Annotated in this window: 54 protein-coding genes (2 of these 54 cut by a window edge); 26 read left to right on the plus strand and 28 right to left on the minus strand. The window is 62.2% G+C overall.

Translation table 11 applies throughout. From position 1 onward, the window contains the following. A protein-coding gene (locus tag P0D71_RS22835) for a LysR substrate-binding domain-containing protein (RefSeq protein WP_177205131.1) crosses the window boundary here: on the plus strand, positions 1-673 show its 3' portion. The gene continues 260 nt to the left of window position 1, outside the view; only the last 673 of its 933 coding nucleotides appear in the window; its start codon lies off the left edge, out of view; it ends in the stop codon at positions 671-673. 19 nt (positions 674-692) lie between these two features. On the opposite strand, the gene hppD is transcribed toward P0D71_RS22835, so the two are convergent. Together hppD and pcaQ are read right to left on the minus strand one after the other, a co-directional pair. Next, positions 693-1,826 (minus strand): 4-hydroxyphenylpyruvate dioxygenase, encoded by a 1,134-nt coding sequence (gene hppD, locus P0D71_RS22840; protein ID WP_091808987.1) that lies wholly within the window; start codon positions 1,824-1,826, stop codon positions 693-695. Positions 1,827-2,085: 259 nt separating this feature from the next. Further along, on the minus strand, positions 2,086-3,081 hold the full coding sequence (gene pcaQ, locus P0D71_RS22845; RefSeq protein WP_091804659.1) for a pca operon transcription factor PcaQ: 996 nt from the start codon (positions 3,079-3,081) through the stop codon (positions 2,086-2,088). A 108-nt stretch (positions 3,082-3,189) separates the two neighbouring features. Here pcaQ and pcaH point away from each other — a divergent pair, with 108 nt between their 5' ends. Both pcaH and pcaG read left to right on the plus strand, forming a co-directional pair. Beyond that, on the plus strand, positions 3,190-3,894 hold the full coding sequence (gene pcaH, locus P0D71_RS22850) for a protocatechuate 3,4-dioxygenase subunit beta (protein WP_091804663.1): 705 nt from the start codon (positions 3,190-3,192) through the stop codon (positions 3,892-3,894). 3 nt (positions 3,895-3,897) lie between these two features. Then, entirely contained in the window at positions 3,898-4,485 is a 588-nt protein-coding gene (gene pcaG / locus P0D71_RS22855; RefSeq protein WP_408482246.1) for a protocatechuate 3,4-dioxygenase subunit alpha, read from the plus strand. Positions 4,486-4,644: 159 nt separating this feature from the next. On the opposite strand, the gene P0D71_RS22860 is transcribed toward pcaG, so the two are convergent. Next, the gene (locus tag P0D71_RS22860) at positions 4,645-4,908 is read right to left on the minus strand and encodes an H-NS family nucleoid-associated regulatory protein (protein ID WP_408482299.1); all 264 of its coding nucleotides are present in this window, start codon (positions 4,906-4,908) and stop codon (positions 4,645-4,647) included. 465 nt (positions 4,909-5,373) lie between these two features. On the opposite strand from P0D71_RS22860, the gene P0D71_RS22865 reads away from it, so the two are divergent. The 3 genes from P0D71_RS22865 (at position 5,374) to P0D71_RS22875 (ending at position 7,024) form a co-directional block, all read left to right on the plus strand. Next, positions 5,374-6,009, plus strand: coding sequence for a LysE family translocator (locus P0D71_RS22865; RefSeq protein WP_091804670.1), 636 nt, complete (start codon positions 5,374-5,376; stop codon positions 6,007-6,009). Between the two features lie 296 nt (positions 6,010-6,305). Next, positions 6,306-6,509 carry a cold-shock protein gene (locus tag P0D71_RS22870; RefSeq protein WP_007178877.1) on the plus strand — a complete coding sequence of 68 codons (204 nt, stop codon included), beginning with the start codon at positions 6,306-6,308 and terminating at the stop codon, positions 6,507-6,509. A 290-nt stretch (positions 6,510-6,799) separates the two neighbouring features. Then, positions 6,800-7,024, plus strand: coding sequence for a hypothetical protein (locus tag P0D71_RS22875; protein ID WP_091804673.1), 225 nt, complete (start codon positions 6,800-6,802; stop codon positions 7,022-7,024). Between the two features lie 132 nt (positions 7,025-7,156). Here P0D71_RS22875 and P0D71_RS22880 read toward each other — a convergent pair whose 3' ends face one another. Next, positions 7,157-8,788: an acyl-CoA synthetase gene (locus P0D71_RS22880; protein ID WP_408482248.1), complete on the minus strand. Its 1,632-nt coding sequence runs from the start codon at positions 8,786-8,788 to the stop codon at positions 7,157-7,159. 167 nt (positions 8,789-8,955) lie between these two features. On the opposite strand from P0D71_RS22880, the gene P0D71_RS22885 reads away from it, so the two are divergent. Then, positions 8,956-9,702 carry a Crp/Fnr family transcriptional regulator gene (locus P0D71_RS22885; protein ID WP_408482250.1) on the plus strand — a complete coding sequence of 249 codons (747 nt, stop codon included), beginning with the start codon at positions 8,956-8,958 and terminating at the stop codon, positions 9,700-9,702. A 200-nt stretch (positions 9,703-9,902) separates the two neighbouring features. Beyond that, positions 9,903-11,462 (plus strand): methyl-accepting chemotaxis protein, encoded by a 1,560-nt coding sequence (locus tag P0D71_RS22890; RefSeq protein WP_408348819.1) that lies wholly within the window; start codon positions 9,903-9,905, stop codon positions 11,460-11,462. A gap of 111 nt (positions 11,463-11,573) precedes the next feature. Here P0D71_RS22890 and P0D71_RS22895 read toward each other — a convergent pair whose 3' ends face one another. From P0D71_RS22895 to P0D71_RS22945, 11 genes are all read right to left on the minus strand, one after another. Further along, positions 11,574-11,927, minus strand: coding sequence for a transposase (locus P0D71_RS22895; RefSeq protein ID WP_408482252.1), 354 nt, complete (start codon positions 11,925-11,927; stop codon positions 11,574-11,576). A gap of 295 nt (positions 11,928-12,222) precedes the next feature. Then, positions 12,223-13,356: a porin gene (locus tag P0D71_RS22900; RefSeq protein ID WP_091804688.1), complete on the minus strand. Its 1,134-nt coding sequence runs from the start codon at positions 13,354-13,356 to the stop codon at positions 12,223-12,225. 937 nt (positions 13,357-14,293) lie between these two features. Beyond that, on the minus strand, positions 14,294-14,467 hold the full coding sequence (locus P0D71_RS22905; RefSeq protein WP_408482254.1) for a hypothetical protein: 174 nt from the start codon (positions 14,465-14,467) through the stop codon (positions 14,294-14,296). Positions 14,468-14,669: 202 nt separating this feature from the next. Continuing rightward, complete coding sequence (locus P0D71_RS22910) at positions 14,670-14,876, minus strand: hypothetical protein (RefSeq protein ID WP_408482256.1); 207 nt, start codon at positions 14,874-14,876, stop codon at positions 14,670-14,672. A gap of 323 nt (positions 14,877-15,199) precedes the next feature. Beyond that, positions 15,200-15,730 carry a c-type cytochrome gene (locus tag P0D71_RS22915; protein ID WP_408301584.1) on the minus strand — a complete coding sequence of 177 codons (531 nt, stop codon included), beginning with the start codon at positions 15,728-15,730 and terminating at the stop codon, positions 15,200-15,202. A 226-nt stretch (positions 15,731-15,956) separates the two neighbouring features. Then, positions 15,957-16,820 carry an NmrA family NAD(P)-binding protein gene (locus P0D71_RS22920; protein ID WP_408482258.1) on the minus strand — a complete coding sequence of 288 codons (864 nt, stop codon included), beginning with the start codon at positions 16,818-16,820 and terminating at the stop codon, positions 15,957-15,959. Between the two features lie 605 nt (positions 16,821-17,425). Next, positions 17,426-19,828 carry an RNA polymerase sigma factor RpoD gene (rpoD, locus tag P0D71_RS22925; RefSeq protein ID WP_408482260.1) on the minus strand — a complete coding sequence of 801 codons (2,403 nt, stop codon included), beginning with the start codon at positions 19,826-19,828 and terminating at the stop codon, positions 17,426-17,428. A 92-nt stretch (positions 19,829-19,920) separates the two neighbouring features. Beyond that, positions 19,921-21,786: a DNA primase gene (dnaG, locus tag P0D71_RS22930; protein ID WP_091804703.1), complete on the minus strand. Its 1,866-nt coding sequence runs from the start codon at positions 21,784-21,786 to the stop codon at positions 19,921-19,923. Positions 21,787-21,868: 82 nt separating this feature from the next. Further along, positions 21,869-22,315 carry a GatB/YqeY domain-containing protein gene (locus P0D71_RS22935; protein ID WP_091804708.1) on the minus strand — a complete coding sequence of 149 codons (447 nt, stop codon included), beginning with the start codon at positions 22,313-22,315 and terminating at the stop codon, positions 21,869-21,871. 223 nt (positions 22,316-22,538) lie between these two features. Then, complete coding sequence (gene rpsU / locus P0D71_RS22940; RefSeq protein WP_028196180.1) at positions 22,539-22,751, minus strand: 30S ribosomal protein S21; 213 nt, start codon at positions 22,749-22,751, stop codon at positions 22,539-22,541. A gap of 68 nt (positions 22,752-22,819) precedes the next feature. Next, positions 22,820-24,037, minus strand: coding sequence for a BaiN/RdsA family NAD(P)/FAD-dependent oxidoreductase (locus tag P0D71_RS22945; protein WP_408482262.1), 1,218 nt, complete (start codon positions 24,035-24,037; stop codon positions 22,820-22,822). Positions 24,038-24,159: 122 nt separating this feature from the next. Between P0D71_RS22945 and tsaD the strand changes: the two genes are divergently transcribed. Next, positions 24,160-25,188, plus strand: coding sequence for a tRNA (adenosine(37)-N6)-threonylcarbamoyltransferase complex transferase subunit TsaD (tsaD, locus tag P0D71_RS22950; protein ID WP_091804714.1), 1,029 nt, complete (start codon positions 24,160-24,162; stop codon positions 25,186-25,188). A 71-nt stretch (positions 25,189-25,259) separates the two neighbouring features. Here the strand turns inward: tsaD and folE2 are convergent, their stop codons facing one another. From folE2 to P0D71_RS22970, 4 genes are all read right to left on the minus strand, one after another. After that, entirely contained in the window at positions 25,260-26,066 is an 807-nt protein-coding gene (folE2, locus tag P0D71_RS22955; protein WP_408183674.1) for a GTP cyclohydrolase FolE2, read from the minus strand. A 255-nt stretch (positions 26,067-26,321) separates the two neighbouring features. Then, on the minus strand, positions 26,322-28,229 hold the full coding sequence (gene dxs / locus P0D71_RS22960) for a 1-deoxy-D-xylulose-5-phosphate synthase (protein WP_091804719.1): 1,908 nt from the start codon (positions 28,227-28,229) through the stop codon (positions 26,322-26,324). A gap of 85 nt (positions 28,230-28,314) precedes the next feature. After that, a complete protein-coding gene (locus P0D71_RS22965) occupies positions 28,315-29,196 on the minus strand; it encodes a polyprenyl synthetase family protein (protein ID WP_091804721.1) in 882 nt (293 codons plus the stop codon). Then, positions 29,193-29,501: an exodeoxyribonuclease VII small subunit gene (locus P0D71_RS22970; RefSeq protein WP_408482263.1), complete on the minus strand. Its 309-nt coding sequence runs from the start codon at positions 29,499-29,501 to the stop codon at positions 29,193-29,195. The genes P0D71_RS22965 and P0D71_RS22970 overlap by 4 nt, the downstream gene beginning before the upstream one ends. 287 nt (positions 29,502-29,788) lie before the next feature. Between P0D71_RS22970 and P0D71_RS22975 the strand changes: the two genes are divergently transcribed. Both P0D71_RS22975 and P0D71_RS22980 read left to right on the plus strand, forming a co-directional pair. Then, the gene (locus P0D71_RS22975) at positions 29,789-30,895 is read left to right on the plus strand and encodes an aromatic ring-hydroxylating oxygenase subunit alpha (protein WP_091804723.1); all 1,107 of its coding nucleotides are present in this window, start codon (positions 29,789-29,791) and stop codon (positions 30,893-30,895) included. Between the two features lie 120 nt (positions 30,896-31,015). Continuing rightward, positions 31,016-31,885 carry a sulfurtransferase gene (locus tag P0D71_RS22980; protein ID WP_091804726.1) on the plus strand — a complete coding sequence of 290 codons (870 nt, stop codon included), beginning with the start codon at positions 31,016-31,018 and terminating at the stop codon, positions 31,883-31,885. Positions 31,886-32,009: 124 nt separating this feature from the next. Here the strand turns inward: P0D71_RS22980 and P0D71_RS22985 are convergent, their stop codons facing one another. The 3 genes from P0D71_RS22985 to polA form a co-directional block, all read right to left on the minus strand. Next, positions 32,010-32,882 carry a dienelactone hydrolase family protein gene (locus P0D71_RS22985; RefSeq protein ID WP_408482265.1) on the minus strand — a complete coding sequence of 291 codons (873 nt, stop codon included), beginning with the start codon at positions 32,880-32,882 and terminating at the stop codon, positions 32,010-32,012. A 105-nt stretch (positions 32,883-32,987) separates the two neighbouring features. Continuing rightward, positions 32,988-34,337, minus strand: coding sequence for an NAD(P)/FAD-dependent oxidoreductase (locus P0D71_RS22990; RefSeq protein ID WP_408348849.1), 1,350 nt, complete (start codon positions 34,335-34,337; stop codon positions 32,988-32,990). A 168-nt stretch (positions 34,338-34,505) separates the two neighbouring features. Beyond that, on the minus strand, positions 34,506-37,247 hold the full coding sequence (gene polA / locus P0D71_RS22995; RefSeq protein ID WP_408482266.1) for a DNA polymerase I: 2,742 nt from the start codon (positions 37,245-37,247) through the stop codon (positions 34,506-34,508). 1 nt (position 37,248) lies between these two features. On the opposite strand from polA, the gene P0D71_RS23000 reads away from it, so the two are divergent. After that, a complete protein-coding gene (locus P0D71_RS23000) occupies positions 37,249-37,992 on the plus strand; it encodes an LOG family protein (RefSeq protein WP_091804736.1) in 744 nt (247 codons plus the stop codon). A gap of 65 nt (positions 37,993-38,057) precedes the next feature. Here P0D71_RS23000 and P0D71_RS23005 read toward each other — a convergent pair whose 3' ends face one another. Beyond that, positions 38,058-38,975 (minus strand): transcriptional regulator GcvA, encoded by a 918-nt coding sequence (locus tag P0D71_RS23005; protein ID WP_408183666.1) that lies wholly within the window; start codon positions 38,973-38,975, stop codon positions 38,058-38,060. 97 nt (positions 38,976-39,072) lie between these two features. Here P0D71_RS23005 and P0D71_RS23010 point away from each other — a divergent pair, with 97 nt between their 5' ends. After that, the gene (locus P0D71_RS23010; protein WP_408183664.1) at positions 39,073-39,642 is read left to right on the plus strand and encodes a chromate transporter; all 570 of its coding nucleotides are present in this window, start codon (positions 39,073-39,075) and stop codon (positions 39,640-39,642) included. Further along, entirely contained in the window at positions 39,639-40,169 is a 531-nt protein-coding gene (locus tag P0D71_RS23015) for a chromate transporter (protein WP_091804741.1), read from the plus strand. Before P0D71_RS23010 ends, P0D71_RS23015 begins: the two co-directional genes overlap by 4 nt. A gap of 54 nt (positions 40,170-40,223) precedes the next feature. On the opposite strand, the gene P0D71_RS23020 is transcribed toward P0D71_RS23015, so the two are convergent. Next, positions 40,224-41,750, minus strand: coding sequence for an AMP nucleosidase (locus P0D71_RS23020; RefSeq protein ID WP_091808998.1), 1,527 nt, complete (start codon positions 41,748-41,750; stop codon positions 40,224-40,226). Positions 41,751-41,949: 199 nt separating this feature from the next. Between P0D71_RS23020 and P0D71_RS23025 the strand changes: the two genes are divergently transcribed. From P0D71_RS23025 to P0D71_RS23050, 6 genes are all read left to right on the plus strand, one after another. Next, positions 41,950-42,345 (plus strand): hypothetical protein, encoded by a 396-nt coding sequence (locus P0D71_RS23025; RefSeq protein ID WP_091804744.1) that lies wholly within the window; start codon positions 41,950-41,952, stop codon positions 42,343-42,345. Between the two features lie 226 nt (positions 42,346-42,571). Continuing rightward, the gene (locus P0D71_RS23030; protein ID WP_408482268.1) at positions 42,572-43,567 is read left to right on the plus strand and encodes a homoserine kinase; all 996 of its coding nucleotides are present in this window, start codon (positions 42,572-42,574) and stop codon (positions 43,565-43,567) included. Continuing rightward, positions 43,558-44,364 carry a BPSS1780 family membrane protein gene (locus P0D71_RS23035; protein ID WP_091804748.1) on the plus strand — a complete coding sequence of 269 codons (807 nt, stop codon included), beginning with the start codon at positions 43,558-43,560 and terminating at the stop codon, positions 44,362-44,364. The genes P0D71_RS23030 and P0D71_RS23035 overlap by 10 nt, the downstream gene beginning before the upstream one ends. Positions 44,365-44,534: 170 nt before the next feature. Next, positions 44,535-44,987, plus strand: a complete 453-nt coding sequence (locus P0D71_RS23040) for a MarR family winged helix-turn-helix transcriptional regulator (protein ID WP_091804751.1) — start codon at positions 44,535-44,537, stop codon at positions 44,985-44,987. 173 nt (positions 44,988-45,160) lie between these two features. Next, on the plus strand, positions 45,161-45,580 hold the full coding sequence (locus P0D71_RS23045; RefSeq protein WP_091804754.1) for an organic hydroperoxide resistance protein: 420 nt from the start codon (positions 45,161-45,163) through the stop codon (positions 45,578-45,580). 270 nt (positions 45,581-45,850) lie between these two features. After that, positions 45,851-47,350 carry a cryptochrome/photolyase family protein gene (locus tag P0D71_RS23050; protein ID WP_408482269.1) on the plus strand — a complete coding sequence of 500 codons (1,500 nt, stop codon included), beginning with the start codon at positions 45,851-45,853 and terminating at the stop codon, positions 47,348-47,350. Positions 47,351-47,628: 278 nt separating this feature from the next. Here the strand turns inward: P0D71_RS23050 and P0D71_RS23055 are convergent, their stop codons facing one another. Then, positions 47,629-47,805 carry a DUF3563 family protein gene (locus P0D71_RS23055; RefSeq protein WP_074766744.1) on the minus strand — a complete coding sequence of 59 codons (177 nt, stop codon included), beginning with the start codon at positions 47,803-47,805 and terminating at the stop codon, positions 47,629-47,631. Positions 47,806-47,912: 107 nt separating this feature from the next. Then, on the minus strand, positions 47,913-49,109 hold the full coding sequence (locus P0D71_RS23060; protein ID WP_408482271.1) for an extracellular catalytic domain type 1 short-chain-length polyhydroxyalkanoate depolymerase: 1,197 nt from the start codon (positions 49,107-49,109) through the stop codon (positions 47,913-47,915). Positions 49,110-49,502: 393 nt separating this feature from the next. Here P0D71_RS23060 and P0D71_RS23065 point away from each other — a divergent pair, with 393 nt between their 5' ends. The 4 genes from P0D71_RS23065 to P0D71_RS23080 all read left to right on the plus strand — a co-directional run bounded on the left by P0D71_RS23065 (position 49,503) and on the right by P0D71_RS23080 (position 52,529). After that, positions 49,503-50,204 (plus strand): phosphatase PAP2 family protein, encoded by a 702-nt coding sequence (locus P0D71_RS23065; RefSeq protein WP_408482273.1) that lies wholly within the window; start codon positions 49,503-49,505, stop codon positions 50,202-50,204. A gap of 148 nt (positions 50,205-50,352) precedes the next feature. Further along, the gene (gene modA / locus P0D71_RS23070) at positions 50,353-51,123 is read left to right on the plus strand and encodes a molybdate ABC transporter substrate-binding protein (protein ID WP_408482274.1); all 771 of its coding nucleotides are present in this window, start codon (positions 50,353-50,355) and stop codon (positions 51,121-51,123) included. 22 nt (positions 51,124-51,145) lie between these two features. Continuing rightward, positions 51,146-51,820 carry a molybdate ABC transporter permease subunit gene (gene modB, locus P0D71_RS23075; protein ID WP_012428598.1) on the plus strand — a complete coding sequence of 225 codons (675 nt, stop codon included), beginning with the start codon at positions 51,146-51,148 and terminating at the stop codon, positions 51,818-51,820. A 1-nt stretch (position 51,821) separates the two neighbouring features. Then, entirely contained in the window at positions 51,822-52,529 is a 708-nt protein-coding gene (locus tag P0D71_RS23080; protein WP_408482275.1) for a sulfate/molybdate ABC transporter ATP-binding protein, read from the plus strand. Between the two features lie 91 nt (positions 52,530-52,620). Here the strand turns inward: P0D71_RS23080 and P0D71_RS23085 are convergent, their stop codons facing one another. Continuing rightward, on the minus strand, positions 52,621-53,457 hold the full coding sequence (locus P0D71_RS23085; protein WP_408301616.1) for a TOBE domain-containing protein: 837 nt from the start codon (positions 53,455-53,457) through the stop codon (positions 52,621-52,623). A 204-nt stretch (positions 53,458-53,661) separates the two neighbouring features. Between P0D71_RS23085 and P0D71_RS23090 the strand changes: the two genes are divergently transcribed. Continuing rightward, the gene (locus tag P0D71_RS23090) at positions 53,662-54,456 is read left to right on the plus strand and encodes an SDR family NAD(P)-dependent oxidoreductase (RefSeq protein WP_091809000.1); all 795 of its coding nucleotides are present in this window, start codon (positions 53,662-53,664) and stop codon (positions 54,454-54,456) included. A 64-nt stretch (positions 54,457-54,520) separates the two neighbouring features. On the opposite strand, the gene P0D71_RS23095 is transcribed toward P0D71_RS23090, so the two are convergent. Then, positions 54,521-54,922, minus strand: a complete 402-nt coding sequence (locus P0D71_RS23095; RefSeq protein WP_408482277.1) for a tautomerase family protein — start codon at positions 54,920-54,922, stop codon at positions 54,521-54,523. A gap of 104 nt (positions 54,923-55,026) precedes the next feature. Here P0D71_RS23095 and P0D71_RS23100 point away from each other — a divergent pair, with 104 nt between their 5' ends. Further along, positions 55,027-55,478, plus strand: partial view of a LysR family transcriptional regulator gene (locus tag P0D71_RS23100; protein WP_408482279.1) — the 5' portion only. It continues 400 nt past the right edge of the window; only the first 452 of its 852 coding nucleotides appear in the window; the start codon lies at positions 55,027-55,029; its stop codon lies beyond the right edge, outside the window.

The following is a 55,478-nucleotide window of genomic DNA, read 5'->3' on the forward strand; positions in this document are numbered from 1 at the left end:
CATCATCGCGCATGGCAGTGGCGGCGGTTATCTGGAACTGGCTGTTCTGCCGACTTTCGCGTCGCAATGGCTGATTCCGCGGCTCGCGGCATTCAACGCGCAGTATCCGGACGTGCGCGTGAACATGGGCGTGCGAACCGGCACGTTCCCGTTCGCCGAGACCCATTTCGAGGCCGCGATTCATTACGGCAAGCCCACATGGCCGGGCACGTCGGCGGATTTTCTGTTCAGCGAAGAGGTCGTGCCGGTGTGCGCGGCGAGCCTGCTGAAGCGGCCTGTGCAGAACGCCGCCGATCTTCTCGACTATCCGCTCGTCCACTCCACTACCCGGCCCGACGGCTGGGCAGCATGGTTCGCCAACATGGGCGTCGAGGACAACCGGACCATGCAGGGCGTGCGCTACGAACTCCACACCATGCTGATCAGCGCGGCGGCCGCCGGCCTCGGTATCGCGCTGGTGCCGCGCTTTTTCGTCGACGCGCAGCTCGAACAACTAGGGCTCGTGATCCCGCTCGATGCCCCTGCGGTCGCCGATTCGGCGTACTACCTCGTCTATCCGACCGAGTTGAGTCACGGCAAGCCGCTGGCGAGTTTCCGCGAGTGGCTGTTGCACGAAGCCGCGGCCTACAGCGCGGTGAATCCCGAGTTGGCAGCCCCGCCCGATACCGATTGACCGCGTATCGGATGAAGCATCACGCGCCGGTTTGTTCGCGCGCCTGGGCCAACGCGCTCAGATTGCCTTCGCCGAAGCCGTGGTGACCCTGGCGCTGCACGATCTCGAAGAAGATTTCGCCGGCTCGGCGGCGCACGAAGGTCTGGAAGAACAGCAGCGGCACACCGTCGGCGCCGATTTCGCCGTCTACCAGAACGTGCGTGCGCTTGAGCCGCTCGACGTCGAGCCCGTGGCCCGGCAAGCGCGCGTCGAGTTGATCGTAATAGCGCGGCGGCGGTTCGACGAACTCCACGCCGTTCGCGAGCAACTGCTCGACGCACGCGAAAATGTCGTCGGTTGCGAGCGCGATATGCTGCACGCCTTCGCCCGGATGGTCCGGCAGATACTCGTGCATCAGGCTGGTCCGGCGCGTGCCTTCCTCATACAAGGGCACGCGGATCGCGCCGCACGGCGACACCATCACGCGCGATTCCGCCGATACATGCCAGTTGGCGTGCAGCTCGTGAATCTCGCGGAAGTTGAGCAGGTCGCGATAGAAGTCGAGCCATTCCTGCATGCGGCCCTCGCCGACCGTTTGCGTCAGATGATCGACGGCGACGAGGCCCGTACCCGTGTGGCTCAAGTCGGCCTGCGCCGTGTCGATCTGAATGGGCCGGAAGTCGATATCGAAGATCGAGATGTCGCCAAGGCCGCCGCGCTGGCCGCCGCGGCCGCGCCAACGGTCGACGAAATAGATATGCGAGTCGCCTATGCCCTGAATAGCCGGAATCAGCAACTCGCCGGCGCCGGTCTTCTCGCCTTCGAATGCCCATGCGCCGAGTTCGATCGCACGGTCGAAAGCGCGCTGCGCGTCGGCCACACGAATGCCGATCGCGCAGATGCCCGCGCCGTATTCCTCGGCATAGCGCGCGGCGAACGAATCCGGCTCCGCATTGATGAGGAACTGCATCTCGCCCTGGCGATACAGCGTGACGTCTTTGCTGATGTGGCGCGCAATCGCCTTGAAGCCGAGTTTGGTGAAGGTTTCGCCGAGCGCTTGCGGATCGCGCGCGGCGAACTCCACGAATTCGAGGCCGGCGGTGCCGAGCGGATTGTGCTCAGGTGCCGACACGGCGCGCAGCGCGGCGTCTGGAGTGGGCAAGTCGCTGGGCATGGCAATCTCCTTTACAGTCTTTCGACGCTGTTTCCGGCGTTTCCGATGTTCGATGCTGATCTTCGCTGCAAGCCGCCGATGATCCGCATGCGCCGCAGCAACGCGGGCCGCGACGGCTTTTGCACCGTGTTTGTACACCGGCTAGCAGTCCGTTCGCAACCTTCATTTTGTACTGGATAGTTCACAGGGCGCGCAGCGGCTCATCCGGCCGTCCCACCATGCTCGCGCCCGACCACATGCCGACCTGAAGCGGGACGCCCTATTTGCGGCCCCGTTTCCGCACTCCTTTACCCGCTGCCTCGTCAGCCGCCTTGTCCGCATTGGCCACCATGCGCTGCTGCGCAACCTCGCGCACCGCATCGATAAACGCCCGCCCAGCCGGCGACGGCTGCGTGTCCGAGCGCCGGATCAAGCCGACCGGCTCACCGGTGCCGGCAAAGGGCAACGGCAAACGGACCAGCATGCCATGCGCCAGTTCATATTCGACCGCGCTCAGCGGCACGAACCACACCGCGCTGTTCTCCAGCGCCAACGCGCGGCCCGTGGAAACCGACAATACTTCCACGAACGCCGACAAAGGCGGCACGCCCCATGCGCTCAGCAAACTTTCCGCCGACTGCCGGATCAACGTGCCGAACGGCGGCAACACCACGGGAAATTCTTCGAGCGAGGTGGCCGGCAAACCCGCACCCAGCGCCAACGGATGCCCGGCCCTGACCACCGCGATCAACGGCTCGCTGAACAGTTGCTCGAAACTGAGCCCGACCATCCGCTCGGGATCGGCCAACCGACCGATGGCAAATTCGATCGTGCCCGCTTTCAGGCGCTCGAGCAATTCCGGGTTGGCGCCGGTCGCGAGGCGCACGATCACACGTGGCCAAAGCGCGGCAAACTGCTTCAGCACCGGCGGTATCAAAGCCGCCGCGACGGTCGGCAGAATGCCGATTTCCAGCGTGGCCGCGGCCGCGCCTTCCGCACGCGCGAGCAGATCGACACCCTGCCGCAGCGCGCTCACACAGGCGCTCGCGTGCGGCATGAAGAGCTGGCCCTCGCGGGTCGGCACGGCGCCGTGACGGCCGCGCTCGAACAGCTTCACGCCGAGAATCGCTTCGAGTTCGGCGACCGTCTTGGAAACGGCGGGCTGGGTGATCGACAGGCTGTCGGCGGCCCGCTGGACGCTGCCGAACTGCGCAACGGCCAGAAAGCACTGAAGATGACGGAATTTGACGCGGCTATCCGCGAGACTGCGTTGCATAACGGGAGGTTATACGAAAAGGGCGAAAACGTCATTTTGCATAACCTCTCAGCTTGGATAAAGTCTCTCCATCAATCTGTATTTCACAATTCCTCCAAGGAGACACTGATGGACGATTCCTTTCTCACCGCGCGTGATTTCGCGTCGCATCCCCCGTATATCTATCCCGGCTACGGTTCCTCGGTTAAACGCGGCCCTACGCGTCCGCTGATTCCGCTGAAGGAAAAGCTGCGCGACCAGCATGTGCCGGTCTACGGCACCGAAGACCTCGGCGCGCTCGATCACGATCTGACGCGCAACGCCGTGCGCAACGGCGAGCCGCTTGGCGAGCGCATCATCGTGACGGGCCGTGTGCTCGACGAAGGCAACCGCCCGGTGCGCAATACGCTGGTTGAAATCTGGCAAGCCAACGCCGCCGGCCGTTATGTGCACAAGGCTGACCAGCACGACGCTCCGCTCGACCCGAATTTTCTCGGTGCAGGCCGCTGCATCACGGACAACGAAGGCCGCTACCGTTTCCTGACGATCAAGCCGGGCGCGTATCCGTGGGGCAACCATCCGAACGCGTGGCGCCCGAACCATATCCACTTTTCGCTGTTCGGCGACCACTTCGGCTCGCGCCTCGTCACGCAGATGTACTTTCCCGGCGACCCGCTGCTGGCGTTCGACCCGATCTTCCAGGGCACGCCCGAGGATGCCCGTGACCGCCTGATCGCGAACTTTTCGCTCGACACCACGCAGGAAGCCTATGCGCTCGGCTACGACTTCGACATCGTGCTGCGCGGCCGCAACGAAACTCCGATGGAGCGCTAAGCCATGACCACTCTCAAACAAACGCCTTCGCAGACGGTTGGACCCTACTTCGCGTACGGTCTGTGCCCGCAGCAATACGATTTCGACTTCAAGAGCCTGTTTACGCCCGTTCTGGCCGACCGCGAAGCGGCCGGCGAGCACATCACGATTGTGGGCCAGGTGTTCGACGGCGACGGCAAGGTAATCGGCGACGCCATGCTCGAAGTGTCGCAAGTGGACGCGAATGGCCGCTTCCCGGAGTCGCGTGAGGAAATTCTGAAGACGGGCTTTCGTGGCTTCGCGCGCGTCGGCACCGGCACGGATCCGCACAAGCGCTTTGTGGTCGAGACGGTCAAGCCCGGCCGCGTCGGCCCGGATGAAGCACCGCACCTCAATGTGGTCGTGACGATGCGCGGCATGCTGCTGCACACCTTCACACGCGTCTATTTCGAGGACGAAGCCGCAGCGAACGAGAAAGACCCGGTGCTGGCAGCGGTTCCGGCGGACCGCCGCAGCACGCTGATTGCACGCCGCGAGCCGAATGTAGCGAACGTTTACCGTTTCGATATCTACATGCAGGGCGATAAGGAAACCGTCTTTTTCGACCTGTAATACGGTTTTTCTACACTTTCATATTGCTTTCACATACACTGAGCATGATCCTTCTAGCGAGTGGATCGCGAAACTCCGAGTAGTTGAGCCCGCCTTGCGCGGGCTTTTTTTTGATCTTTGGATACCGAAGCAATCGGCACCCATACGCCGCGCACGCCCTCAGCAGCGGAAGTGATCGATGTTCTGTCCAGCGTAAATCGCCCGCGCGAGCCAGTCCGGTTTATCGCCGTGACCGTCCCACGTATGGCCGTAGGCGTCGCGATACATCACGGCCCGGGTCGCGGCCGCATCGGCTTCAATCGATTCCGCGAGCGCTTCCATCGTAATGCCGTATTCATCCATTCGCCTGTGGATCCACACGATCAGGCGCTCACGTGCGTTTCCATCGAGGTCGAGCAACCGTTGTTCTTCTCGCTCTTTCATCATGTGTCGGTATCGCGGCTATTCACGCTCGCGTTAGAAAAACAAAGGCTTCGCTAAATAACGCGAAGCCTATGCGTGATTCAGATGGCTCGAGTGCGGATCGAACTCACCATACCTCTTCCCATGCGTAAACATTCGCACCTGGAAAACATGCCCGATAAATCTTGGATTATGGGGATTCGCCGGCAACTGGATCAATTGCACTCGTGTCTCGCCCTTCGTTCAGGGCTGCTTCAGCGTATGGAAAGGAATTCTAGCATCCAATTTCTTCTGCTCGCAGCAATGGCTGTTAGTCCGCGATGCGAGGCTTTTCAATTCCGGCCGGTTTAATCAATGTAATGTCGCAAACCCACGCGAATAGGCCTCGTCATGAAATGAGTTGGCAACAAACTCAAGGCGCAAATCTCCGCGCTCTCATGCTATGTTCCACTGACTAACACGCCTGCACATAGGAGAGAGCCGATCATGTCCGCTTCTACCGCCATCATCACCATCCTCGCCGCACTCCTGTTGGGCGCGATGAGTCCGGGGCCGAGCTTCGTTATCGTCGCCCGCAATGCGATCGGATTGTCGCGCGGCGATGGGCTCGCCACCGCGATCGGCATGGGCGTCGGCGGCGTTTTCTTCAGCGGCATCGCGCTGCTCGGCCTCTACACGTTGCTGGCCAGTGTCGAATGGCTCTACGTGGGACTGAAAGTGGCTGGCGGCCTCTATCTGATTTACCTTGCGTCGAAAATCTGGCGCGGCGCCGCCAAACCGCTTGCCTTCGATACGACGCAAGCCGTCCCGGCCAATGCACGCAAATCTTTCTGGATCGGATTGAGCACACAACTCAGCAATCCGAAAACCGCCGTCTATTACGGCAGTATCTTCGCGGCGCTGCTGCCGCAACATCCGCCGCTGTGGTGCTACTTTGCATTGCCGCCGGCGATCTTCGCTATCGAAGCCGGCTGGTACACCGTCGTCGCGTTGTGTTTCTCGAGCAAGCGCCCGCGCGAAATCTATCTGCAATGGAAAGCCTGGGTCGATCGCGTCGCCGCGAGCGCGGTCGCCGCGCTGGGATTGCGCCTGATCCTGACGGCACACAAAGTGGGCATCTGACACGTGCGGCGGTTTGAAGCGCCCGCCGTGCCGCAAGACACGGCGAGCGGGACAGCCGAGCATTGCCGCCCAACGCCTGCGGCAAGCCATTCATGACGCGCAGCCAAACAGTTACAAGTTAAGTGTTGACGCTGACACCACCCGGCGGTTACTGTGGCACCCGAAGTTCAAGAAGTTCGATTGCTGTTCATCAATGTCTCGCTCCCTAAGCGGTATTCGTTGTCCTCTCCCTCCTTGACGCTTCACGCGCTCTCTCGCAGAGCAAAATCTTTCTATTTTTACCTCAAGGATTCTTCATGGATACCGGTACCGTTAAGTGGTTCAACGACAGCAAAGGCTTTGGCTTCATCACCCCGGACAAGGGCGGCGACGACCTGTTCGCGCACTTCTCCGAAATCAGCGGCGACGGCTTCAAGACGCTGGCTGAGAATCAGAAAGTGAGCTTCGAAACGAAGCAAGGCCCGAAGGGTCTGCAAGCGGCTAACATCAAGCCGATGTAAGTTTGAAGGGCTCGGTGTCCGGCAACGGACATCGGGCTGCAGCGACACCCTCGCGGAGCATTTGTCTCCCACAGTTGGCGCGATCGCTTTGAGCTGCATGCCATTCAAGCAGCTTGCCTAAGCGCCAAACGCCTCGTTGCACCTCATTCTCCCCTCCGGCTTCAACGCCCATTTTTCGCTTTCCGACTGCGTCAGGATTCGGCTCGCAATGGCTTGAATCAGCTTGGCCGCGCGACTCGCACATGAGTCCGCAAGGCAGGCGCGCACTCGACAATTATTAAAAAATTAAAATGCAAAACAAACATATTCATCACTACAACGGCTATGCCGTCAAACCCTCGGCGCACCGTTTGCCCGATGGCACATTTTCATCCAATCTGCTGCTCGAACGCGCCGACAGCGCGCGTGCCGAAGGGCGCTACCAGTTCTATTCGCTCGATTACTTCACGAACGAAGAACAGGCCTTGCAGCACTCGGCACGCTGGGCTCGTCACTGGGTCGACACGCGCGGCTAAGCTCGCGACAGGCATGCGAACCTGCGCGATGAGGCGCACATCATCCGTGCGCTCATGCGCGTTCGTCTGCGGCATGAACTAGCGGCGCTGGCGTGCCATTCGGCACGCCACACCATCGAACGCGCGACTCGGTTACCGGTTTTCTTCGCTCTTGATGCGCGCGCGTAGTTCGAACTTCTGAATTTTTCCCGTCGATGTCTTCGGCAATTCGCCGAAGCGCACCGCTTTCGGCAACTTGTATCCCGCAAGGAATAGCCGGCAGTGCGCAATGATCTCTTCCGCGCTCACCTGAGCCCCTTCCCTGAGCTCGATGAACGCGCAGGGTACCTCACCCCATTTCGGATCGTCCATCGCCACCACGGCCGCAACGGCGACCGCAGGATGGCGATACAGCGTGTCTTCGAGCTCGATGCTCGAGATGTTCTCGCCGCCTGAAATGATGATGTCCTTGCTGCGGTCGCGAATGCGGATATAGCCATCGAGCATCCGTACGCCGAGATCGCCCGTATGGAACCAGCCGCCTTCGAAGGCCGCTTCCGTCGCGCGCTCGTTCTTCAGATAGCCCTTCATGCAGATGTTGCCGCGAAACATGATCTCGCCGATCGTCTCGCCATCGTTGGGAACGGGCGCCAGCGTCTGCGGGTCGAGCACTGTCACCGCTGCCTGCAAGTGGTAGCGCACGCCTTGGCGCGCGTTCAGTTCGGCGCGCTCGGCGTCGTCGAGCGTATCCCACTCTTCCTGTTTCGCGCAGACTGCAGCCGGTCCGTAAGTCTCAGTGAGTCCGTACACGTGCGTGAGATCGAAACCGATCTCCTTCATCTTCGCAATCACCGCCGGCGCGGGCGCCGCACCCGCCACCATGGTCGACACGCGCTGCGTGATGCCCTCGCGCCATTCGGCCGGCGCGTTTGCAAGCGCGCTCTGCACGATCGGTGCGCCGCAATAATGCGTGATGCCTTCGCGGCGAATCAGATCGAACACCGTCTTCGCATCGAACTTGCGCAAGCAGACATTGACGCCGGCGCGCGCGGCCACCGTCCATGGAAAACACCAACCGTTGCAGTGGAAGAGCGGCAAGGTCCAGAGATAAATCGCGTGCTTGGGCATATCCCATTCGAGGATATTGCTCACCGCATTCAGATAGGCGCCGCGATGGTGATAAACCACGCCCTTCGGATCGCCTGTCGTACCCGAGGTGTAGTTCAGCGCAATGGCGTCCCATTCATCGCGAGGCATGGTCCACGCGAATTCGGGGTCGCCGGATTGCAGGAACGCTTCGTAGTCTGTTGCGCGGATAAATTGATCGGCGTCGGCAGGCATTGCGTCCGCCACGCTGATCACGCGCAGGTTCGGGAATTCGAGCGCGGCGCGGTGCGCGAACTCGCCATATTCCGTATCGACGATCAGCGCCTTGGCTTCGCCATGACGCAGCATGAACAACAGCGACGAAATGTCGAGCCGCGTATTCAGCGTATTGAGTACGGCGCCGGCCATGGGGACGCCGAAGTGTGCTTCTATCATCGGAGGAATGTTGGGGAGCAAGGCCGCGACCGTATCGCCGCGCTCGATGCCGGCGCGCTCCAACGCGCTGGCCAGCCGCCGGGCGCGTTCGTAGGTCTCGCGCCAGTTGCGGCGAATCTCCCCGTGGACGACTGCGAGCCGCTCACCGTAGACTTCTGCCGCGCGAACGATGAAATCGATCGGCGTCAGCGGGACATTATTGGCTTCACGGCGCTCAAGGCCTGCTTCGAACATATGTTTCATCGCGTTGTCTCCTGAGGCGCTCGCCGCGCCATCAACTATTCTGATTGATAAACTAGGCTAACAATGGTCATGGTGAACTGTCTGTCATTCAAATGACAGAGTGGCACGCCTTGGCGCTTTCGAACCTCGATTCGATCAATAAGTCCCCATCGATCCCGCCATTCGCCATGAACGACGCCCCGCTCATCGCTCCCGCAGATGCCCGTCCGAACCGGCTGGAACGGGTCGCGCGCGCCGACCTGCCGGCCCTGTTCGCCACTTGCGCGTGGTTTCGGGCGCTCGCCGTGGAGCATCAGGCCATGGTGATCGCCAGCGCGCATGCCGAGCATCTGGAAGGCGGCGCGTGGATCGCGCGCCGCCAGGAACCCTCGGATTACTGGATCGGCGTGCATTCCGGCCTTCTCAAGCTGGCCATCTACAACGCTTCCGGACGCAGCTGCACGCTGTCCGGCGTGCCGCCCGGCGGCTGGTTCGGAGAAGGCAGCGTGATCAAGCGCGAACTGCGCAAATACGACGTCGCGGCAATCCAACCTTCGCTCGTCATGTTCGTGCCGTCGGATACGTTCCACGCGCTGCTGGAGTCGAGCCTGCCGTTCACAGGCTTCGTGATCCGGCAGCTGAACAACCGCATGGGCGAGTTCATCGCGTCGATCCAGAATAGCCGGCTGCTCGATGTCGACGCGCGCGTCGCACAGTCGCTCGCGCAGCTGTTCAACCCGGACCTCTATCCCGATACCGGCCGCACGCTGGCCATTTCGCAGGAAGAAGTCGGCTTGCTGGCGGGCGTCTCGCGTCAGCGGATCAATCAGGCGCTGCAAAATTTCGAACGACTGCAGATTTTGCGCCTCTCGTACAACCAGATCCATGTACTCGACCTCGAGCGCCTGAGCGCGTTCGGCCGCGAGCAGATCTAGCGCCAACCTCCGGCCGGGCCTGCGGCCACGCCACCCTTTCGGGCGCCGCCGACGCGCGGCCAGCCCGTCTATCGGCCCGTCTGTCAGCCCGTTTTTTGAGCAACCGGATCAAGAAAGCGCCGCGCGCGCCGTTATGCGAACTATGCAGCGTAGATTGCAGCCCTCCCTATTCCGAGCTCAACGTATTGTCGAATCCGATAATGAACCGTCTGACACTGAAACAGAAACTGTGGGTGCCGTTGCTGCTGTGCTGGGCTGCGCTCCTGATCGTGACCGTCGTGAACGCGTACGAAGCGCGTAACGCGCAAATGGACGCACGGCGCGCGGATCTGGCCGATGTCACCGATATGGCGATATCGATCGTCGCGGACTATGCGAAACAGGCCGACGCCGGCAAGCTCTCCGTCGACGAAGCAAAGCAACAGGCGATTGCCCGCGTCAGCGCGCAGCGCTACGGCGCATCCGGCTACGTGACGATCGTGCGCAGCGACTCGGTCATGATCGATCATCCAATGAGCCCGAAGCTGAACGGCAAGGACATGAGCGGCTTTCGTGACGCCAAAGGCAACGCGCTGTATCAGGACATCGCCCATACCGGCGCCTCGGCGGGCGGCGCCGGTTACCTGCGCTACTGGTGGCCGAAGCCCGGCGAAACGACGCCCAGCGAAAAGATCGGCTATGTGAAGCGCTTCGCGCCTTGGGGTTGGGATTTCATCGCCGGCGCCTATATGGACGACATTCAGGCACAGTTCTACGCGACGCTCACGCGCTCGGCGGGCATGCTGGTGGTATTGGGCGTGATCGTGTCTTTCGTCGCTTCGCGCGTGGTGCGCAGCGTGTCGCGCTCGATCGGGGGCGAGCCCGCCACGGCCGCGGCGATCGCCATGCAGATCGCCCGCGGCGATCTCGCCACCCGCATCGACCTGCGCCGCGACGACACCTCGAGCTTGCTGTTCTCACTGCGTGAGATGCGCAATCAACTTGCGTCGACAGTCGCGCGCATCAAGACCTCGGCGGAGACGATCACCACCGCGTCGAAGGAAATCGCCGCAGGCAATCTGGATCTGTCGAGCCGCACCGAAGAGCAGGCCGCTTCGTTGCAGCAGACCGCCGCCAGCATGGACCAGCTCACCAAAACCGTCACGCAGAACGCCGACAATGCGGCGACCGCATCGGAACTGGCGCGCGACGCGTCGAACATCGCCGCCCGCGGCGGCCAGGTGGTCAACGACGTGGTCGAGAAGATGGCGGGTATCACCGATAGTTCGAGCAAGATCGGCGAGATTATCAGCGTGATCGAGGGTATTGCCTTTCAGACCAATATTCTGGCGCTGAACGCCGCGGTGGAAGCCGCGCGCGCCGGTGAAGAAGGCCGCGGCTTCGCGGTGGTCGCGGGCGAGGTGCGCAATCTCGCGCAGCGCAGCGCGACGGCGGCCAAGGAGATCAAAGTGCTGATCGATCAGTCGGTCGCGCAAGTCGGCGAGGGCTCGGCGCTCGCGGGCAAGGCCGGCAGCACGATCGGCGAGGTGGTCGATGCGGTGCGCCGCGTGACGGCCATCATGAACGAGATCTCGGCGGCTTCGAAGGAACAGAGCTCAGGTATCGGCGAAGTCAATCTCGCGATTCGCCAGATGGACGATGTGACACAGCGCAATGCCGCACTCGTGGAACAGGCCGCGGCCGCGGCGGGCTCCCTCGATGAGCAGACGGATCAACTCCGAGATGCCGTTGCCGTGTTCAGGGTCGAACAACCTGCATGATCGAGTGGAGCACCAACAGACCTGCGGACCTTCAGGCCGGTTGCGATTGAAAAAGGCTGTCACCGGGAAACCGGTAACAGCCTTTCTGTTTGCCATTGTGAAAGCTGCGGGCTACGCGGCGCGCACACCGCCTCGGCGCGTGACAGGCCGCTCCAGGAGCGTATCGGTCTCGAACAGCGCGAGAACGATGTTGGCCAGCACGCCGGACTTCTTCCAGCGCAAGTAGTAGCGATGCGCAGTCTGATACGGCGCGTAGCACTTAGGCATGGCGCTCCATGGCGCGCGCGCGTGCAGCACCCACATCACGCTATTCACCACCCAGCGGATATCGATGCAGGGGCGACCGCGCCGGGGCCCGTGCTCCTTCATTTCGGGCAGCAGCGGCGCGATGCGACGCCATTGCTCGTCGGTGAGATCGTAAGCGGGCGGCGGATGAGGCTGCGACTTCGAGGCGGAAGTATTCATGCGGTAAGAAGGCACCGCCGCAGGACGCGTGCTGGCGCCGTCACGAAATAGGGTCTATCCATCAATGAATTTGAGACTAACCCAGGCAGGCTTTCGCGAAGGTTAACTCTTGTCAGATGGCGAGGCGCAATCGTCAGAAAATGCGAGACGAGTTCTGGAACAGCATACGGCCGCCGGGGCCGGGCAAGGTGTGCGGCATCAGGCATTGACGCCGTGTGCCGGCCAGCGAATCGCCCGCGCATAAAAAAAGGTGCCGCGAACGGCACCTTTTTGTACAACCGGCTTCTGCTGAAGCTTAGAAGCGGTGACGCAGACCGACCGTAGCAGCCGTCTGGTTCTTCGACGACGACGGCAGTTGCGTGTTGTCGCCGCTGTAGATCGAAGCGACACCGCCGTCGCCCATTGCGTGCTGGTACACGGCTTGAGCGTAGACGTCCGTACGACGCGACAGCGAGTAGTCAGCCTGCACGCCGATCTGGTGGTAACGCACCGACTCCGAACCACCGTTCGCGCCAACGCCGTAGCCCTTGCCGTCCGTGAACGTGTAAGCAACGCCCAGACCCAGAGCCGGCGTCAGGTTGTACTTGCCGTTGACTTCGTAGTTGTTAGCGCGCAGCGATTGCTGACCGCCCACGAAGTTGTCCGAACGCGATTGCGTCCATGCCAGACCGACGGTTGCCGGGCCGAATGCATACGAACCAGCAACGCCGAATTCACGCTGACGGAAGTTGCCGACGTTGCCTGCCAGTGCGTTGACGTACGAGCTATCCGAAGCACCGTTGTTGCCGGCGCCCGGGTTGTTCTGCTGTGCGTAAGCAGCGCCCAGGTGCAGACCTTGCCACTGGTATGCAGCACCAACGCTGTATTCGCGGTTGTTTGCGAATGCGCCAGCCTGGTTCGAGAAGCCGTACGTGCCGCCGAACGTGAAGCCAGCGTAGTTAGCGCTCGAGTACTTGATCGAGTTGTTGACTGCGTAGCCGCCGTTCGTGTTCAGGTTGTCGTTGTTGAACGGGTGCGCGAAGTACGTACCGCCCCAGCTGCCCGTTGCGGTCAGCGGTGCCAGGTAGTCTTGAGCTGCGTCGTATTGACGGCCCAGCGTGACCGTACCGAATTGCGCGCTCGACAGACCGACGAACGCTTGACGGTTGAACATGCCGTTGTTGTTAGCGAACTTGCCGTTGTTGATGTTGAAGCCGCTTTCCAACGTGAAGATTGCCTTCAGACCGCCGCCCAGATCTTCCGAGCCGCGCAGACCGAACATGCTTTGATTGATGCCGCCGCTACCAGCTGCCCACTTCGAGTTGTGGTTGACGTTGCTGGTGTACGTCAGGCCGGCGTCGAGCAGACCATACAGGGTCACGCTGCTTTGTGCGTGAGCGACGGAAGCGAACGATGCGGCAACCGCAACGACGATGAGACTCTTTTTCATGCTGGGACTCCTGTTCGATAAATTTACGCGGGGAGCGGGAACTGCCTCGGCAACGCGCGCTTTGCACCCATTGCCGCCCTGTTCACCGACCCGTTTCGGATCGGCCGGGCACCCTTGAAACGAAGCGTGAGTGTAGGGGGACACCCTGATAGGGATGTTGGCAATTCACACAACAGGATTTTCCAGATTCAGCAACAATCCATACGCCACTGGCGTTAAGTCTTTGTTTATTCACTACTTATCGCAAAATAAAGGGGCTGTCGCACCTGCTTTATTCATAAGTAATTGGCAACTTTTCAATATTGCCAGTTGCGTGTATGCAACAGCGTTTAATATGCGTGACGTAATCGGGTCGGAACGAAACGAAAAATACAAAATGTTTGAATGCTCGCAAATGAGGCAATAGAAGGTATGCGTGGAAGCAGGAGTAAATTTATTTTAGAAAACCGGGAACTTATTTTAATTAATACGGTCTCGTTTGGTCGCGTTTAATGAATGGCCCTCTGAATTCGGCGATTAACTCTTTTTTGTTGCGAGGGAGTGGATCTAATAGCCCGCTTTTACGCTATACGCTAAAGCGGATCGGTCGCGCCGAGCGCGCGGCTGCTTGAACTGTAGGCGAGTCGGCCACAGCGGGGCGGCATACGTCGTTAGATGGACGTTGTGGCACTCGGTCCAGGCAGACTTCTTCCAAGAGGCCGTCGACACCAAGTCAACCCGACGCTTTCTGGCACGAGTTCGCATTCCGTCTGTTGAAGAGGAGGAAAGCCTTCAGCACGGGCGTTGTCCGGAGGTGATATGCGGCGCCGACCGCCGCGTGACAAAAACCCGTGCTGAAAACGGATGGCAAACTTCCGAACCGCCTTCCGTAACCATTAAACGGCACGGCCGTGCGTTTTTTTACACGGAGTTTCCCTAATTACCGCCAACCATGCCGTTATGGCGTATCTCGTGGGCGACGCAGCGCCGCTCCGTCCTCGGGCGCCGCGCCCGGTGCGAGCGGATCGGCTTCAGGCGGCACGTCGGGCAATGGCCGCGGCTGCTCGCCGGGTTCATCGAGTGGCTGGTTGGCGGGGTCGGCGACGGGGTCGATGGTGGGATCGGTTTGCATGATGAGCGTCCAGAGGATGGGAATGGCTCCCGCCCGCTCTCGCGCAACCACTATTCCCGCGACTCGGCGCCAAGGTGACACCTTTCGAGGCCTGCGAGCCAGCCTCGATTCGCCTCTTTCCCGATGTAGAAATTGCCCTGATGCGTGGCGAAAGTTTCAACGTCTGTTAGCGTGGCCCGGCATGTCGCGCAACGATGTGACCTCAATGGCGATCGAGTCGCGAGTGAGGCCTTTCGTCGGCCGACCCGGTCAGGAAAGGCTCAAGCCCGAAAAGCCACGCGAAGCAGAAGGTGACTCGCGCGAAAGCGTTGATCTGCCGTTGCGGCAAGGTTTCGCCGCCGCTTTCCAGCGGCGTGGCGAGCAAAGATGGAGTCTGGGCAAACTCAGTCGCGGTGTGGTCGGGTCGCATGGTCGTTCTCGTTATTGATATGGTCCGGAAGCCGACCTTGTGCAAACGACGTGCCACTCCATGGAAAAGCGCCATCGGGAGACTCGGTGCTGAATCGCCCGCGATAACCTGGTCGATCCGAACGGCGACCAGTCGCTGATCGTGCGAGCGGCCACTAGCGGCCTGGCGTCGAATGGGATGAGCGTAGCCGCGTCGACGATACTGCTTTTCCTCGGTAGTTCACACTAGGCCATCTTCGTCGCCACGTCGATCTCTGGGTTCGCGTTCACGAGTCCGTCATTGCGGCCGAAAGTGGAGTTCAGACGGCCATAGAAAACAGCCCCCTACTTAGCCCCATGCACAAGCGTCTCGTATCGCTCCGGAGTGATACCCCTTGCGTCGTAGAGAAATGCGGCCGTTTGCCATATCGTCTGATCAGCTTGCGTCTTTCCGAAGCTCGGCATGGCCGTCATGTTCACGCCATGTTTGATGACCCAGAACATCAGTTTGGGATTGTTGCGGCGACTGGCGGCGAGTAGCGCCGGCGCAGCCGGCTGAATCCCCTGTCCAATGAAGCTCAGCGGCTTTCCTGGCACACCGTGGCAAGCAGCGCAGGTCGAATCGTAGAAGCGCGCGCCGGCCTCGATATTCTTTAGCGACATCAGATCGCCGGGCGGCACGTCTTTACCAGCGTGATGATGTAGTGACGCTTCGTAGGTCGAGTGCAACATCCATGCAATGATCGGGCTGTCTTTCTTGCTTGCGGATACGTCGTAAAGGCCCGAAGAACTGAACAGAAACGCGCCGACGGCCAGCAGGATGAGGGTGACAACGATCGTCGCAGCCACGCTGGCGACGGAATGACGGAGTGGCATGGATAACGCTCCAGGGTCGCGCTGAGCGCGCAGAGTGGTCGGACCGTCTCATCGCCTGTTCAAACGTCGCACGAGCGATGGGGATGAGCGACCGATCGTAGCGCGCACGCCGTTACCGGACTCCGTCGCCTGGATTACCGTCTTGTCATGTTGGCTGGACGGCCTCGCAACACTGCGTTGGCGAGGCCCGGCGCTCGCAATCGATGAGCGGTTGGCCGACAGACACTCATGCAAGCCGTTCGATTAGCGACTGCAACACTGTTTCCAGCGCCACATTGCCTTTTATCGTCTGGCCGGGCTTCTCGAACTCGATCCAGCCCTCGTTAAAGCCATCCAGCATCTGCATGCGAGGAGTGGGATTTTTCATGCCCTGCGACTTGAAGAGCGCTTGCCACGTATCACGCGGCACCGGCTCCATGCGTACGTCCTTGCCAAGCAACTGCGCGAACGCACTCGCAATATCGTTTGGGGTGACACGCCGCGGACCTTCCAGTTCAACGATCCGCGTACCGGTCCATTGCTGTTGCAGCATGCTGGCGGCGACCCTGCCGACATCGGCGGTAGCCACCATCGGAACCGGTTTATCGAGCAGCTGCAGGAAGCTGGGGATGACGCCCGCCGTGCGTGCGGGGTCCACGTCCCACGCCGCGTTCTCGATGAACCAGCCAGCGCGCAGGAAAGCGACCGGCATGGGCAGCGAACCCAGTTCCTGCTCCATGAGTCCGAGTTGCTGCAAGAGGTTCGGCTGGACAGCCTGAGCGCCAATCGTCGACAGGCAGACCACTTTCGCCGGATTGGCTTGCTTCAATGCGTCGCGCACCGTCCCGATCAGGTGGCGCGACTCCGAAAAGTCCGGCGACGGATCGAAGTTCGGCGGCAGCAAGATAAACACGCCGTCGGCTCCGGAAAACGCGGAGCACAGCGCTTTTGTGTCGGACATCTCCGCGATAGCGACTTCGCAACCTTGGTCATTCCAATCGGCACCCTTCGCGGCGCTGCGAACCACGGCGCGAACGTCCTCTCCAGCCGCTAGCAATGCACGAGCAACAACGCCACCCACCTGACCTGTGATACCAGTAACTGCAAACATTCCACTCTCCGGTTGAATGCGGCACAAACCGCTTGAGGAGAATTGTGGAGGCAAGGCTATACCGCGTGAATAGCATGAATGTCATTTCATATATGCCAATCACGCATGAAGCCGAAAAAAAGAAAGCCACTCCTAAGAGTGGCTTTCTAGAATTTGGTGGGCCTCCCGTGAGTCGAACACGGCACCAACGGATTATGCTTACCAGCTACGGTTTTCACCGTCCCTTTCGGGTTTGTGGTCTGGACTGTCTCTTGTCTTTACGACCTGCCCGTTCAGTCTCTACACGTTCTCTCCAGGAGAGCTTCGCTCGGGATTGCCACGCCGCCGAAGCAGCAGAGGGTTCCCCGAATTTGAGCAGTTCTACCAAGGAGCAGAGCTAACTTACCCCAAGGCAACCCATTCATGACTCACCATGCCATGCTGCGCGGTTTAGGTGAGTCGTTGCTAAGTCCGCTGCTCTAACCAAGCATGAGCTAGAGGCCCTAAAACCTTAATTGGCCGACATACTACACGAAAAAGGAGCCTTCGCAACCGCTTCGATCCGCCGAAACAACCGCGAGGCTCCTTCAAACTACTGCGTCACTACAGTGAATGACCGACCTCGATCAATTCCCTTCGAGGAACGACTTCAGCTTGTCCGAACGGCTCGGGTGACGCAGCTTGCGCAGCGCCTTCGCCTCGATCTGCCGGATGCGTTCACGCGTCACGTCGAACTGCTTGCCGACTTCTTCGAGCGTGTGATCGGTGCTCATCTCGATACCGAAACGCATGCGCAGCACTTTCGCTTCACGCGGCGTCAGCGAGTCGAGCACGTCCTTCACGACGTCGCGCATGCTGGCGTGCAATGCGGCGTCGGCCGGTGCAACCGTGTTGTTGTCCTCGATGAAGTCGCCCAGATGGGAATCGTCGTCGTCGCCGATCGGCGTTTCCATCGAGATCGGCTCCTTCGCGATCTTCATGATCTTGCGGATCTTGTCTTCGGGCATTTCCATCTTCTCGGCCAGCGTTGCCGGATCCGGTTCGAGACCGGTTTCCTGCAGAATCTGACGCGAGATACGGTTCATCTTGTTGATCGTTTCGATCATGTGAACCGGAATCCGGATCGTGCGCGCCTGGTCCGCGATCGAACGCGTAATGGCCTGACGGATCCACCACGTTGCGTACGTGGAGAACTTGTAGCCGCGGCGATATTCGAACTTGTCCACCGCCTTCATCAGGCCAATGTTGCCTTCCTGAATCAGGTCGAGGAACTGCAGACCACGGTTCGTGTACTTCTTCGCGATCGAGATCACGAGACGCAAGTTCGCCTCGGTCATTTCGCGCTTCGCCTGACGCGCCTTCAGTTCACCCGCCGCCATCTGACGGTTGGTTTCCTTCAGGTCTTTCAACGGCAGCACGACGCGCGCTTGCAGATCCAGCAGACGTTGCTGCTGTTCGCGAATGGCCGGAATGTTACGCGTGAGGATCGCGCTATACGCGTGACCTTCACCGACGATCTTGTCGGCCCACTCGAGATCCGTTTCGCTGCCCGGGAAACGCGCAATGAATTCCGCTCGCGGCATGCCGCACTTGTCGACCACCGTGTGCAGGATCTGGCGCTCGACCTGACGCACTTCGTCCACCTGTGCGCGCAGCGTGTCGCACAGACGCTCGACGGTGCGCGCGGTGAAGCGGATCGTCATCAACTCGTTCTGGATCGTTTCCTGCGCCTTCAGATACGACTTGGACTTGTAGCCTTCCTTCTCGAACGCGCGACGCATCTTGTCGAACCATTCACTGATCATCGCGAATTTTTCGAGCGACGCACGCTTGAGCGCTTCCATCTGCGCAGCGTTGGCCGTGGCTTGCGCCGTGCCGTCGTCTTCTTCCTCGTCTTCTTCCGACTCTTCTTCGACTTCCTCGTCTTCGCTCTCGATCGCTTCCGCTTCTTGCGCGGAAAAGCCGTCCGCGTCTTCCGCGTTCGCGTCGATCAGGCCGTCGACCAGTTCGTCGATGCGAATTTCCTCATTCGCGACGCGCTCGGCCATGGCCAGAATGTCGGCGATGGTAGTCGGGCACGCGGAGATGGCCATCACCATGTGCTTCAGGCCGTCTTCGATCCGCTTCGCGATTTCGATTTCGCCTTCGCGCGTGAGCAGTTCGACCGTGCCCATTTCACGCATGTACATGCGGACGGGGTCGGTGGTGCGGCCAAATTCCGAGTCGACGGTGGAGAGCGCGACTTCCGCTTCCTCTTCCACTTCGTCGTCCGAAGAAGCCGCCGGCGCGTTGTCGTTCAGCAGCAGCGTTTCAGCGTCGGGGGCCTGCTCGTACACAGCCACGCCCATGTCGTTGAACGTGCTGATGATGCCTTCGATCGCCTCGGTCTCAGTGAAGTTGTCCGGAAGGTGGTCGTTGATTTCAGCGTACGTGAGGAAGCCGCGCTCCTTGCCGAGCTTGATCAGCGCGCGCAGTTTGGAGCGGCGCTCCTCGAGTTCCTCGACCGTGCCAGGCTGTGACGACGCGAAAGCGTCTTTCAGCAGCGCTTTTTCCTTTGCACGACGGTCGCGAGCCTTGGCCTTTTCCACCTTGGCTGGAGCAGCCGTGGGGGTTTCTTCGCTTTGGGTTGCGTCGTCATCGACGGGTACTTCGTTCAGCTTTTTCGTCATGGAGTTCGCCGTACCGGCTGTAGTCTCGACTCGCGGCTGGTGGACGCCAGCCGGTTGAACCGTGGATACTGGAACCTCGCGCACTACCGCATCGTCCTTTGCGGCAGCCGCTTCCCTTGCGCTTCTGACACCCGACCCCTTCGTGGCCGGTACTGCTACAACTTTCGCCGCCCTGACCGGCTCCGCTCGCGCAGCCGAAGTGGTCGTGGACTTCTTCCCTGCACCCGGTGCAATGCTGGCAGAAGACGCTCTTCTGGCGGAAGAAACTAACTTGGCCTCAATGACCTTTCTGGTCTGCTCCGTGGAGTTCGTGCCTGTTGCTTTCTTGCCGCCCGCAGTTGCGTCTTTAGTCTTTGCCATCGCATCGCCTTTTCGCCTTTGCTAGGAAAACCCTTTTAAAAACAAACCGCTGGAAACTTTTTATTATAGCACCCAGGCTTCCTTCATTCCGCCTACAGCCCGAGCCGGCGCTTCATGTCGGCCCGCTTCCGATTGAGCTCCGACAGCTCCGCGAATTCCTCCGGCGTGTGCCGCGATTGCCGCGAAAGCTGCTCTAGCCGATCGCAGTATGCGTCGTACCGCATCTTCAGGATCGCCGCCTTCAGCTCCTCTCCTACGATCCGTTCCTGCTCGCGCCGTTCCTCGATGACGGTCGCATCCTCCGGGTCTTTCAGCAGCAAATCCCGGACATTTTCATCATAGTCTAGAATTTTGCGAAAGATTTCCTCGAAAGTTGGGGCGTTTGCGCCGTTTCGCAATAGGTCGGACAACAACTGAAACTCCGCCGAATCGCCCAGCGCACGCGCGTGCGTCGTGACTTCTTCGAATAGCTCGCCATGCCGCGTAACCGTAAGGAGCGCCTGTTCGGCCTCCTCGTCCAGTACCGCCACCGTGCGCGGATGCATCACCAGATTGCGCAGCGTTTTTTCCTCGATTCCCGTCACACTGCGCCGGTCTTTTCGGGCCGGCGCGGCGCGGGCGGCCGCCGCGATGCGCGAATCGACTTCGCACAGCGCGGCGACTTCGTCGAAAGGCACATCGAGCCGGTCGGCGAACATATGCATGATCTGCGCGCGCAGCGCATTGGCCGGCAACGCCTGCAGCAGCGGCTTGGCGTCGAACAGCGCGCGGGCCTTGCCCTCCGGCTGGTCCAGCTCCTTGCCGGTCAGCACCTCGTTGAGCATGAACTGCGACAGCGGCATGGCCCGCTCGACCTGCTCGGCGAACGCCTCGGTGCCGTATTCGCGCACGTAGCTGTCTGGATCGTGCTCGGACGGCAAGAAGAGGAACCGGATAGTGCGGTTGTCCGCCGCGTGCGGCAAACAGGCGTCCAGCGCGCGCCGCGCGGCACGCCGGCCTGCCGAATCGCCGTCGAAACTGAAGATGACCGTGTCGGTCTGGCGCATCAGTTTCTGCACATGAATCGGCGTACAGGCCGTGCCGAGCGTGGCGACCGCGTTCTGGAACCCTAATTGGGCCAGCGCGACCACGTCCATGTAACCTTCCACGACGAGCACGTAGTGCTGCTCGCGAATCGCCAGACGCGCTTCGAACAGCCCGTACAACTCGCTGCCCTTGTTAAATAGAGGCGTCTCGGGCGAATTCAAATATTTCGGCTCGCCACCGTCCAGCACCCGGCCGCCGAAGCCAATCACCTGCCCCTTCACATTGCGTATCGGGAACATGATCCGCTCGCGAAAGCGGTCGTACCGGCGGTTCTGACCCTGTGCGTCAGATTTTTCGCTGACGATCACCAATCCCGATTCGACCAGCGAATCGTCACGGTAGTTCGGAAATGCCGCTTCGAGGTTCTGCCAGCCGTCCGGAGCGTAGCCGAGCCCGAAACGGGCCGCGATCTCGCCGGTCAAGCCGCGTTTCTTCAAATACTGGATCGCGACCGGCGCGCTGCGCAGTTGCTTGCGGTAAAAGTCGCAGGCGGTCTGCATGACATCGGAAAGCGCCGTGGTGACCGCTTTGGACGCCGCCGGCGCATAGCCGCCGGAACCGCCGCCATATCCCGGCGAAGGTTCGTTCGGCACGGTCAAGCCGACCGACTGCGCCAGTTCGTTGACCGCTTCCGGAAACGACGAACCGACGTGCTCCATCAGGAAACCAATGGCCGTTCCGTGCGCGCCGCAACCGAAGCAGTGATAGAACTGCTTAGTCGGACTAACCGTAAACGAAGGGCTTTTCTCGTTGTGGAACGGGCAAAGTCCCATGAAGTTCGCGCCGCCTTTTTTCAACTGCACGTACCGGCCCACCACGTCGACGATATCGACGCGGTTGAGCAGGTCCTGCAGGAATGACGGAGGAATCACAGTAAATGACGCTACCTGAAAGGCTCAAGGCTCCGCACGCCGCCCGTCGAGCGGCGGCGCGCGCAGACCGGAAAAACAGAACTTACTTCGCGAGCGCGGCTTTGACCTGCGCCGAGACGGCGGTCATGTCCGCACGGCCGGCCAGCTTCGGCTTGAGCACGCCCATCACCTTGCCCATGTCCTGCGGACCCGCTGCGCCGGTTTGCGCGACCGCCGCCTGAACTTCGGCGACAATCTCCGCCTCGGACATCTGTTCCGGCATATAAGCCGACAGGATCGCCAGTTCGGCCTTTTCCTTGTCGGCCAGATCCGTGCGGCCAGCCGCTTCGAACTGGCTGATCGAATCTTTGCGCTGCTTGATCATCTTGTCGATCACAGCGGTGATCGCGGTGTCGTCGAGCGTCACGCGCTCGTCGACTTCGCGCTGCTTGATCGCGGCGAGCAACAGGCGGACCGTGCCGAGACGCTCGGTTTCACGTGCCCGCATGGCGGCCTTCATATCGTCGTTGATACGGTCCTTGAGACTCATCACTCACCTGAATGCGTTGGAATTTGAAAAATCGGCCGGGCTAACCGCATCAACACGAATACCCGCTTGGGACTGCTTCCTCAAGCGGGTTGGCACAATGTGCGTTGTGGGTGCGACCCTGCCGACTGGCCCGAAGGGCCGTGTTTTCCGTGATGGCGCCTGCTGTGCCGTCACCGGTTGGATGTCGCCGCTCCGTTCGACCGGAACCGCGGCAACGCCAGAATCAGTAGAACTTCTTTGGCAGCATCTGGCCACGCAGACGCTTGAAATGACGCTTCACCGCAGCCGCCTTCTTGCGCTTGCGCTCAGCCGTAGGCTTTTCGTAAAACTCGCGAGCGCGAAGTTCCGTCAACAAGCCGTTTTTCTCCATGGTGCGCTTGAAACGGCGCATGGCAACTTCAAACGGCTCGTTGTCTTTTACGCGGATGGTCGTCATTTTTCAATAACGGAACTTTGTAAAGGTTCAGGAGTATAGCAGAGCTTTCTCACAAAGCCAGAGCGCCGTCAAGCCCCTCTGGCATACTCCGCAGCCGCCTGGCCGGCGGCCACGCCCGAGGCCCAGGCCCACTGGAAATTGTAGCCGCCCAGCCAGCCGGTGACGTCCACCGCCTCGCCGATGAAGTACAAGCCCGGCGCGCGCGCGCTCATCATCGTCGATGACGACAGGTCGCGCGTGTCGACGCCGCCGCGGGTCACTTCGGCTTTGCGATAGCCTTCCGTGCCGTTGGGGGTGAGCGTCCAGCGCGACAGGGCCTCGCCGACCCGGCGCAGAGTTTTATCCGGCAAATCGGCCACACGGGCTTCGGCCGGAATCTGATGGGCTTCCAGCCAGACATGGGCGAGCCGCTGCGGCACCCACTCCGACAACAGATTGGCAATCTGGCGCTTCGTACCGGTCTTGGCTTCCAGCAACGCGGTCGTGGCGTCCCGCTCGGGCAAAAGGTTGATGTGAATCGGCTCGCCGGGCTGCCAGTAGCTCGAAATCTGCAGCACACCCGGGCCGGACAGGCCGCGGTGGGTGAGCAGCAGATCTTCGTTGAATTGCGCGCCGGTCTTCTTGTCGCCGGTCGCGAGTTGCACTTCCAGTGAGACGCCGGACAGCGCCGAGAACGGCTCCCAGTCCGCAGCGGCGAAGGTCAGCGGGACCAGCGCGGGGCGCGTATCGATCAACTTGTGACCGAACTGCTTGGCAAGACGGTAGGCGAAATCCGTCGCGCCGATCTTCGGAATGGATAGCCCACCGGTCGCGATCACGAGCGCACGCGCGTTGATCGGTCCCGACTGCGTATCCAGCGTGAAGCGCCCTTCCGCGTCTTGCCGAACCGCTTCCACGGACAGCGGCGTACGCCATGCCACACGGCCCGCGTCGCATTCGTTCTTCAGCACGTCGATGACGGCGTCGCTCGACTGATCGCAGAAGAGCTGGCCTTTGTGCTTCTCGTGCCACGTCACATGATGGCGCTTGAGCAGCGCCATGAAGTCGCGCGGCGTGTAGCGCGCGAGCGCCGAGCGGCAAAAATGCGGGTTGGCCGACAGGTAGTTGGCCGGGCCGGCATACAGATTCGTGAAGTTGCAGCGCCCGCCGCCGGAGATGCGGATCTTCTCCGCGAGGCGCTGCGAATGGTCGATCAGCACCACGCGGCGGCCGAGCTGCCCGGCCACGGCCGCGCACATCATCCCGGCCGCGCCTGCGCCGATCACTGCGATATCGAAGGATTCCATGCGGTCGCATTGTACCTGTGCCTCTGCGGCCCTTCTGGCGCACTGCTATACTTTCAGGCTTGCTTTTTCACTTTCGGGCGCCGCAGTGTCATTAAGCGTGCGTCCGCCCAGGCCCACCCATCATGCTCGTTCTCGGCATCGAAAGCTCCTGTGACGAAACCGGTCTCGCGCTCTACGACACGGAGCGCGGCCTGCTCGCGCACGCGCTGCATTCGCAAATTGCGATGCATCGGGAGTACGGCGGCGTGGTCCCGGAACTGGCGTCGCGCGATCACATCCGGCGGGCCCTGCCGCTGCTCGAAGAGGTGATGGAACGCGCCGGCACGGCCCGCGGCGACATCGACGCAATCGCCTACACACAAGGCCCGGGGCTCGCGGGCGCGCTGCTGGTTGGCGCGAGCGTTGCCAACGCACTGGCCATGGCGTGGGACAAGCCGACCATTGGCATTCATCATCTGGAAGGGCATTTGCTCTCGCCGCTGCTGGTGGACGAGCCGCCGCCATTTCCGTTCGTCGCGCTGCTCGTGTCCGGCGGCCATACGCAATTGATGCGCGTGACGGACGTGGGCGTCTACGAGACGCTCGGCGAAACGCTGGACGACGCCGCCGGCGAAGCCTTCGACAAAACTGCCAAGCTGCTCGGCCTCGGTTATCCGGGCGGCCCGGAAGTCTCGCGCATGGCGGAATTCGGCACGCCCGGCGCGGTGGTCCTGCCGCGCCCCATGTTGCATTCCGGCGATCTCGATTTCAGCTTCAGTGGCCTGAAAACCGCTGTCCTTACGCACGCCAAGAAGCTTGGCGGCACCAACATCTGTGAGCAGGCGAAAGCCGATCTGGCGCGCGGTTTCGTCGACGCGGCGGTCGACGTGCTGGCCGCGAAGTCGCTGGCGGCGCTCAAGAAAACCAAACTCAACCGGCTGGTTGTCGCGGGCGGTGTCGGCGCGAACCGGCAACTGCGCGAGGCGCTGTCCGCCGCCGCGAAGAAGCGCAATTTCTACGTGCACTATCCGGACTTGTCGCTATGCACGGACAACGGCGCGATGATCGCGCTGGCCGGCGCTTTGCGCCTGCAACGCTGGCCGGATCAGTCGGGCAAGGACTACGCGTTCACGGTGAAACCACGCTGGGATCTGACGTCCCTCGCACGCTGAGTGCCGTCATCGTTGAATTGAAAAAGCCGCTTCAAGAAGCGGCTTTTTCATGCAGTCGGCAAACCCGCGCATCAACCGGCGCGCTTATCCCGCTCGATCACCGCATAGGCGCTGTGATTGTGAATCGACTCGAAGTTCTCGGCTTCGAGCACATAGGCGACGATCCGCTCGTCCGCATTCAGTCGTTGCGCGACGTCGCGCACCAGGTCTTCGACGAACTTCGGATTTTCGTAGGCGCGCTCGGTGACGAACTTCTCGTCCGGGCGCTTGAGCAAGCCCCACAGTTCGCACGAGGCTTCTTCTTCGGCGATACGGATCAGCTCTTCCACGGCGACGTCGCCGGCCAACTCGGCGTTGATCGTGACGTGCGAGCGCTGGTTATGCGCGCCGTACTGCGAGATCTTCTTCGAACACGGGCAGAGGCTGGTAACCGGCACCTGCACTTGCAGGAACAGCCGCGTTGCGCCGTTGCGGGTCTCACCCGTCAACGTGACTTCGTAGTCCAGCAGACTTTGCACACCCGACACCGGCGCGGTCTTGTTCACGAAGTAAGGGAAAGACACTTCGATGCGGCCCGCCTCGGCTTCGAGCTTTTCGAGCATCGCGACGAGCATGGTGCGGAACGTTGCGGGCTCCAGCGGCGCCTTGTTCTCTTCGAGCAACGCGACGAAACGCGACATGTGCGTGCCTTTCTGGTCAGCCGGCAAATGCACGTCGAGATTCCATGTGCCGACCGTCGGCTGAACCTCGCCGGCTTGCGTGCGCACTGTCAAAGGATGGCGCACGGCCTTCACGCCAACCCGTTGAATCGGGATCTGGCGGGTGTCGGGCGTGCTTTGCACGTCGGGCATCACAAAGGCGGGATTCATCTGGTTCATTGTCTTGTCCTTTCAGGAAACGCCGGGCCGCCCCAAGTCTTCCGCCCCGAAGAAAGTCACTTTGGGGGCTTGCGCCTTCGGGAGCTGCCGCAAGGCAACAGCCTTCAGGGCGCTCAGCGGCCGCGCGAATCCAGGCGCGCAACGGCAAACGCCGGCCCCTGCCGGCGTCGAATAATGGGCCCGAAGGCCCACCGATTCAAGTTGGAGATTGCTATGGCCGCCATAGCATGACGGCCGCGCAGCAAGCAACGTCGCTTAAGCGACGCGCTTCACCGACGACTGGCCGCCGACTGCGCCGCTCAACAGAAAACGCTCGCGGATCGACTTGGCAATGCCCGCGGCGTCGAGACCACACGCGGCGAGCAGCTTGGCCGGATCTCCGTGATCGATGAATTGATCGGGGAGGCCCAATTGTAGTACCGGCCGAGTAACCCCACTGGCAAGCAGGGCTTCCACGCACGCCGAACCCGCGCCACCCATCACGCAGCCTTCTTCGACTGTGACGATGGCGTCGTGCGTTTCGGCCAGTTGACGGACCAGATCGGCGTCCAGCGGCTTCACGAAGCGCATGTTCGCGACCGTCGCGTCCAGTTGCTCGGCCGCTGCCAGCGACGGCGCGACCATCGTGCCGAACGCCAGAATCGCAATGCGCTTTCCAGCCGGCTGCGACGTTTCGCGACGAATCTCACCCTTGCCAATCGGCAGCGCGGCCATTTGCTTGACGGTGGCAACACCCGTGCCGGCGCCACGCGGATACCGCACCGCCGTCGGATTCGGCTGCTGCAATGCCGTGTACAGCATCTGGCGGCATTCGTTTTCGTCCGACGCGGCCATCACCGTCATGTTCGGGATGCAGCGCAGGAACGCCAGGTCGTAAGCGCCGGCGTGCGTTGCACCGTCGGCGCCGACGAGGCCCGCGCGGTCGATCGCGAACACCACCGGCAGGTTCTGCAGTGCGACGTCGTGAATCAGTTGGTCGTAAGCGCGTTGCAGGAAGGTCGAGTAGATCGCGACGACCGGCTTCATGCCGTCCGCAGCGAGGCCACCGGCGAACGTCACCGCGTGTTGCTCGGCAATGCCGACGTCGAAGTAACGATCCGGGAAGCGCTTCTCGAACTCCACCATGCCCGAGCCCTCGCGCATGGCCGGCGTGATGCCGACCACACGCGCGTCCAGCTCGGCGGCGTCGCACAGCCATTCGCCGAACACCTGCGTGTACGTTTTCTTCGACGGCGTGGTGGCCGGCTTGATGCCTTCGGCCGGATTGAACTTGCCCGGGCCGTGGTACAGCACCGGATCGGCCTCGGCGAGCTTGTAGCCTTGGCCCTTCTTCGTCACCACGTGCAGGAATTGCGGACCGCGCAGTTCCTTGATGTTCTGCAGCGTCGGGATCAGCGAATCGAGATCGTGACCGTCGATCGGGCCGATGTAGTTGAAGCCGAACTCTTCAAACAACGTGGCCGGCACGATCATGCCCTTCGCGTGCTCTTCGAGCTTACGCGCGAGATCGAGCATGGGCGGCGCGACACGCAGCACGCGCTCGACGCCCGCACGCGCGGCGGCGTAGAAGCGGCCCGACATCAAACGCGCCAGATGGCGATTCAGCGCGCCGACCGGCGGCGAAATCGACATGTCGTTGTCGTTCAGAATGACCAGCAACGGCACGTCGTCTTCGACGCCGGCGTTGTTCATCGCCTCGAACGCCATACCGGCCGTCATCGCGCCGTCGCCGATCACGGCGATGCCCATGCGGTTGTCGCCCTGCAGCTTGCTCGCGACCGCCATGCCGAGCGCGGCGGAAATCGACGTGCTGGAGTGCGCCGTGCCGAAGGTGTCGTATTCCGACTCGTCACGCTTCGGGAAGCCCGAGATGCCACCCAACTGACGCAGCGTGTGCATCTGGTCGCGGCGGCCCGTCAGGATCTTGTGCGGATAAGTTTGATGGCCCACGTCCCAGACGATCCGGTCGTGCGGCGTGTCGAACACGTAGTGCAGCGCAATGGTCAACTCGACTGTGCCGAGGTTGGACGAAAGATGGCCGCCCGTCTGCGATACGCTGTCGAGCACAAAGGCACGCAACTCGTCGGCAAGCGGTTGCAATTGGCGGCGATCGAGGCGGCGCAGTGCTGCCGGGTCGTCAATGGTTTTCAGCAAGTCGTACATCGTCGTTCCATTGTAGGAAAACTTACGCGCCCGCACTTCATACATGCGCCCCATGACGGAGGCGCGCGGCGGCGGGCTTTCGCGTTCAGCTAACCCGGTTCACCACCAGGTCGGCCAATTCGGCAAGACGCTGTGCGCGTGCGCCAAACGGCGCCAGCGCAGCGTGGGCATCGCTGCGCAGCTGTGCCGCGAGCGCGCGCGACGCGTCGAGTCCAATAATCGACACGTAGGTCGGCTTGCCGTCCTTCGCGTCTTTACCAGCCGTTTTGCCGAGCGTCGCGGAATCGGTCGTGACGTCGAGAATATCGTCGACGACCTGAAACGCGAGGCCGACAGCGGCCGAATATGCGTCCAGCGAACGCATGGCTTCCGCGCTCGGCGTTTCACCCGCAAGCGCGCCCATGCGCACCGCGGCACGCAACAAGGCGCCGGTTTTCATGCGGTGCATGGTTTCGAGTTGCACGCGCGTCAGCGTGTGGCCGACGCTCGCCAGATCGATCGCCTGGCCGCCGCACATGCCGATCGAGCCGCTCGCCAGCGCCAGTTCGCGCACGAGCGCGGCCTGTTGCGCCGGGGCCAGCACGTCCGAGGTCAGCGCGACGAACGCTTGCGATTGCAGCGCATCGCCGACCAGCAATGCCGTGGCTTCGTCATACTTGACGTGTACCGTGGGCTTGCCGCGACGCAGCGCGTCGTCGTCCATGCACGGCATGTCGTCGTGGACGAGCGAGTACACATGAATCATTTCCAGTGCCGCCGCTGCCGCGTCGAGGCATTCGGCGCGCGCGCCGGTCAGCTCGCCGGCCGCGTGGCACAGCAGCGGGCGAACCCGCTTGCCGCCGCCCAACACCGCGTAACGCATGGCTTCATGCAGCGTGGCGGGCTCGGTTGCCTCGGTCGGCAGGTAATGTTCTAGTGCCGTTTCGACGCGCTCCAGCACCGAGCGCATCCATTGTTCGAATGTCATAGGTCGTCCCCGCTCTCAGTAGCGGCTGTGCCTGCGGTATTCATGGGCAGCGGCTTGAGCGTCTCGCCGTCGAGCACGCGCACCTGCTGCTCGACCTTCTCGAGCTGCTGCTGGCAAAACGCCACGAGGGCCGCACCACGCCGGTAGGCGGTAAGCGACTCCTCGAGGCTGAGATTGCCGCTTTCCATGCGCGCAACCAGCCCCTCCAGCTCCACCTGAGCGGCCTCGTAATTCTCGGGCAGCGGCGTAGTGTCGACGCCTTCGGCTGGCGTGGCAGCAGTATCTTTCGACGCGGTCTTCGCCATGAATAGTCGCAAAATTAAAACAAGTCGGACATTCTACGGCAAAAGCGACATTTCCGATCCGCTCGCCGGCCTACGCCCCGCCTTCCGGCTCTCCGCTGCCCTACCAGTCTCGCAGAAAAAAAGTGATCGGTCTGCGGCGAAAAGGTCGAACTTACTTGACATTTTTGACCCAAATCAGGCACTTAAGCGCCCCAAGAAAGGCGAAACGGGTATAATCGCGGGCTCCCTAAATCGAAACCTTCGATGGTTGGGTTGTTCACTGCTTTCACGTCTTCACGGGAGTGGGAATGTCCAATCTGAGCAATGCATTGCAGTTGCGGTCTGTCCACAGCCAGCTGCCAGTCACGGCTTACTTTGACGAAGCGCTTCTAACGCGCGAAATCGATACCCTTTTCAAGAAAGGTCCTCGCTACATCGGCCACGATCTCATGGTGCCCGAAGCGGGGAATTATTTTGCTTTGCCGAGCGAGAGCGAAGGGCGTGTGCTCGTCCGTAACCAGCAGTCACAAGTCGAACTGCTGTCGAACGTGTGCCGCCACCGGCAAGCCATCATGCTCAACGGCCGCGGCCAGACGGAGAATATCGTCTGCCCCCTGCATCGCTGGACCTACGACCTGAACGGCCAGCTCCTCGGTGCGCCGCATTTTGCGGATAACCCCTGCCTGAACCTCGGCGCCACGCCGCTGCAGAACTGGCAAGGCCTGCTGTTCGAAGCGCAGGGGCGCGACGTCGCGCGCGATCTGGCGCGTCTCGGCACCAAAGAACATTTCGATTTTTCGGGCTTCATGTTCGATCACGTCGAAGTCCACGAGTGCAACTACAACTGGAAGACCTTTATCGAGGTCTATCTGGAGGACTATCACGTCGCGCCGTTCCATCCGGGCCTCGGCAGCTTCGTCAATTGCGACGACCTGACGTGGGAGTTCGGCGACTGGTACAGCGTGCAGACGGTCGGTGTGCACAAGGATCTGGAGCAGCCGGGCAGCCCGACGTACCGCAAGTGGCACGACGAAGTGCTGCGTTTTCGCGGCGGCAATCCGCCGGAATTCGGCGCGATCTGGATGGTGTACTACCCGGGCATCATGATCGAGTGGTATCCGCATGTGCTGGTGGTGTCGTGGCTGATTCCGCGCGGTCCGCAGAAAACCACCAACGTGGTGGAGTTCTATTACCCTGAGGAAATCGCGCTGTTCGAACGGGAGTTCGTCGAAGCCGAGCGCGCCGCCTACATGGAAACGGCCCGCGAAGACGACGAGATCGCCGAGCGCATGGACGCTGGCCGCCGTGCGCTGATGAATCGCGGCGAATCGCAGGTCGGCCCGTATCAGAGCCCGATGGAAGATGGCATGCAGCACTTCCACGAGTTCCTGCGGCGTGAACTCGGCACGATCTGATTGGCGCCTGCCCGGATTCCTCAGGCAGCACGCACGCATGGAAAGACGGACTTCGGTCCGTCTTTTTTGTTTAGACTAACAACATAGCTCGGCCGCCATCGCCAGTATCGAGGAGACGTCATGCCCCACACTCATTACACCACTCTGATCTCCGCGGCCAATCTCGCGGAACGCCTCGCCGCCGCGCCGGGCAGCGTGTTCGTCATCGATTGCCGTTTCGATCTGGCCGACCCCGAAGCGGGCGAAAAAGCCTATCTGGCCGGGCATCTGCCCGGCGCCCATTACCTGCACCTCGATCGCGACCTGTCGGGGCCGAAGAACGGCCAGAACGGCCGCCATCCGTTGCCGGATCGTGCGCGGCTGGTGGAGACGCTGGAGTCGCGCGGTCTGAAGCAAGGACAGCAAGTCGTCGCCTATGACGCGCAAGGCGGCATGTACGCCGCCCGTGCATGGTGGCTTCTGCGCTGGCTCGGTCACGACGCGGTCGCGCTGCTCGACGGTGGACTGCAAGCATGGGAGGCCGGCGGCCATCCGCTGACGCAGGACGCGCCCGCCCAGAACACCGGCGACTTCAAAGCCGGCGCGCCGCTGTCCGTCACGGTCGATGCGCAAACGGTCGAGCGCAATCTGGGCTCGAAGGAACGGGTCGTGGTCGACGCGCGCGCGGCCGACCGCTATCGCGGCGAGAACGAGACGCTGGATCGTGTCGGCGGCCACATTCCCGGCGCGCTCAACCGCTTCTTCAAGGACAACCTCACCGCCGACAGCCGCTTCAAGCCGGCTCATACGCTGCGCGAGGAATTCCACGCGCTGCTCGCCGACACGCCGCCGGAGCACGTGATACTGCAATGCGGTTCCGGCGTGACGGCCTGTGTGAATGCGCTGGCAATGGAAGTCGCCGGCCTCCACGGCGCGGCGTTGTATGCGGGATCGTGGAGCGAGTGGAGTTCGGATCCGAAGCGGCCCATCGCAACGGGCCCGAATCCTTGAGCGTCAAGGTCAGCGCCCGGTAGGCGGGAAGTTGGAAAAAGGCCGTTCAACCGCACTCAGGCGGCAACGGCCTTCTTGAACCGCGAGCGCGAGGGCTCGCCGGTCAGCGTAAAAAACAGGCGGTTCAGGCTACGCCATGCTGCTTGAACCACGCCAGCGTACGGCGCCAGCCGTCTTCCGCGTCGGCCTTTTTGTAGCTCGGGCGGTAATCCGCGAAAAACGCGTGACCCGCATCTTCATACACGACGAACTGCGAACCGCGTCCCACTTGCGGACCTTGCGCGATGGCCTGCTTCATCTGTTCGAGCGTGTCCTGCGGAATGCTTTGATCTTGCAACCCATAGAGTCCCAGGACCGGCGCATGAAGGTGCGCGACCTCGTCGAGCGGATTGGCCGGCGTTATCGCGTTCTTTGCGCCCGTTACTCGTCCATACCAGGCGGCGCCCGCCTTCAATCGCGGGTTATGTTCGGCGTACAGCCATGCAATGCGCCCACCCCAGCAGAAGCCGTTCACGCCTAGGCGGTTCAGATCGCCGCCATGCTCGCCCGCCCAGGCAACCGTCGCGTCGAGATCGCCGATGACCTGATCGTCCGGCACCTTGCTGACCAGTTGCTCGTTGAGCTGCTGCATGCTCGTATAAACGGTCGGATCACCCTGCCGCTCGTACAGATTCGGCGCGATCGCGAGATAGCCCTGCTTGGCGAAGCGCCGGCACACGTCGGCGATATGCTCGTGCACGCCAAAAATCTCGTGCACGACGATGATCACCGGCAAGTGCGTCTTACCCTTCGGCTGCGCGCGGTACGCCGGCACCAACGTGTCGCCGGAGCGTACCGCCACTTCGCCTGCTTCGAGACCGTCGCTGTCCGTATGGATAGTTTGCGCGGATACCGGCAGCACGGCGGCGGCGAATCCGGTGCCGAGCGCTGCTTTAATGAAAGTGCGACGGTCGAAGGGGACGTGCGGGACCAGGCTGTCGATCTCGGGTTTCAGCATGCGGCGCTCCTCGGTTGAACGTTGGAGGCAACAGGATACGCCTGACACGCATCCTGTTGCACAAGCAACGTTTCCGGGCGCCGACCAGGCGCGGCACAGCCCAAGTCAGTGGAGCTTGACCCGCGGCAGCGTTGTCCGGCGTAACCAGTGAGCGAACGTATCGAGCACCATCCGCGCGTAGCCGTGCAGCGCGGCGATGTGCAGCCGGTACAGCGACATGTACATGAAGCGCGCGAACAGCCCTTCGATCAGCATATTGCCGCCGATCACCCCGCCCATCAGATTGCCGACGGCGCTGAAATGCCCGAGCGACACCAGCGAACCAAAGTCGCGATAGGTAAATTCCGGCAACGGCTTGCCATCGAGCCGCGCCGCCAGCGCCTTCATCAGAAAGCTCGCCTGCTGGTGAGCCGCCTGCGCGCGCGGTGGCACGTTGCGCTCATTGCCCGGCCACGGACAAGCGGCGCAATCGCCAAGCGCGAAAACGTTGTCGTCGATTTCGGTTTGCAGCGTGCGGCGCACGACGAGCTGGCCCAGACGATTCACCGGCAGGCCGTCGAGCTGGCTCAGCACCGCCGGCGCCTTGATACCCGCCGCCCACACCGTCAAATCGGCGCGCACGGTTTTGCCGCTTGCGGTGCGGATCAGGCCGGGCGCGACTTCGGCCACGGTTTCGCCGATCATCAGCTTCACACCGAGCTTGGTGAGCAGCTCGGCCGTAGCTGTCGAAACCCTTTCCTGCAGAGCCGGCAGAATGCGCGGCCCCGCCTCGATCAGCACGATCCCGACGTCATGCCGCGGATCGAGCTTATGCAGGCCGTATGCGGACAGCACCTGCGCGGTGTTGCGCAATTCCGCCGACAGTTCCACACCGGTTGCGCCGCCGCCGACAATCGCCACCTGAATGCGCGGCTCGCCCGTGGACGACGTGCCCGGACCCGATTCGACGGGCTCGTGCACCTGGTGTTCGGCACGCATGCAGGCCGCGATCAGGCGTTTGCGGAAACGCTCGGCCTGACTGACCGTGTCGAGCGCAAGGGAGAATTCGGGCGCACCCTTTACGCCGAAGAATGCGGTCGTGCTGCCGATCGCGATGATCAGCGTGTCGTATTCAAGCTCGCGTTCGGGTAGCAGTTCGGCGCCGTCGTCGTCGAGCACGGTTCCAAGCGTGAGGCGCTTGTTCGCGCGGTCAAGGCCTGTCAGTTCGCCCTGCTGAAATTCGAAGCCATGCCAGCGCGCTTGCGCCGCATATTCGAGTTCCTGCGTGAAGGGGTCCATGCTACCGGCCGCCACTTCGTGCAACAGCGGCTTCCAGATATGCGTCGGATTCCGGTCGACGAGCGTGACCTGCGCCCGCACGCTGCCCTTGTTCTTGTGGGGTGCGTAGCGATCGCCCAAACGCGTCGCCAGTTCCAGTCCCCCCGCGCCTCCGCCAACGACGATAAAACGATGCATTGAACTCTCCGTGTTTGCCGATGGGTTATGCGTCGCCGCGACGCGCACGAGATCTCACCCGAGCGCGCCGCCTTTGAGCGATTGTCCGCGAGCAACACGGGTTGTCACAAGCCATCAATGCGCATGTGTGACATGCGCACGACGATATCGCGCCCCGTCATACGCAAGTCAATGCGCTTCTTCCCAGTTCAGGCCGGCGCCCACTTCGGCGACCAGCGGCACCTTCAGGTCGGCGACACCGCACATCAACTCGGGCAAGCGCTTGCGCACGTCGGACAATTCCGCGTCCGGTACCTCTAGAATCAGTTCGTCATGCACCTGCATGATCATGCGCGTACCGATCTTCGACTCTTCGATCCATTTCTGCACCGCGATCATCGAGAGCTTGATCAGATCGGCGGCCGTGCCTTGCATCGGCGCGTTGATCGCGGCGCGCTCGGCGGCCTGACGGCGCGGACCGTTGCCGCCGTTGATCTCGGGCAGCCACAGCCGGCGGCCAAACACCGTTTCGACGTAGCCCTTGGCCTTCGCGCTCACGCGCGTTTCGTCCATATAACGCGCCACGCCCGGATAACGTGCGAAATAGCGGTCGATATAGAGCTTGGCCGCGTCGCGCGTAATGCCGAGGTTCGAGGCGAGCCCGAACGAACTCATGCCGTAGATCAGACCAAAGTTGATGACCTTGGCCACGCGGCGCTGGTCGTTCGAGACTTCGAGCGGCGTTACGCTGAATATCTCCGCCGCGGTGGCGCGGTGAATGTCTTCCCCTTGCGAGAACGAACGCAGCAACGATTCGTCGCCCGAAATGTGCGCCATGATGCGTAATTCGATCTGCGAGTAGTCCGCGGAGACCAGCTTGTGCCCCGGCGGTGCAATAAACGCTTCGCGAATACGGCGGCCTTCGCCGGTACGGACGGGAATGTTCTGCAAGTTCGGATCGTTCGATGCCAAACGTCCCGTCACCGCCACGGCCTGCGCATAGTTCGTATGCACGCGTCCCGTGGTGGCGTTGACCATGCGCGGCAGCTTGTCCGTGTAGGTCGATTTCAGCTTCGACAGGCCACGATGTTCGAGCAGGATCTTCGGCAGCGGAAAGTCTTCCGCGAGTTTTTGCAGCACTTCTTCGTCCGTGGACGGTGCGCCGCTCGGGGTCTTCTTGACCACCGGCAACTCCAGCTTCTCGAAGAAGATCTGCCCGATCTGCTTCGGCGAACCCAGATTGAATTCGCCGCCGGCCAGCACATACGCCTCGCTTTCCAGCTGAATGAGACGCGTGGCGATTTCGCTGCTTTGCTGACGCAGCTTCTCCGCGTCGATCAGCACGCCCGTGCGTTCCATCTTCCGCAGCACGCGCGAGGTGGGCAGTTCGATGTCGCGATAGACGTACTCGAGCGTTTTCTCCGCCGCCACCTGCGGGTACAGCACCTGGTGCAGCCGCAAGGTGATGTCGGCGTCTTCCGCTGCGTATTCCGCGGCCTTGTCCAACGCGACTTCGTCGAAGCCGATCTGCCCCGCGCCCTTGCCCGCCACCTCTTCGTACTTGATCGTCTTCACACCGAGATGACGCAGCGCGAGGCTGTCCATGTCGTGCGTGCGATGCGATTCGACCACGTACGATTGCAGCAGCGTGTCGTGTTCGATACCGCGCATTTCGATGCCGTAGTTCGCCAGCACCTGCTCGTCGTACTTGAGATGCTGGCCGACCTTCTTGTGCTGCACGCTTTCGAGCCACGGCTTGAGCTTTGCGAGCACTTCGTCGCGCGGCAATTGCACGGGAGCGTCCGGGCCGCGATGCGCGAGCGGCACATAGGCCGCACGGCCCGCCTCGACCGACAACGACAGCCCCACGATCTGCGCGACCATGGGGTCGAGCGAGGTGGTTTCCGTATCGAAGGAGGTCAACTCGGCCGCGTTGATCCTCTCGAACCACGCGTCGAATTGCTCCCACGTCTGCACGGTGTCGTAATGGCGCTCGTGATCCACCGACAAAGCAGGCGCCACGTCGGTTTCCGGACCTTCCATGGCGTCCGCGATTTCCACTTCGCGCAGCCACGTCTTGAAGCCGTGGCGCGTGAACACCTCGCGCAATTCCTCGCGCGATTCCGGCCGGCTTTGCAGGCTTTCCTCGATCGACACGATATGGTCGGTCATATCGCAGTTGCGATCCACCGTGACGAGTTTCTTCGCCATCGGCAGAAAATCGAGCGCACGGCGCAAATTGTCTCCTACCGCACCTTTAATTTCGTCCGCATGTGCGACGATGCCATCCAGCGACTCGAATTGCGTCAGCCATTTGATCGCTGTTTTCGGCCCGCATTTCTCGACGCCCGGCACGTTGTCGACGGTATCGCCGATCAACGACAGGTAGTCGACAATGCGCTCCGGCGGCACGCCGAACTTGGCGAGCACACCGGCGCGGTCGAGCGTTTCGTTAGTCATCGTATTGATGAGGGTGACATGATCCGACACAAGCTGCGCCAGATCCTTGTCACCCGTCGACACGATCACATTCATGCCACGCTTTTCCGCCTCGGTGCTGAGCGTGCCGATCACGTCGTCGGCCTCGACACCTTCTATCATCAGCAACGGCCAGCCGAGCGCGCGCACGGCCACATGAATCGGCTCGATCTGGCGCGAGAGATCGTCCGGCATGGACGGGCGATTCGCCTTATAGTCGGGGTACCAGTCGTCGCGAAACGTTTTGCCCTTGGCGTCGAACACGCACGCGCTATACTCTGCTGTGACTTCCTTGCGCATGCGCCGCAGCATGTTGATCATCCCGTAGAGCGCACCTGTCGGACCACCGTCGGGGCTGCGCAGATCAGGCATCGCATGGTAGGCCCGGTACAGATAACTCGAACCGTCGACCAATAGCAGGGTCTTACCTTCAAGGCTTCGTTCTTCAGGCATTATGACTAAGAGAAAAGTGATTCCGAGTCTGCGATCACTCGCAGATCAAGAGCGCGCAACGGCCAAAAAGGCCCGCGCATCGTGGCAGATGTTCACGATTATGGCAGAGTTTATCGAGGCGACCGAGTACCTCTCGGAGATTCGCCCGGCTGTCAGCATCTATGGTTCGGCTCGCCTGAAACCGAACTCGCCCTACTACAAACTTGCCACGCAAATCGCGCGCAAGTTGTCCGACGCCGGCTTTGCGGTGATCTCGGGCGGCGGCCCGGGCATCATGGAGGCGGCCAACAAGGGCGCTCATGCGGGCAAGGCCCCGTCGGTCGGTCTGAACATCGAATTGCCGCACGAGCAATCGGGCAATCAATGGCAAGACATCTCGCTGCGCTTCCGCCATTTCTTCACGCGCAAGGTCACGTTCGTGAAGAACTCGGACGCCGTGATCGTCATGCCCGGCGGCTTCGGCACGCTGGACGAACTTGCCGAAGTGCTCACGCTCATCCAGACCAAGAAGTCGCGTCATGTGCCGATCATTCTGGTGGGCGCGGAGTTCTGGGAAGGCCTGCTTGCGTGGTTCAAGAACTCGCTCACGCCCATGGGCCTGATCAACCCGGCCGACATGGACCTGATGCAGGTCATCGACGATCCGGACCAGGTGCTCGAAGCGGTGCTGAAGTTCTATGAAGACCGCGAAGAAACCGAGCCGCAGCCGACCAAGTCGGATGAAGACCGGATGTTCTATCTGTGAGTCTGCACGCTTCGCGCTGCGGCGCGAAGCGAATGCAACTCCATGCGCCATGAACACGCAGATCACTAACGGGTAGCCTCGAGGCTGCCCGTTTCCTTTTCGCGGGTTTGATCGCCTTGCGCTTGCAACCATTCGCAGAACTGCTCGACTAGCGGCGCATGCGCGACCTCGCGCCGTGCGACCCACCAATAGCCGCGTGCATCGATGCGCGGGGCCGCCAGCGGCACCACGAGCCGACCCGACGCCAGCTCATCCGAGAGCAGGGGCAGCGGACCGAGCGCGACACCGAGGCCGTCCACCGCGGCCTGCAAGGCCAGATAGAAGTGATCGAACGATTGCTTCTTGCGGCATTTCACCATCACTCCAGCCGCCGATAACCAGTTGCTCCAGGCATCCGGCCGCGTGTCGGAATGCAGCAGCACGTGCCGCGCGAGATCGTCGGCGACGTTGATCGGCGAGCGCTGCAATAGCGCCGGACTGCACACGGGAATCTCGCTTTCACCCAGAAAATGGCCGCTCACGCAGTTGGGCCAGTGTGCGGGACCGCGACGAACCGCAACGTCGAAGCCGTCCAGGGTGTCGACCGGCGCGTTCGAGGTCGACAGTCTCAACTCCACATTCGGCACCTTGCGCTGGAACTGATGCAGGCGCGGCAGCAGCCATTTCATCGCGAACGTGGGCAACGCATTCACGCGCAGCACATGGACGACGCCGGTGTCGCGCAATTGGTCCGTTGCACGCGCGATGCTGTCGAACGCGGCCTGAACGGTGGACAGGTAGCGGCGCCCTTCTTCGGTCAGGCGCACGCGTTTGCCGCGACGCTGAAACACCTGCACGCCGAGCCACGTTTCGAAAGCCGCGACCTGCCGGCTGATTGCACCATGCGTCACATGCAGCTCGGTCGCCGCGGCGGTGAAGCTTTCATGCCGCGCCGCGGCTTCGAAGGCGCGCAGCGCCGGAAAAGGAGGAAGGTTACGGGCCATGCTTGTGATTCTAGATCACAAGCCGGCGCTCAAAAATCGTTTTGCCCGCCGCGGGTTCGGCGCTAACCTCCTGAGCTTGAACTGGAAGCGAACCGACATGGACCACGATCTCACCTTGTCCGAGCCCGCGCTGGCGCCCACGCCCACCGTGCGGGAAATCTTCGGCGGCTTTCTCGGCCTCGGGCTGATCTCGTTCGGCGGTGCACTGCCGCTGGCGCGGCGCGCGCTGGTCGAACAACGCCGCTGGCTGAGCGCCGACGAATTCACCGACCTGCTCGGCCTATGCCAGTTTTTACCGGGCGGCAACGTGATCAATCTTTCGGTAGCAATGGGCATGCGCTTTCGCGGCGTGCCGGGCGCACTGGCCGGCCTCCTCGGACTGATCGCGGGACCGTCGCTGGTGGTGATCGGCCTTGGCGTGCTGTACGAACACACGCAGAACGACCCGCACGTTCGCCATCTGTTTGCCGGTCTTGCCGCAGCGGCTGCCGGCCTGCTGATCTCGATGGCCGTGAAAATCCTGTTGCCGTTACGGCATAGTCCGATGGCCGCGCTTATCGCGGCGCTCGGCTTCATTGCGATTGCGATCATGCGTCTACCGCTTCTGCCCACCATGCTCGTGCTGACGCCGCTCAGCATTTACATCGCCTCGCGGAGCGCACGATGAACGACACGCTCATTTCCCTCGCCGTTATTTTCAGCCAGCTTTCGCTACTGGCGTTCGGCGGCGGCAACACGATTCTTCCGGAGATGCAGCGGCAAGTGGTGGATGTGCATCACTGGATGCCGGCCAGCGAATTCAGCGCCCTGTTCGCGCTCGCGCAAGCGGCGCCCGGTCCGAATCTGATGATCGTCACGCTGGTCGGCTGGCATGTGGCCGGTTGGGCGGGCATGCTGGTGACCTCGGTGGCAAAGTTCGGGCCGTCGTCGCTCGTGACGATCCTCGCCATGCATGCGTGGGAGCGATTCAAGGACCGCCCGTGGCGTCGTTACGCGCAATTGGGACTGGTGCCGGTGACTGCCGGCATTGTCGCCGCGAGCGCGGCGCTGATTGCCGAAGCGTCGAACCCGACGGCCATTGCGTGGGCGATTACCGCCTTCACCGCCGTGATGGCGATGAAGACGCGCATTCATCCACTGTGGCTGCTGGCAGCCGGCAGTTTGATCGGGCTGACCGGCTTCGGGCAGCTTTGATCGAACAAAGGCGAGCCGAACCTGCGCTCGCCTTGCCCGCTTGTGAAAAGGCGCTTACTGGAACGCCACTTCCGCGAAGCTGCGCAGCTTGCGGCTATGCAAACGATGCAGCCCGTTCATCCGCAATAGCTCCATCGCCTTCACGCCGATCTGCAGATGCTGATCGACCTGCGCGCGATAGAACTGATCGGCCATGCCCGGCAGCTTGAGCTCGCCATGCAATGGCTTGTCCGACACGCAGAGCAAGGTGCCGTAAGGCACGCGGAAACGGAAGCCATTGGCGGCGATCGTCGCGCTTTCCATGTCGAGTGCAATCGCGCGGCTTTGCGACAGCCGCTGCACCGGCTCGCGGTGATCGCGCAATTCCCAGTTACGGTTATCCACACTTGCCACCGTGCCCGTGCGCATCACACGCTTCAATTCGACGCCGTCCAGTTGAGTGACCTGCGCGACCGCGCGTTCCAGCGCGACCTGCACTTCGGCGAGCGCCGGAATCGGCACCCACAGCGGCAGGTCGTCGTCGAGCACGTGATCCTCGCGCACGTAGCCGTGCGCGAGCACATAGTCGCCGAGACGCTGTGTATTGCGCAGGCCTGCGCAGTGGCCGAGCATGATCCACGCATGCGGACGCAGCACGGCGATGTGATCCGTAATGGTCTTCGCATTCGACGGCCCCACGCCGATGTTGACCATCGTGATGCCGCTGCCGTCGGCGCGCTTCAGGTGATACGCCGGCATCTGCGGCAGGCGCGGCGGAGCGGTGCCTTCCTGCGCCTGCTCGCCGAGGTTCTCGTTGTACGTGACCACGTCGCCAGGCTCGACGAACGAGGTGTATTCGCTGCGATAGGCGCGCAGTTCTTCGTCGTCGGTATGGGCCATCATCGTGCGACCGAGTTTGACGAACTCGTCGATATAGAACTGGTAGTTCGTGTACAGCACGTAGTTCTGGCAGTGCGTGGGCGACGTGGCCGTGTAGTGCTTCAGCCGGTGCAGCGAGAAATCGACCCGCGCCGCCGTGAACAGCGCGAGCGGATGCGGCTCGCCCGGCTGCGGCTCGTAGGTGCCGTTGACGATGCGGTCGTCGAGCAGCGCGAGATCGGGCGTGTCGAACACATCGCGCATCAGGAACAGACGCTCGCGATCCAGATCGCCTTCGAGGTGGATGCCCTCGGCGAACGCGAAATGAATCGGAATCGGCTGATCCGACACGCCGACTTCGATCTTCACGTGATGGTTCTTCGCCAGCAGGCGCAATTGCTCGCGATAGTAATTGCCAAACAGGTCAGGGCGCGTAACGGTCGTCTCGAACACGCCCGGACCCGCGACGAAACCATACGAGCGGCGCGAGTCGATATGCGTGTTGACCTCGGTGCACACGCGCACGAAGGGATAGCAGGCGCGCACGCGGCTCGGGAACAGTTCGTTGCGGCGATAGCGCGCGAAGGCGTCGCGCAAGAACGAAGTGTTCGCTTCGTAGATCGCCGAGAGGCGGGTAACGGCCTCGGTCGCGTCGTCGAAGGATTCGGTCGGGAAGCTGTTGGCGGGAGTCTGCACCGCGCGTTGATTGGTATCGTTGTTCATCTTCATTCGCCTCGATTGATGAGGCGACATTACCACGGAACGCGTGATCGCCAAATGACCTGGCGGCGCCACAACACACGCTCGCACGCGGCTCGCAAGATTGCGGGCACGCCGCGCGAAAGCGGCGCAAAATAAGGCGATCGCGCCCGACGGGCAGGCTGGATTTGCTAGAATCGGGGCACCCTATCGGAGAATCACCATGAAGCCGCTCCTTCCCGTCGCCGTTGCACTGGCCCTCGCCTTTGGCAACGCCGCGATGGCTGCCCAGCCTGTCGATGACACTCCGCCCCCCGGCGCGCCCCAGTCCGCCAATGAACGGGCGGGTCTGCCGGACCTGGAGAAGATCAATCGTCCGGCCGCCGAGGTCAGCTCGAAGGTCGAAATCAATGTTCCGCGCACGCCGAGCTTTTACGAGCGCAGCCCGAACGGCACCGAAATCACCGAATACCGCGACAAAGGCAAGCCCGTCGAAATCAACGTGCATTCGAACCTCGGCACGCGCTACCAGATGAGCGCGCCGCTCGACACGTCGCCCACCGTGCGCGACAACGGCCGCGCAAGCACGCGCTTGCCGTCGGTGAACCTGACCTATTGATGCATGCCGGCACGGCGGCCCCGGAGTGGGCCGCCGCCCGGATCCACGCCGCCCGCAAGGTGTCGTCCTGGCCTTCGGCCTGCTTGCCGGATTCCAACCTGGGCGGTTCGGCATTGAAATGCCGCAGCGCTTCACGGTCCCAGAGAACACGTTTCGTACCGCATTTGCCACACATCGCACTGGCCGCACTGCGCCAGCCCGACCAACCTGACTCGACGTTTCCCGCATGGCTGTCTTCACCGCTGTCACTGAACCCCAACTTACAGAATGGATGCGCCATTACGATCTCGGCGACGTCGTCGAATTTCGTGGCATCTCCTCCGGTATTGAAAACAGCAACTTCTTTCTGACGACAACGCGCGGCGAATACGTCCTCACGATCTTCGAAAAGCTGACAGCCGAACAACTGCCGTTCTATCTCGACCTCATGCGGCATCTGGCCGCGCACCGCGTGCCGGTGCCGGACCCCATGCCACGCGAAGACGGCGCGCTGTTCGGCCTGCTGCAAGGCAAGCCCGCTGCGATCGTGACCAAACTCGAGGGCGCGCCGGAATTGGCGCCGGGCGTCGAGCACTGCATCGAGGTCGGGCAAATGCTGGCGCGCATGCATCTGGCAGGACGCGATTACCCGGCCTATCAGCCCAATCTGCGCAGCCTGCCGTGGTGGAAGGAAACCGTGCCGACCGTTCTGCCGTTTCTGGAAGGCGAGCAACGCGACCTGCTGTCGTCCGAACTGGCGCATCAGGAAGCCTTTTTCGCCTCGGCCGATTACGCCGCTCTACCCGAAGGCCCATGCCACGCCGATCTGTTCCGCGACAATGCCATGTTCGCCCACGCCGATCCGGACACGGGCCACGAGGTACGCCTGGGCGGTTTCTTCGACTTCTATTTCGCCGGCTGCGATAAATGGCTGTTCGACGTGGCGGTGACGGTCAACGACTGGTGCGTCGACCTCGCCACCGGCAAGCTCGACGACGCGCGCACTGAAGCCATGCTGCGCGCTTACCAGACCGTGCGCCCGTTCACCGCAGAAGAAAACCGTCATTGGGGCGACATGCTGCGCGCGGGCGCATATCGTTTCTGGGTCTCGCGCCTGTATGATTTCCATTTGCCGCGCGCGGCCGAGTTGCTCAAACCGCACGATCCCGGCCATTTCGAGCGCATTCTGCGCGAACGCCTATCCGGCGTTGCACTTCCAGGCATTCATACCTCATGCAACTGATCGAAGTCCCCGCGAAAACCGGCTATGTGTGGTTCCGGCAGGGTATCTGGCTGTTCCGCAAGAACCCGCTCGCGTTTCTGACGCTGTTCTTCACCTATCTGCTGGTAATGACGCTCGTGTCGCAGATTCCAGTGATCGGCGGCGTGTTGCCCTTGGCGTTCATTCCGGGCGTCGCGGTCGGTTTCATGGCGGCGTGCCGCAACACGATCGCGGGCAAGCCGGTCTTCCCCACCATTCTGGTCGACGGTTTTCACTCGTACGGCCCGGTGGTCGCCAAACGGCTGCTGGTGCTCGGTGTGCTCTATGTCCTCGCGATGGCGCTGGTGCTGGCCGGTTCGGCGCTCGCCGACGGTGGCATGCTGCTCAAAGTGATGCTCGGCGGCGCCACGATGGACCAGGACGCAATTGCCAACAGCAATATTCCGCTAGCGGTAATCACGGCTTTGGCGCTCTACCTTCCGGTCGCCATGATCTTCTGGTTCTCGCCGATTCTCACGGCATGGCATGACGTGCCGCCCGTCAAGGCGATGTTCTTCAGCATCGTCAGTTGCTGGCGCAACCGCGGCGCGTTCATTGTGTTCGGCGCGCTGTGGTTCGCAGTAGCGATCACGGTGTCGCTCGGCTTGTCCGCGCTGATGCAGGCGCTGGGTGCGGGCGACTTCGCGTTCGCGGTTCTGATGCCCGCCACGATGATCGTGACAACCATGCTGTACTGCTCGTTCTACGCAACCTATCGCGGCTGTTTCGGTGTGCAAACGCCCGAAACACCGGACTTGCCGACCACCCCGGCGGCTTGAATTCCGTTCAGGTCCGGCGCGGTTCTAGCGCCGGACCCTGCGCCGCCTTCATCGCGGCGTCTGTCTTTCCCGCTTCAGCCATCCCCAACCGCACTCGTCAACGTGCTTCGATTTGCGGCACAATGGTTTGCGCGCAATCGATTTGCACGCTATTTTTTGCGAGATGCATCATGACCCAGCGCCCCGCTTTGCCCTTTACCCTCGACGAGCAACTCTGCTTCGCCCTCTACTCCACCTCGCTCGCCATGACCAAGGCGTACAAGCCGCTGCTCGATAAACTCGGCCTGACGTACCCGCAATATCTCGCGATGCTGGCACTGTGGGAGAGCGACGACGTCACGGTCAAAGACATGGCCGCGCGCCTGAACCTCGATTCGGCGACGGTCACGCCGCTGCTCAAGCGCCTCGAGGCGCAAGGGCTCGTGGAGCGGGTACGCGGCACCGACGACGAGCGTCTCGTCTACGTCCGGCTCACCAAAGCCGGTTCGGCACTCAAGCGCCAGGCACGCGAGGTGCCCGCGGAAATCTTCTGCGCAACGCAGCAGACACCCGAATTCCTGCTGCGCTTGCGGGATGACCTGACGCGCCTGCGCGGCACCCTCAACGATTACATGGACCACTAGACGGTCCGCTCCAGATCATGCGCTATCGCCTTCATGCAAAAAATCATTTGCACACAAATGATTTGTACACTATCTTTGTCACATGCCAAGCGATGAGTGCTCTGCCGGAACGGCAGGCCAGCAAAGAGCGGCAAACACGCAAATCCTGATAACCCGGACAAAGGAGCAGCACCATGAACATCCTCTACAAAGCAAGCGCAACGAGCACCGGTGGCCGCGACGGCCGCGCAGTGTCGTCGGACAATGCGTTGGACGTTAAGCTGGCCGCGCCGCGCGAATTGGGCGGCACGGGCGCGGCGGGTACGAATCCGGAACAACTTTTCGCAGCCGGCTACTCGGCGTGTTTCCTGAGCGCAATGAAGTTCGTCGCCGGTCAGCAGAAGAAAACTTTGCCGGCAGACACGCAAGTCACGGCGGAAGTCGGTATCGGCCCGAACGACAAGGGCGGCTTCGCGCTCGACATCGACCTGCGCGTTTCGCTTCCGGGTCTCGACGCAAGCGCGGCCAAGGAACTGGTCGACGCCGCGCATCAGGTCTGCCCGTATTCGAACGCCACGCGCAACAACGTCGCGGTTCGTTTGCAAATCGCCTAAGCTGCCTCTTCGGCGCATCGCCAAAGAATCGCCAAAGAATCGCCAAAGAAGCGCTGAAGAAGCGCTGAAGCGACGCTGAAAACCGCGCCACCGCTACACACACAGCGCCCGCACCCTGCACAATAGGGGCGGGCGCTGTCCCAATTTGCGGACGCGGCATGCAATGTGCAAAACGGGTCCGTGCCACCGCTTGCCAGGCTTGTTACGCTTCACGCTTGCGGCCGGAAATAGCGCCACCATCCGTCCTGGTCCAACAATCCATATTTCCTGATGACACGCGTCCGACGACTGAACGACACCTTCGATACCGGGCTGGTCTGGCTTCGCCGCGACCTGCGCAACACGGACAACGCCGCGCTCTACTACGCGCTCAAGCATTGCGAGCGCGTGTGGTGCGTGTTCGTGTTCGATACGACGATTCTGCAACCATTGGTCGACGTGTGGCGGGCTCGTCATCCGGACACGCAGCCGCAGGACCGCCGCATCGAGTTCATTCTCGCGGCGCTGGGCGAACTGGACGAGGCGTTACGCGTGAAGGGCGGCGGTCTGATCGTGCTTTACGGCAATCCGGCCGATCTGGTACCGAAGCTGGCCGACGAACTCAGCGTAGACGCCGTGTTCGCCAATCACGACTACGAGCCGGTCGCTATCGAGCGTGACGAGACGGTGCGCGAGCAGCTCACCGATGCCGGCCGCCAATGGCTGACGTTCAAGGATCAGGTGATTTTCGAGCGCGACGAGGTGCTCACCGGCCAGAGCAAACCGTTCACGGTGTTCACGCCATACAAGAATGCATGGCTCAAGCAACTGAACGCTTTCGATCTGAAGCCGTATCCCGTGGAAACGTACGCGAAACATCTGGCCGCGCCGCCATCGAAGCTGGACCGCCAGTTGCCGTCGCTCGAACAACTCGGCTTCGCGCCGAGCAATCTCGGTGAACTCAAGTTGCCCACGGGCATGAGCGGCGCGCAAACCCTGCTCGACGATTTCATGACCCGCATCGACAGCTACGCCGACCGGCGCGACTTCCCCGCAGCCAAGGGCCCGAGCTATCTGTCGATGCATCTGCGCTTCGGCACCGTCTCGATCCGCACGCTCGCGCGCCTTGCCCATGAGATGTCGCTGCAACCCGATGGACAAGGCTCGGCAACATGGCTGTCGGAACTGATCTGGCGGGACTTCTACTTCATGATTCTGGCGCATCATCCGCGGCTGGCTAGCGGTGCGTCGTTCAAGGAAGAGTATGACCGGCTGCGCTGGGAGCAAGGCCCGGAAGCGGACGAGGCGTTTGCCGCGTGGTGCGACGGACGCACGGGCTACCCGCTGGTCGACGCCGCCATGCTGCAACTGAATCGCACCGGCTACATGCACAACCGCTTGCGGATGGTGACGGCGAGTTTTCTGGTGAAGGATCTCGGCGTGGACTGGCGCCTCGGCGAGCGGTACTTCGCCGAACAGCTCAACGACTTCGATTTCTCGGCAAATAACGGCGGCTGGCAGTGGGCGGCCTCGACGGGATGCGATGCGCAGCCTTACTTCCGGATTTTCAATCCGGTCACGCAGTCTGAGAAATTCGACGCCGAAGGACGCTTCATCAAACGCTATCTGCCTCAACTGGCAAAGCTGCCGTCGAAGTGGATTCATGCGCCTTGGCTAGCGGGCTCGGAGCGGCTCGCCGATTGCGGTGTGGTGTTAGGTAAAGACTATCCGGCGCCGATCGTGGACCATGCCGAAGCACGGGGGCGCACGCTGGCCCGTTTTGGCAAGTGAGCACCTGCTCACGTCGCTTTGCGTGGGTTCAGCACGTAAAAAGAAGACTCGCTGATGAGCCGATTGCCGTCGCTGCTGGCGTTGCCTGAAATGAACGGCCGGGCAGGCGGACTTGTTGATGCGCTACAGAGTTTGGGTGGCGTTCGCCGCGGAGTTGAATCACGCGTGGTGGCAATCGAATCCGGCTGTCTGTGCACGTGTGCGAGTTTGCGACAGCTTGGGCGCTTCACCCAGAATATCGACGTTTCAATGCGCGCCGATGTTTTAGTTCGCGCAGCTTAGTGCTGGCTCATCCACGACGGCTGGCGGACATTCGCCTCGCGGTCCAGCTTGCGCATGCGGAATTCCAGATCGTACAGATCCGTTGCTTCAGCGAGGAACGCGTCAGCGCGTTCTTTGGCGAGTTGATCGGGCGACTTGGTCAGAAACAGGAAAAGGCGGCTAAGCAGATACATGGTCAACCTCGAAAATGAATTTAGGCGTTAACGCCTAAGGGATAACCCCTATTATAGGGAAAACCCTAGTTTCGCGCCAGCACTCATTTCGAATTGTTGCTCCTACGTCACCGGGAGCCTGCGGAGGCCGCTGTGGCGGCAGCTTCCGCAATACGGCCCGTGCCCGTTCGGCGCTGATGCTTGAAGAACTCCCACACCATGGCGCTTGCGTCCGGACCTTTGGCGGAATGAAACGGCACCGCCTCGTCGCCGCCGCTCCAGGCATGAGCGAGCCCTTGCACGCGACACAGCCGCACCACGCGCCGCCCGCCGCGCAGGTAGTCACGCATGACCACGCCGCCCTTGCGCTCTTCGCGCACTTCGCCGGATTTGCGCGCGCCGTTCTGGTCGACGACACGGTTCAGACGGAGAAACTGCACCGCCAACTGGTCCGCGTTGACAGGCGAGACCACATGGTCGGCGTCGCCGTGGATGATGATGGCCGGCATGCCGGGATAATTGGCGACGTCGGCGGTCTCGTCGACCAGTTCGGCCGGTTCACGGCGAGCGCCGCGCCGCATCACGTCCATCGCCGCAATGCCGGAACGCGCCTCGCCAAAAGCGGGGCCAGAATGCAGCGCGACCGCCGCGAAGTGCTCCGGATAGTTGACGGCCAGCAACGCCGTCAGTCCGGCACCAGCGGAGATTCCGGCGACATACACGCGCTCGCTGTCGAAACCATGCTGCGCGACCAGCGCGTCCACCAGCGAAACGACTGCGCGCGCTTCAGCGCCGCCGGCGCTATCGCCGGCGTCGTACCAATGCCAGCAGCGATGCGAATGCACATGCTTCGACTGTTCCGGATAGACCACGGCAAAGCCGAACCGGTCGGCCAGCACGTTCATCCGCGTGCCTTCGGCGAATTCATCGATTGACTGTGTGCAGCCGTGCAGCATCACCACCAGCGGCATGGCCTCGAGCGCATGACCCGTCGGGATGTACAAGCCGTACTGAAGATGATTGACGAGCCGGCCGGGCGCAGCAGGCGCGGAGTGGAACGAGCGCGTCCACGAGCCGCTCGCCCATGCCGACGCCCGCGGGCGCACGCGCGATTCGCGGGCCGTGGCGCGCGGCACTTCGCGCTTGGCGGGCGCGCGCACTGCAGCGGCCGGCTTGAGCGGGCGAACTTTGGTGGACGTCTTGGGAGCGGCGGGCCGGGCCGGTCGTGTCGTGGTGCGCTTGGGAGTTTTGCGAGTTTGCTCGGTTTGGATCGCGAGCAACCGCTTAAGACCGCGCAGCCACAGTTTCGATAAACTTTTTGCCATTGGCGCATAACCTCGCAAAAAGGGACAGGGTCCGTCCGGTAGAACGGCAATTCGTTGTGCATTGCACAATAACACCAATCCTCATGCGATGCTGGAACCTGGGCACGCCATTCTGTAACCAAATTTCCGTTCGGCGAACCTTGCCGCGAGGCTGGCATCAAACCCTTGCACTGCTCGTGCGCCGGTCGTCTGCCGAGTGCTTGCCGCTTGTTCGGCAACCCACGTCCGGCGGCAAAAAGCCTCGCATGCGGCGAGACCGGCCTGCAACACCCGTCTATACTGGCGGCTAGCTCTGTGACCTGCGGGTCCGCTCCGGTCGGCGACTTGTGCCGCTCGCGCGTTAAATTCTCATTACCAACCTGATTCTACGCGGCCTCGGTCGCGCTATTTGCCATGCTCGATTTACCTGCCCACCTTTGGTATTCGATCACCAGCCTCGGCGGCGCCGGCATGACGCTGCCGCTCGCGTTCGCCATCGCGCTGTGGCTGGCGGTCGGCTATACGTGGCGCATGGCTGCGGGCTGGCTGCTGCTTCTGGGTGCGGCGATCGGCGTGGTGACCGTGACAAAGCTCGCGTTTCTCGGCTGGGGCGTCGGCGTGCGCGGGCTGGACTTCACCGGGGTCAGCGGCCACGCCATGCTGTCCACCGCCGTCTATCCGGTCGTGCTGTTCCTGATGCTGTTGCCGGCGCGCCCGGCGATTCGTCTGATCGGTGTCCTGCTCGGCCTTGCGGCGGGGATCGCGGTGGGCTTGTCGCGTGTCGTGCTGAGCGCTCACTCACCTTCTGAAGCCATTACCGGCTGTCTGACCGGCGCCGTGGCGGCGCTGGTGTTCGTTCGTCTCGCCTGGCACGCGGAGCCGGGCCGGCTGTCGGCGCTGCCCGTCGCCCTCAGCATGATGGTCCTCGCGGTGCTGATGCACGGCGTCCATGTGCCGACGCAGCGCTGGGTCACGCACATCGCGCTGAAAGTGTCCGGTCATGACCGGCCGTTCATCCGCGCAAAGTGGAGAGCCGTGCGCGATGTCCGTCCGGCCACCGCGCCGCTGTCGCAGACACTCAACACGCTGGCGCCGCCGCATTCGTCCGACGCCTGAATCCGCGCCTGTACCTTTTCCCCGCTGTTCAACAAGCCGTTTCATGCGCGCGGCTGAATGATTGTCATGGCTCACCGCTATAACCTTTCGTATATTACGATAGCGTTTTAACCCGCCGATCCGGCTCCTGCCGGTCTTCAAAGCCTTCATGACACTCCGCCGCCATTTGAAGCAAGCGCTGTTCGTCGCCAGCGCCATCTCCGTCGTTCTCAGCGCCAATGCGCGCGCCGACGAACTGGTGGTTTCCGCCGCCGCCAGCCTGACCAACGCGTTCAAGGCGGTCAGCGAAGTCTTCGAGCAGCAGCATCCGGGCACCAAAGTGTTGCTGAACTTCGGCGCCTCCGACGTGCTCATGCAGCAGATCGTCAAGGGCGCGCCCGCCGACGTGTTCGCGTCCGCGGATCAGAAGGCCATGGACAAGGCAGCCGCCGAAAAAGTGATCGTGCCGGCCACCCGCAAGGATTTCGCCGCCAATTCGCTGGTGCTGATCGTACCCACGGACAGCCGTTTCGCGCCGACAAGTCTGAACGATCTGGCATCGGCAAACGTGAAGCGGGTCGCGTACGGCGATCCGGCTTCCGTGCCGGTTGGCCGTTACACGCAGGGCGCGCTGCAGTCCGCGGGCGTATGGGACGCCGTGAGCGCGAAGGCCGTGCTGGCGGCGAACGTCCGTCAGAGCCTCGACTATGTGTCGCGAGGCGAAGTCGACGCCGGTTTCGTGTTCAGCACCGACGCCGCCGTCATGCCGGACAAGGTCAAGGTCGCGATGAACGTGCCGACGCAAACGCCGATCACCTATCCGATCGCGCAAGTGGAAGGCAGCCGTCACGCGGCGGACGCCCAGGCGTTCATGAACTTCGTGCTGTCGCCGGCCGGCCAGGCCGTGCTCGCCAAGTACGGCTTCAAGCCCGCGCACTAACTTCAGAGGACGGCGCACGCTCATGCAACAGGCCTGGATTCCGCTCCTGCTCTCGTTGAAAGTCGCGGGCTGGGCCACCGCGCTCAATCTGGTATTCGGCGTCGCGGCGGCCTTCGGTCTGTCGCGCTGGCGCTCCGGCGCGCGCGACGTGATCGATTCGCTGCTGATGCTGCCGCTCGTCATGCCGCCCACCGTGCTCGGCTATTACCTGCTCGTCCTGCTCGGACGGCGCGGGGTGATCGGCGGCTGGCTCGACCGTTTCGACATTCAGTTGGTGTTCACCTGGCAGGGCGCGGTGATCGCGTCGACGGTGGTGGCCTTTCCACTCGTGCTGAAGTCCGCGCGCGCCGCGTTCGAAGCCGTCGATCCGCAACTCGAACGGGCCGCGCGCACGCTGGGCGTCAGCGAAACGGCCGTGTTCTTCCGCGTGACGCTGCCGCTCGCCGCGCGTGGCATTCTCGCCGGCGGCCTGCTGGCGTTCGCCCGGGCGCTCGGCGAATTCGGCGCGACGCTGATGATCGCCGGCAACCTGCCGGGACGCACGCAGACGCTCTCGGTGGCGGTCTATTCAGCCGTGCAGGCCGGCGACGACAGCACCGCGAACTTCCTCGTGCTCGTAACCTCGGTGACGTGCGTCGTGATCCTGTTGCTCGCGGGGCGACTCGTGCCGCAGCACACGCTTTTGAAGTCCGGTTGATATGCTGCTCGCCGTCGACATCCGCAAGACCTTCCAGAGCGCCGAGCGCCGCTTCACGCTCGACGTCGCCTTTCAGGCCGCCTCGCAACGCGTCGTGCTGTTCGGCCCATCGGGCGCGGGCAAGAGTCTGACGTTGCAGGCTATCGCAGGTCTGCTGCGCCCCGACGAAGGCACGATCACGCTGCATGGCAACGCGCTGTTCGACCGCGCGCGCGGCATCGATCTGAAACCGCAAGCGCGCAAGATCGCGTATGTGTTTCAGGACTACGCGCTATTTCCGCATCTGAACGTGCGGCAGAACATCGGCTTCGGCTTGCAGCACGGCTGGCTCAATCCGCGTGCGCGAATCACGCATCCGCAGATCGATTACTGGCTCGATGCGCTGGAGTTGAAGAGCGTCGCGGGTGATCATCCGGCGCAGCTGTCCGGTGGACAAAAACAGCGTGTGGCGCTGGCGCGAGCGCTCGTCGCGCAACCTCAGCTGCTGTTGCTGGATGAACCGTTTTCCGCGCTCGACAGCGCGTTGCGTCAGCGCATGCGCCGCGAACTGTCCGAACTGCAAACGCGGCTCGATATTCCGATGGTGCTGATCACCCACGACCCCGACGATGTCGCCGCCTTCGGCGATCAGGTCGTGCAGGTCACCGACGGCCGCGTGCGCGAGAATCATTCGTTCGCCGGCTATGCGCGCAGCGAGCCTCGAGCCTGAACAGCAAGGCTTCGCACGCTCATTCCTTTTACGCCGAGGCGAGCGCTTGCCGCGCTCGAACTTTCAAAGCGGGCGCGAGCGTTTCGCCCGCTCAGTCTTTCACGCCGAGTATCACACTCGACGCCTTGAACGCCGCGACAGCGCGCCCGCCTTCCACGAGGCCGAGCGTATCGACACTTTCATTGGTGACGACCGCCGTCATCACCGTGCCGCCGTCCAGCACCAGCGACACCTCGGCATTGACCGCGCCGCGCTTCACGCTCTGCACCGTGCCGCTTAACTGATTGCGCGCCGAGAGTTTGAGCGGCGCGCCGCTTTCGTCGCCGACGAGCAGCACGACCCACGACGCCTTGATCAACGCGAACGCCGCTGCGCCCTCGACGAGGCCGAGTGTCTCGGTGCTTTCATGCGTGATGACGGAGACGATCGCCTGGCCGCCGGGCAGCGCCAGCGTGACTTCGTCGTTGACAGTGCCGCGCATGATCGCCGACACCGTGCCATACAGCTGATTGCGCGCGCTCGTCTTCACGCCAATGCGGCCGATCAGATCCCAGTCCGTCGCAAATCCTTCGATCGCCGCGCCCGCGCGTTCGAGAAAGCGCCGATGCTCGCGCTCCACCGCGCGAAACGTCTCGATCAGCTTCACGGCGCGCGGCGTCAGCGTGGTGCCGCCACCGCCTTTGCCGCCGGTCAGGCGCACCACGAGCGGCTCGCCGGCGAGGTTGTTCATGGTGTCGATAGCATCCCACGCGCCCTTGTAGCTCATGCCGACGGCTTTGGCCGCGCTGGTGATGGAACCGGTCTCGCCGATCGCCGCGAGCAGCGCGATCCGCGACGCGCCGCCCAGCGTCTGCGCGCCTGCCTGAAACCACACGGAGCCGCCGAGTTCGAGGGTTTCGCGGGAAAGATCGGTGCGATCGAATGACATGGCGGGGAAGCGGTCGCTAACCGCAAAAAGAACGACGGATCATTATAGCGACGCCAACCCGCGCCACCGTCCTGGCACCGAGCCGGACTTGCGCGCGGATAGATGGGATACTTTCCGCTCGACGCTTCGAACACCAGGCCCTTTGTATTTTCCGGCGCGGCCAGCCTCGGCCGCTTCGCCGTAACATCAACGAGGAGCAAGACAGTGAACATCGATCTATCCGGCAAGACTGCGATCGTCAGTGCATCCACGGCGGGCATCGGCATTGCGATCGCCACCGGCATTGCCGCATCGGGTGCGCAGACCATCATCAACGGACGCAAGCAGGACGCGGTGGACCGCGCAATCGAAACGATCCGCAAGACGGCGCCGCAAGCGAAATTGCAAGGCTTTGCGGGCGACCTCGGCACGGCGCAGGGCTGCGACGCCTTGATCCAGGCCGTGCCGCAGGCGGACATTCTGGTGAACAACCTCGGCGTCTTTGGCCCCGGCGACATCTTCTCCACCGAAGACGACGACTGGGAGCGCTACTTCCAGATCAACGTGATGTCTGGCGTGCGACTCACGCGCCACTATCTCAAAGGGATGATGGAGCGCAAATGGGGCCGCGTGGTGTTCATCTCGTCCGAGTCGGGACTGAATATTCCGCCGGACATGCTCGCTTACGGCTTTTCGAAGACCGCGCAGTTGAGCATTGCGCGCGGCATCGCCAAGCAGGCGGCCGGCAGCGGCGTCACCGTGAATGCCGTGCTGCCCGGACCGACCCTGTCCGACGGCTTGCGGGCAATGGTGGAAGAGACGGCCAAAGAACAAGGCAAAACGGTCGAACAGGTTGCCACGGAGTTCGTGCGCGCGCATCGCAGCAGTTCGATCATCCAGCGCGCCGCCACCACCGAGGAAGTGGCGAACATGGTCGTCTACGTGTGCTCGCCGCAGGCGTCGGCGACCACCGGCGCGGCGCTGCGCGTCGACGGCGGCGTGGTCGATACGATTGCCTGAGCTTGCCGCGCATCTGACGACCGACGGGCGGCACGGCCGCCCGTTTTCGTCTCCGAAGCTCGCGCTAACGGGCCGGCGTGGCGCTTACAGCGTACTGCGCAATCCCATTGCCGAACGACCAGTTTTCCTTCAGCACCTCGACGAGATTGATCAACACATCCTCTCGTCGCAGCCCCGGCGACTCCGCCAATTCGTCCGCCATCCGCTTGTATAGCGCCCGCTTCTGCTCGAGCGTGCGCGTGTTGTTCAGCGTGATCTGAATCATCACGAGATCGTCGCTTCGCTCCACGTTCAAATACTGGTTGTCGTACACAAAGTTGCCGGCCTCGTGCTCGGTGATCAGCATGAAGATGTCGTCCTTCGGCACGTTGAACGTCGCCACCAGCGCACGTTGGATGCTATCGGTCAGCGCCTTCCGGTATTCGACGGGCTTGCCGGCGCGTAAAGCGATTCGTGTGAGCGGCATGATGAACCTCCTTCCCCGGTTGTGTTGATGCGGTAAGGACAGCTTAGGCGCGCTCAGTCATAATAAACAGACATCATTAGTGATTTCATCTATATTCATTTGAAATGAAAGTTCTCGATCTCGATGCGGTCCGGGCGTTCGTTCTGGTCGCCGACCTGCACAGCTTCACGCGTGCCGCGGACGCGCTCGACACGACGCAATCGGCCGTCAGCCTGAAACTCAAACGGCTGGAGGCGCACCTGGGCAAACAATTGCTGGAGCGCACGCCGCGCGTTGTGCGTCTTTCCGCGGACGGCAACGCGTTCCTCGGCGCCGCGCGCGACTTGCTCAACGCGCATGAACGCGCGCTGGGATCGCTGTCGGTCGAGCGTCGGCGGCTCGCGTTGGGGCTCAGCGAGCACGTGGCGGGACCGGACTTGCCGCTTCTGCTCGGCAGGCTCAACGCGCACGATCCGGGTCTGGTGATCGAATTGCACCTGGGCACGTCTTCCGCGCTGCTTGCGCAATTCGACGAACGCCGCCTCGACGCGGTAATCATCCGCTATGGCGCCGACGA

Source organism: Paraburkholderia sp. RL17-383-BIF-A (genome assembly GCF_046028015.1).
Classification (GTDB): domain Bacteria; phylum Pseudomonadota; class Gammaproteobacteria; order Burkholderiales; family Burkholderiaceae; genus Paraburkholderia.

What these genes read in the sequence shown, in the direction of transcription:
- hppD (WP_091808987.1), bottom strand. Translation starts at nt 1,826, where the DNA reads ATGCCCAGCGACTTGCCCACTCCAGACGCCGCGCTGCGCGCCGTGTCG.
- pcaQ (WP_091804659.1), bottom strand. Translation starts at nt 3,081, where the DNA reads ATGCAACGCAGTCTCGCGGATAGCCGCGTCAAATTCCGTCATCTTCAG.
- pcaH (WP_091804663.1), top strand. Translation starts at nt 3,190, where the DNA reads ATGGACGATTCCTTTCTCACCGCGCGTGATTTCGCGTCGCATCCCCCG.
- pcaG (WP_408482246.1), top strand. Translation starts at nt 3,898, where the DNA reads ATGACCACTCTCAAACAAACGCCTTCGCAGACGGTTGGACCCTACTTC.
- P0D71_RS22860 (WP_408482299.1), bottom strand. Translation starts at nt 4,908, where the DNA reads ATGAAAGAGCGAGAAGAACAACGGTTGCTCGACCTCGATGGAAACGCA.
- P0D71_RS22865 (WP_091804670.1), top strand. Translation starts at nt 5,374, where the DNA reads ATGTCCGCTTCTACCGCCATCATCACCATCCTCGCCGCACTCCTGTTG.
- P0D71_RS22870 (WP_007178877.1), top strand. Translation starts at nt 6,306, where the DNA reads ATGGATACCGGTACCGTTAAGTGGTTCAACGACAGCAAAGGCTTTGGC.
- P0D71_RS22875 (WP_091804673.1), top strand. Translation starts at nt 6,800, where the DNA reads ATGCAAAACAAACATATTCATCACTACAACGGCTATGCCGTCAAACCC.
- P0D71_RS22880 (WP_408482248.1), bottom strand. Translation starts at nt 8,788, where the DNA reads ATGAAACATATGTTCGAAGCAGGCCTTGAGCGCCGTGAAGCCAATAAT.
- P0D71_RS22885 (WP_408482250.1), top strand. Translation starts at nt 8,956, where the DNA reads ATGAACGACGCCCCGCTCATCGCTCCCGCAGATGCCCGTCCGAACCGG.
- P0D71_RS22890 (WP_408348819.1), top strand. Translation starts at nt 9,903, where the DNA reads ATGAACCGTCTGACACTGAAACAGAAACTGTGGGTGCCGTTGCTGCTG.
- P0D71_RS22895 (WP_408482252.1), bottom strand. Translation starts at nt 11,927, where the DNA reads ATGAATACTTCCGCCTCGAAGTCGCAGCCTCATCCGCCGCCCGCTTAC.
- P0D71_RS22900 (WP_091804688.1), bottom strand. Translation starts at nt 13,356, where the DNA reads ATGAAAAAGAGTCTCATCGTCGTTGCGGTTGCCGCATCGTTCGCTTCC.
- P0D71_RS22905 (WP_408482254.1), bottom strand. Translation starts at nt 14,467, where the DNA reads ATGCAAACCGATCCCACCATCGACCCCGTCGCCGACCCCGCCAACCAG.
- P0D71_RS22910 (WP_408482256.1), bottom strand. Translation starts at nt 14,876, where the DNA reads ATGCGACCCGACCACACCGCGACTGAGTTTGCCCAGACTCCATCTTTG.
- P0D71_RS22915 (WP_408301584.1), bottom strand. Translation starts at nt 15,730, where the DNA reads ATGCCACTCCGTCATTCCGTCGCCAGCGTGGCTGCGACGATCGTTGTC.
- P0D71_RS22920 (WP_408482258.1), bottom strand. Translation starts at nt 16,820, where the DNA reads ATGTTTGCAGTTACTGGTATCACAGGTCAGGTGGGTGGCGTTGTTGCT.
- rpoD (WP_408482260.1), bottom strand. Translation starts at nt 19,828, where the DNA reads ATGGCAAAGACTAAAGACGCAACTGCGGGCGGCAAGAAAGCAACAGGC.
- P0D71_RS22935 (WP_091804708.1), bottom strand. Translation starts at nt 22,315, where the DNA reads ATGAGTCTCAAGGACCGTATCAACGACGATATGAAGGCCGCCATGCGG.
- rpsU (WP_028196180.1), bottom strand. Translation starts at nt 22,751, where the DNA reads ATGACGACCATCCGCGTAAAAGACAACGAGCCGTTTGAAGTTGCCATG.
- P0D71_RS22945 (WP_408482262.1), bottom strand. Translation starts at nt 24,037, where the DNA reads ATGGAATCCTTCGATATCGCAGTGATCGGCGCAGGCGCGGCCGGGATG.
- tsaD (WP_091804714.1), top strand. Translation starts at nt 24,160, where the DNA reads ATGCTCGTTCTCGGCATCGAAAGCTCCTGTGACGAAACCGGTCTCGCG.
- folE2 (WP_408183674.1), bottom strand. Translation starts at nt 26,066, where the DNA reads ATGAACCAGATGAATCCCGCCTTTGTGATGCCCGACGTGCAAAGCACG.
- dxs (WP_091804719.1), bottom strand. Translation starts at nt 28,229, where the DNA reads ATGTACGACTTGCTGAAAACCATTGACGACCCGGCAGCACTGCGCCGC.
- P0D71_RS22965 (WP_091804721.1), bottom strand. Translation starts at nt 29,196, where the DNA reads ATGACATTCGAACAATGGATGCGCTCGGTGCTGGAGCGCGTCGAAACG.
- P0D71_RS22970 (WP_408482263.1), bottom strand. Translation starts at nt 29,501, where the DNA reads ATGGCGAAGACCGCGTCGAAAGATACTGCTGCCACGCCAGCCGAAGGC.
- P0D71_RS22975 (WP_091804723.1), top strand. Translation starts at nt 29,789, where the DNA reads ATGTCCAATCTGAGCAATGCATTGCAGTTGCGGTCTGTCCACAGCCAG.
- P0D71_RS22980 (WP_091804726.1), top strand. Translation starts at nt 31,016, where the DNA reads ATGCCCCACACTCATTACACCACTCTGATCTCCGCGGCCAATCTCGCG.
- P0D71_RS22985 (WP_408482265.1), bottom strand. Translation starts at nt 32,882, where the DNA reads ATGCTGAAACCCGAGATCGACAGCCTGGTCCCGCACGTCCCCTTCGAC.
- P0D71_RS22990 (WP_408348849.1), bottom strand. Translation starts at nt 34,337, where the DNA reads ATGCATCGTTTTATCGTCGTTGGCGGAGGCGCGGGGGGACTGGAACTG.
- polA (WP_408482266.1), bottom strand. Translation starts at nt 37,247, where the DNA reads ATGCCTGAAGAACGAAGCCTTGAAGGTAAGACCCTGCTATTGGTCGAC.
- P0D71_RS23000 (WP_091804736.1), top strand. Translation starts at nt 37,249, where the DNA reads ATGACTAAGAGAAAAGTGATTCCGAGTCTGCGATCACTCGCAGATCAA.
- P0D71_RS23005 (WP_408183666.1), bottom strand. Translation starts at nt 38,975, where the DNA reads ATGGCCCGTAACCTTCCTCCTTTTCCGGCGCTGCGCGCCTTCGAAGCC.
- P0D71_RS23010 (WP_408183664.1), top strand. Translation starts at nt 39,073, where the DNA reads ATGGACCACGATCTCACCTTGTCCGAGCCCGCGCTGGCGCCCACGCCC.
- P0D71_RS23015 (WP_091804741.1), top strand. Translation starts at nt 39,639, where the DNA reads ATGAACGACACGCTCATTTCCCTCGCCGTTATTTTCAGCCAGCTTTCG.
- P0D71_RS23020 (WP_091808998.1), bottom strand. Translation starts at nt 41,750, where the DNA reads ATGAACAACGATACCAATCAACGCGCGGTGCAGACTCCCGCCAACAGC.
- P0D71_RS23025 (WP_091804744.1), top strand. Translation starts at nt 41,950, where the DNA reads ATGAAGCCGCTCCTTCCCGTCGCCGTTGCACTGGCCCTCGCCTTTGGC.
- P0D71_RS23030 (WP_408482268.1), top strand. Translation starts at nt 42,572, where the DNA reads ATGGCTGTCTTCACCGCTGTCACTGAACCCCAACTTACAGAATGGATG.
- P0D71_RS23035 (WP_091804748.1), top strand. Translation starts at nt 43,558, where the DNA reads ATGCAACTGATCGAAGTCCCCGCGAAAACCGGCTATGTGTGGTTCCGG.
- P0D71_RS23040 (WP_091804751.1), top strand. Translation starts at nt 44,535, where the DNA reads ATGACCCAGCGCCCCGCTTTGCCCTTTACCCTCGACGAGCAACTCTGC.
- P0D71_RS23045 (WP_091804754.1), top strand. Translation starts at nt 45,161, where the DNA reads ATGAACATCCTCTACAAAGCAAGCGCAACGAGCACCGGTGGCCGCGAC.
- P0D71_RS23050 (WP_408482269.1), top strand. Translation starts at nt 45,851, where the DNA reads ATGACACGCGTCCGACGACTGAACGACACCTTCGATACCGGGCTGGTC.
- P0D71_RS23055 (WP_074766744.1), bottom strand. Translation starts at nt 47,805, where the DNA reads ATGTATCTGCTTAGCCGCCTTTTCCTGTTTCTGACCAAGTCGCCCGAT.
- P0D71_RS23060 (WP_408482271.1), bottom strand. Translation starts at nt 49,109, where the DNA reads ATGGCAAAAAGTTTATCGAAACTGTGGCTGCGCGGTCTTAAGCGGTTG.
- P0D71_RS23065 (WP_408482273.1), top strand. Translation starts at nt 49,503, where the DNA reads ATGCTCGATTTACCTGCCCACCTTTGGTATTCGATCACCAGCCTCGGC.
- modA (WP_408482274.1), top strand. Translation starts at nt 50,353, where the DNA reads ATGACACTCCGCCGCCATTTGAAGCAAGCGCTGTTCGTCGCCAGCGCC.
- modB (WP_012428598.1), top strand. Translation starts at nt 51,146, where the DNA reads ATGCAACAGGCCTGGATTCCGCTCCTGCTCTCGTTGAAAGTCGCGGGC.
- P0D71_RS23080 (WP_408482275.1), top strand. Translation starts at nt 51,822, where the DNA reads ATGCTGCTCGCCGTCGACATCCGCAAGACCTTCCAGAGCGCCGAGCGC.
- P0D71_RS23085 (WP_408301616.1), bottom strand. Translation starts at nt 53,457, where the DNA reads ATGTCATTCGATCGCACCGATCTTTCCCGCGAAACCCTCGAACTCGGC.
- P0D71_RS23095 (WP_408482277.1), bottom strand. Translation starts at nt 54,922, where the DNA reads ATGCCGCTCACACGAATCGCTTTACGCGCCGGCAAGCCCGTCGAATAC.